The sequence below is a fragment of the Rhodococcus sp. NPDC056960 genome, assembly GCF_042674125.1.
Classification (GTDB): domain Bacteria; phylum Actinomycetota; class Actinomycetes; order Mycobacteriales; family Mycobacteriaceae; genus Rhodococcus_F.
Window position 1 is genome coordinate 57,055 of sequence record NZ_JBHURF010000029.1, and the last position, 56,860, is coordinate 113,914.

Annotated in this window: 51 protein-coding genes (2 of these 51 running past the window's edge); 32 read left to right on the top strand and 19 right to left on the bottom strand. The window is 68.9% G+C overall.

Translation table 11 applies throughout. From position 1 onward, the window contains the following. The 11 genes from ACFTWF_RS35580 to ACFTWF_RS35630 all read left to right on the top strand — a co-directional run. Positions 1–143, top strand: the 3' portion of a protein-coding gene (locus tag ACFTWF_RS35580) for an enoyl-CoA hydratase/isomerase family protein (RefSeq protein ID WP_378465769.1). Its footprint begins 619 nt before the window's first position; 143 of the gene's 762 nt are visible here — the last part of the coding sequence; the start codon falls outside the window, past its left edge; its stop codon occupies positions 141–143. Then, positions 140–829 (top strand): PaaI family thioesterase, encoded by a 690-nt coding sequence (locus ACFTWF_RS35585; protein WP_378465770.1) that lies wholly within the window; start codon positions 140–142, stop codon positions 827–829. Before ACFTWF_RS35580 ends, ACFTWF_RS35585 begins: the two co-directional genes overlap by 4 nt. Next, positions 826–2,076 carry a CaiB/BaiF CoA transferase family protein gene (locus tag ACFTWF_RS35590; RefSeq protein WP_378465771.1) on the top strand — a complete coding sequence of 417 codons (1,251 nt, stop codon included), beginning with the start codon at positions 826–828 and terminating at the stop codon, positions 2,074–2,076. Before ACFTWF_RS35585 ends, ACFTWF_RS35590 begins: the two co-directional genes overlap by 4 nt. A gap of 191 nt (positions 2,077–2,267) precedes the next feature. Then, the gene (locus tag ACFTWF_RS35595) at positions 2,268–3,809 is read left to right on the top strand and encodes a class I adenylate-forming enzyme family protein (RefSeq protein ID WP_378465772.1); all 1,542 of its coding nucleotides are present in this window, start codon (positions 2,268–2,270) and stop codon (positions 3,807–3,809) included. Between the two features lie 63 nt (positions 3,810–3,872). After that, positions 3,873–5,276 carry an MFS transporter gene (locus ACFTWF_RS35600; protein WP_378465773.1) on the top strand — a complete coding sequence of 468 codons (1,404 nt, stop codon included), beginning with the start codon at positions 3,873–3,875 and terminating at the stop codon, positions 5,274–5,276. Positions 5,277–5,280: 4 nt separating this feature from the next. Next, a complete protein-coding gene (locus ACFTWF_RS35605) occupies positions 5,281–7,410 on the top strand; it encodes a molybdopterin-dependent oxidoreductase (RefSeq protein ID WP_378465774.1) in 2,130 nt (709 codons plus the stop codon). Continuing rightward, positions 7,407–9,647, top strand: a complete 2,241-nt coding sequence (locus tag ACFTWF_RS35610; RefSeq protein WP_378465775.1) for a molybdopterin-dependent oxidoreductase — start codon at positions 7,407–7,409, stop codon at positions 9,645–9,647. The genes ACFTWF_RS35605 and ACFTWF_RS35610 overlap by 4 nt, the downstream gene beginning before the upstream one ends. Continuing rightward, positions 9,647–11,275 carry an FAD-dependent oxidoreductase gene (locus ACFTWF_RS35615; RefSeq protein WP_378465776.1) on the top strand — a complete coding sequence of 543 codons (1,629 nt, stop codon included), beginning with the start codon at positions 9,647–9,649 and terminating at the stop codon, positions 11,273–11,275. Before ACFTWF_RS35610 ends, ACFTWF_RS35615 begins: the two co-directional genes overlap by 1 nt. Next, the gene (locus ACFTWF_RS35620; RefSeq protein ID WP_378465777.1) at positions 11,272–13,410 is read left to right on the top strand and encodes a molybdopterin-dependent oxidoreductase; all 2,139 of its coding nucleotides are present in this window, start codon (positions 11,272–11,274) and stop codon (positions 13,408–13,410) included. Before ACFTWF_RS35615 ends, ACFTWF_RS35620 begins: the two co-directional genes overlap by 4 nt. A 192-nt stretch (positions 13,411–13,602) precedes the next feature. Next, the gene (locus tag ACFTWF_RS35625; RefSeq protein WP_378465778.1) at positions 13,603–15,126 is read left to right on the top strand and encodes a class I adenylate-forming enzyme family protein; all 1,524 of its coding nucleotides are present in this window, start codon (positions 13,603–13,605) and stop codon (positions 15,124–15,126) included. 5 nt (positions 15,127–15,131) lie between these two features. Continuing rightward, entirely contained in the window at positions 15,132–15,881 is a 750-nt protein-coding gene (locus ACFTWF_RS35630; protein WP_378465779.1) for an SDR family oxidoreductase, read from the top strand. A gap of 64 nt (positions 15,882–15,945) precedes the next feature. On the opposite strand, the gene ACFTWF_RS35635 is transcribed toward ACFTWF_RS35630, so the two are convergent. Continuing rightward, positions 15,946–16,767: a glucose 1-dehydrogenase gene (locus ACFTWF_RS35635; protein ID WP_378465780.1), complete on the bottom strand. Its 822-nt coding sequence runs from the start codon at positions 16,765–16,767 to the stop codon at positions 15,946–15,948. 132 nt (positions 16,768–16,899) lie between these two features. Between ACFTWF_RS35635 and ACFTWF_RS35640 the strand changes: the two genes are divergently transcribed. The 8 genes from ACFTWF_RS35640 to ACFTWF_RS35675 all read left to right on the top strand — a co-directional run bounded on the left by ACFTWF_RS35640 (position 16,900) and on the right by ACFTWF_RS35675 (position 26,241). Next, positions 16,900–17,709 carry an enoyl-CoA hydratase/isomerase family protein gene (locus tag ACFTWF_RS35640; protein ID WP_378465781.1) on the top strand — a complete coding sequence of 270 codons (810 nt, stop codon included), beginning with the start codon at positions 16,900–16,902 and terminating at the stop codon, positions 17,707–17,709. 41 nt (positions 17,710–17,750) lie between these two features. Beyond that, a complete protein-coding gene (locus ACFTWF_RS35645; RefSeq protein WP_378465782.1) occupies positions 17,751–18,788 on the top strand; it encodes an LLM class F420-dependent oxidoreductase in 1,038 nt (345 codons plus the stop codon). Then, positions 18,785–20,272 carry an acetyl-CoA acetyltransferase gene (locus ACFTWF_RS35650; RefSeq protein ID WP_378465783.1) on the top strand — a complete coding sequence of 496 codons (1,488 nt, stop codon included), beginning with the start codon at positions 18,785–18,787 and terminating at the stop codon, positions 20,270–20,272. The genes ACFTWF_RS35645 and ACFTWF_RS35650 overlap by 4 nt, the downstream gene beginning before the upstream one ends. A gap of 86 nt (positions 20,273–20,358) precedes the next feature. Further along, the gene (locus ACFTWF_RS35655; RefSeq protein ID WP_378465784.1) at positions 20,359–20,676 is read left to right on the top strand and encodes a hypothetical protein; all 318 of its coding nucleotides are present in this window, start codon (positions 20,359–20,361) and stop codon (positions 20,674–20,676) included. Next, entirely contained in the window at positions 20,673–21,104 is a 432-nt protein-coding gene (locus tag ACFTWF_RS35660) for a Zn-ribbon domain-containing OB-fold protein (protein WP_378465785.1), read from the top strand. The genes ACFTWF_RS35655 and ACFTWF_RS35660 overlap by 4 nt, the downstream gene beginning before the upstream one ends. After that, on the top strand, positions 21,101–22,285 hold the full coding sequence (locus ACFTWF_RS35665) for a transporter (protein WP_378465786.1): 1,185 nt from the start codon (positions 21,101–21,103) through the stop codon (positions 22,283–22,285). The genes ACFTWF_RS35660 and ACFTWF_RS35665 overlap by 4 nt, the downstream gene beginning before the upstream one ends. 28 nt (positions 22,286–22,313) lie before the next feature. After that, positions 22,314–23,765 carry an aldehyde dehydrogenase gene (locus tag ACFTWF_RS35670; RefSeq protein WP_378465787.1) on the top strand — a complete coding sequence of 484 codons (1,452 nt, stop codon included), beginning with the start codon at positions 22,314–22,316 and terminating at the stop codon, positions 23,763–23,765. Positions 23,766–23,814: 49 nt separating this feature from the next. Next, positions 23,815–26,241, top strand: coding sequence for a CaiB/BaiF CoA transferase family protein (locus ACFTWF_RS35675; protein WP_378465788.1), 2,427 nt, complete (start codon positions 23,815–23,817; stop codon positions 26,239–26,241). Positions 26,242–26,439: 198 nt separating this feature from the next. On the opposite strand, the gene ACFTWF_RS35680 is transcribed toward ACFTWF_RS35675, so the two are convergent. From ACFTWF_RS35680 to ACFTWF_RS35690, 3 genes are all read right to left on the bottom strand, one after another. Continuing rightward, positions 26,440–27,111, bottom strand: coding sequence for an esterase/lipase family protein (locus ACFTWF_RS35680; protein ID WP_378465789.1), 672 nt, complete (start codon positions 27,109–27,111; stop codon positions 26,440–26,442). A 136-nt stretch (positions 27,112–27,247) separates the two neighbouring features. After that, positions 27,248–28,399, bottom strand: a complete 1,152-nt coding sequence (locus ACFTWF_RS35685) for an acyl-CoA dehydrogenase family protein (RefSeq protein WP_378465790.1) — start codon at positions 28,397–28,399, stop codon at positions 27,248–27,250. Between the two features lie 40 nt (positions 28,400–28,439). Next, on the bottom strand, positions 28,440–29,609 hold the full coding sequence (locus tag ACFTWF_RS35690; RefSeq protein ID WP_378465791.1) for an SRPBCC family protein: 1,170 nt from the start codon (positions 29,607–29,609) through the stop codon (positions 28,440–28,442). Between the two features lie 200 nt (positions 29,610–29,809). Here ACFTWF_RS35690 and ACFTWF_RS35695 point away from each other — a divergent pair, with 200 nt between their 5' ends. The 3 genes from ACFTWF_RS35695 to ACFTWF_RS35705 all read left to right on the top strand — a co-directional run bounded on the left by ACFTWF_RS35695 (position 29,810) and on the right by ACFTWF_RS35705 (position 33,356). Then, a complete protein-coding gene (locus ACFTWF_RS35695; RefSeq protein WP_378465792.1) occupies positions 29,810–30,799 on the top strand; it encodes a GNAT family N-acetyltransferase in 990 nt (329 codons plus the stop codon). A 221-nt stretch (positions 30,800–31,020) separates the two neighbouring features. Continuing rightward, on the top strand, positions 31,021–31,845 hold the full coding sequence (locus tag ACFTWF_RS35700) for a mycofactocin-coupled SDR family oxidoreductase (RefSeq protein WP_378465793.1): 825 nt from the start codon (positions 31,021–31,023) through the stop codon (positions 31,843–31,845). Positions 31,846–31,862: 17 nt separating this feature from the next. Then, complete coding sequence (locus tag ACFTWF_RS35705; RefSeq protein WP_378465794.1) at positions 31,863–33,356, top strand: aldehyde dehydrogenase; 1,494 nt, start codon at positions 31,863–31,865, stop codon at positions 33,354–33,356. Positions 33,357–33,435: 79 nt separating this feature from the next. On the opposite strand, the gene ACFTWF_RS35710 is transcribed toward ACFTWF_RS35705, so the two are convergent. From ACFTWF_RS35710 to ACFTWF_RS35720, 3 genes are read right to left on the bottom strand one after another with little or no spacing between them, the layout of a single operon-like run. After that, positions 33,436–34,092 carry a TetR family transcriptional regulator gene (locus ACFTWF_RS35710; RefSeq protein ID WP_378465795.1) on the bottom strand — a complete coding sequence of 219 codons (657 nt, stop codon included), beginning with the start codon at positions 34,090–34,092 and terminating at the stop codon, positions 33,436–33,438. Positions 34,093–34,124: 32 nt separating this feature from the next. Further along, positions 34,125–35,030: an alpha/beta fold hydrolase gene (locus ACFTWF_RS35715; protein ID WP_378465796.1), complete on the bottom strand. Its 906-nt coding sequence runs from the start codon at positions 35,028–35,030 to the stop codon at positions 34,125–34,127. A gap of 20 nt (positions 35,031–35,050) precedes the next feature. Further along, entirely contained in the window at positions 35,051–35,830 is a 780-nt protein-coding gene (locus tag ACFTWF_RS35720) for an SDR family NAD(P)-dependent oxidoreductase (RefSeq protein ID WP_378465797.1), read from the bottom strand. 150 nt (positions 35,831–35,980) lie between these two features. Between ACFTWF_RS35720 and ACFTWF_RS35725 the strand changes: the two genes are divergently transcribed. From ACFTWF_RS35725 to ACFTWF_RS35740, 4 genes are all read left to right on the top strand, one after another. Next, positions 35,981–36,943: a PDR/VanB family oxidoreductase gene (locus ACFTWF_RS35725; protein WP_378465798.1), complete on the top strand. Its 963-nt coding sequence runs from the start codon at positions 35,981–35,983 to the stop codon at positions 36,941–36,943. Between the two features lie 3 nt (positions 36,944–36,946). Then, positions 36,947–38,428 (top strand): MFS transporter, encoded by a 1,482-nt coding sequence (locus ACFTWF_RS35730; protein ID WP_378465799.1) that lies wholly within the window; start codon positions 36,947–36,949, stop codon positions 38,426–38,428. Positions 38,429–38,510: 82 nt separating this feature from the next. Continuing rightward, positions 38,511–40,028 carry a class I adenylate-forming enzyme family protein gene (locus ACFTWF_RS35735; protein WP_378465800.1) on the top strand — a complete coding sequence of 506 codons (1,518 nt, stop codon included), beginning with the start codon at positions 38,511–38,513 and terminating at the stop codon, positions 40,026–40,028. A gap of 44 nt (positions 40,029–40,072) precedes the next feature. Beyond that, entirely contained in the window at positions 40,073–40,915 is an 843-nt protein-coding gene (locus tag ACFTWF_RS35740; protein ID WP_378465801.1) for an enoyl-CoA hydratase-related protein, read from the top strand. A 10-nt stretch (positions 40,916–40,925) separates the two neighbouring features. Here ACFTWF_RS35740 and ACFTWF_RS35745 read toward each other — a convergent pair whose 3' ends face one another. Genes ACFTWF_RS35745 through ACFTWF_RS35755 form a run of 3 tightly spaced genes read right to left on the bottom strand, consistent with a single transcriptional unit; the run spans position 40,926 to position 43,493 of the window. Beyond that, positions 40,926–41,726, bottom strand: coding sequence for a carbon-nitrogen hydrolase family protein (locus ACFTWF_RS35745; protein WP_378465802.1), 801 nt, complete (start codon positions 41,724–41,726; stop codon positions 40,926–40,928). Between the two features lie 35 nt (positions 41,727–41,761). After that, a complete protein-coding gene (purU, locus tag ACFTWF_RS35750; protein ID WP_378465803.1) occupies positions 41,762–42,646 on the bottom strand; it encodes a formyltetrahydrofolate deformylase in 885 nt (294 codons plus the stop codon). A 13-nt stretch (positions 42,647–42,659) separates the two neighbouring features. Further along, entirely contained in the window at positions 42,660–43,493 is an 834-nt protein-coding gene (locus ACFTWF_RS35755) for a class I SAM-dependent methyltransferase (RefSeq protein ID WP_378465804.1), read from the bottom strand. 57 nt (positions 43,494–43,550) lie between these two features. On the opposite strand from ACFTWF_RS35755, the gene deoC reads away from it, so the two are divergent. Next, the gene (gene deoC / locus ACFTWF_RS35760) at positions 43,551–44,216 is read left to right on the top strand and encodes a deoxyribose-phosphate aldolase (RefSeq protein WP_378465805.1); all 666 of its coding nucleotides are present in this window, start codon (positions 43,551–43,553) and stop codon (positions 44,214–44,216) included. Positions 44,217–44,228: 12 nt separating this feature from the next. Here deoC and ACFTWF_RS35765 read toward each other — a convergent pair whose 3' ends face one another. Continuing rightward, on the bottom strand, positions 44,229–44,996 hold the full coding sequence (locus ACFTWF_RS35765; protein ID WP_378465806.1) for a DUF2993 domain-containing protein: 768 nt from the start codon (positions 44,994–44,996) through the stop codon (positions 44,229–44,231). A 114-nt stretch (positions 44,997–45,110) separates the two neighbouring features. Between ACFTWF_RS35765 and ACFTWF_RS35770 the strand changes: the two genes are divergently transcribed. Beyond that, positions 45,111–45,728: a hypothetical protein gene (locus ACFTWF_RS35770; protein WP_378465807.1), complete on the top strand. Its 618-nt coding sequence runs from the start codon at positions 45,111–45,113 to the stop codon at positions 45,726–45,728. A gap of 4 nt (positions 45,729–45,732) precedes the next feature. On the opposite strand, the gene ACFTWF_RS35775 is transcribed toward ACFTWF_RS35770, so the two are convergent. The 4 genes from ACFTWF_RS35775 to ACFTWF_RS35790 all read right to left on the bottom strand — a co-directional run bounded on the left by ACFTWF_RS35775 (position 45,733) and on the right by ACFTWF_RS35790 (position 49,488). After that, positions 45,733–47,280, bottom strand: coding sequence for a TROVE domain-containing protein (locus ACFTWF_RS35775; protein WP_378465808.1), 1,548 nt, complete (start codon positions 47,278–47,280; stop codon positions 45,733–45,735). A 339-nt stretch (positions 47,281–47,619) separates the two neighbouring features. After that, a complete protein-coding gene (locus ACFTWF_RS35780; protein ID WP_378465809.1) occupies positions 47,620–48,417 on the bottom strand; it encodes a class I SAM-dependent methyltransferase in 798 nt (265 codons plus the stop codon). Between the two features lie 21 nt (positions 48,418–48,438). Beyond that, entirely contained in the window at positions 48,439–48,939 is a 501-nt protein-coding gene (locus ACFTWF_RS35785; RefSeq protein WP_378465810.1) for a DUF2505 domain-containing protein, read from the bottom strand. A gap of 51 nt (positions 48,940–48,990) precedes the next feature. After that, entirely contained in the window at positions 48,991–49,488 is a 498-nt protein-coding gene (locus ACFTWF_RS35790; protein ID WP_378465811.1) for a DUF2505 domain-containing protein, read from the bottom strand. A 25-nt stretch (positions 49,489–49,513) separates the two neighbouring features. Here ACFTWF_RS35790 and ACFTWF_RS35795 point away from each other — a divergent pair, with 25 nt between their 5' ends. Both ACFTWF_RS35795 and ACFTWF_RS35800 read left to right on the top strand, forming a co-directional pair. Further along, positions 49,514–50,605, top strand: a complete 1,092-nt coding sequence (locus ACFTWF_RS35795; RefSeq protein ID WP_378465831.1) for a UDP-N-acetylmuramate dehydrogenase — start codon at positions 49,514–49,516, stop codon at positions 50,603–50,605. A 33-nt stretch (positions 50,606–50,638) separates the two neighbouring features. Beyond that, complete coding sequence (locus tag ACFTWF_RS35800; protein ID WP_378465812.1) at positions 50,639–51,820, top strand: Ig-like domain-containing protein; 1,182 nt, start codon at positions 50,639–50,641, stop codon at positions 51,818–51,820. A 324-nt stretch (positions 51,821–52,144) separates the two neighbouring features. On the opposite strand, the gene ACFTWF_RS35805 is transcribed toward ACFTWF_RS35800, so the two are convergent. The 3 genes from ACFTWF_RS35805 to ACFTWF_RS35815 form a co-directional block, all read right to left on the bottom strand. Beyond that, positions 52,145–52,891 (bottom strand): SDR family NAD(P)-dependent oxidoreductase, encoded by a 747-nt coding sequence (locus ACFTWF_RS35805; protein WP_378465813.1) that lies wholly within the window; start codon positions 52,889–52,891, stop codon positions 52,145–52,147. A 9-nt stretch (positions 52,892–52,900) separates the two neighbouring features. After that, entirely contained in the window at positions 52,901–53,848 is a 948-nt protein-coding gene (locus tag ACFTWF_RS35810) for a TauD/TfdA dioxygenase family protein (RefSeq protein ID WP_378465814.1), read from the bottom strand. Positions 53,849–54,025: 177 nt separating this feature from the next. Next, positions 54,026–54,319 (bottom strand): chorismate mutase, encoded by a 294-nt coding sequence (locus tag ACFTWF_RS35815; protein WP_185725228.1) that lies wholly within the window; start codon positions 54,317–54,319, stop codon positions 54,026–54,028. A 373-nt stretch (positions 54,320–54,692) separates the two neighbouring features. On the opposite strand from ACFTWF_RS35815, the gene ACFTWF_RS35820 reads away from it, so the two are divergent. Beyond that, positions 54,693–55,970, top strand: coding sequence for an ROK family protein (locus tag ACFTWF_RS35820; RefSeq protein ID WP_378465815.1), 1,278 nt, complete (start codon positions 54,693–54,695; stop codon positions 55,968–55,970). An 84-nt stretch (positions 55,971–56,054) separates the two neighbouring features. Here ACFTWF_RS35820 and ACFTWF_RS35825 read toward each other — a convergent pair whose 3' ends face one another. Further along, the gene (locus ACFTWF_RS35825; protein ID WP_378465816.1) at positions 56,055–56,645 is read right to left on the bottom strand and encodes a DUF742 domain-containing protein; all 591 of its coding nucleotides are present in this window, start codon (positions 56,643–56,645) and stop codon (positions 56,055–56,057) included. 120 nt (positions 56,646–56,765) lie between these two features. Between ACFTWF_RS35825 and ACFTWF_RS35830 the strand changes: the two genes are divergently transcribed. After that, positions 56,766–56,860, top strand: the start of a protein-coding gene (locus ACFTWF_RS35830; RefSeq protein ID WP_378465817.1) for an isochorismatase family cysteine hydrolase. 571 nt of this gene lie beyond the right edge of the window; 95 of the gene's 666 nt are visible here — the first part of the coding sequence; its start codon is at positions 56,766–56,768; the stop codon falls past the right edge of the window.

Genomic DNA, 56,860 nt, shown 5'->3' on the forward strand with positions numbered 1-56,860 from the left:
AGATCAAGGCACTGCTGCTCGAGGGTCCGGGACGTGATCTGCGGAGCAGGTACGACCGGGAGAACGTCGTCTCGCGCACGACGCTGCGGCCGCGTCCGGTCGAGGAGATGTTCACCTCGTACTTCGGAAGTCGCGCACGGTGACCCGCACGACGCCACTTACCACCGCCGTCTCGACCGACGACGACATCTGGAGTCCCAGCTGGGACGACCCCTTCGAACCGACCGCGGACGGCGACGACGAGTTCGCGGAGTTGGCCGGCGCCCTGCGTTCGGTGCAGGAGGCCGTCACCCGCAGTCGCCCGAACCCGGACGAGGCGGGCCGCGCGGCGCGGGTGCTCCGGGACCTCGCGGCCCGGCTCGCCGAGTTCGAGGTCGGTGAGGACGAGCAGCTCGCCGGCCGGCGCTGGGACCTCCCGGGACGGGGACAGACCCTCACACCACCGCTGCATCTCGACGAGGTGACCGCGGACCGGGCATGCGGGCGCGTCACCGTCGGCAGATTCCACTCCGGGCGATACGCCATGAACGGCGGCGTGACACCGCTGATCTTCGACGAGATCCTCGCGCGGCTCGCCAACAGTTCCGGCAGACCCTGGGCCCGCACGGCGTACCTGCACGTCAACTACCGGGCGCCCGCGCCACTCGACGTCGAATTGCGGGTGGAGGCCGAGTTTGCCGGTCAGGACGGCCGCAAGCGGTTCATGCGCGGTGCGATGTATCACGGCGACGTTCTCGTCGCCGACGTCGACGGGCTCTGGATCGAACTGAAACCTGAACAGACACACAATGTCTCGCTGGCCGTGGGCCGCGAGGAGGAGGATTCATGAGTGGGTACTCGCTGCTGGACGGCGTCCGGATCCTCGAGGTCGCGCAGCTGGCGCCGTCGTCGCTCGGCGGGCATCTCGCCGATCTGGGCGCCGACGTGATCAAGATCGAATCCGGCCCGCTCGGGGATCCGGTGCGCGTCGGTGGCAGCCGAGCCGTCGGCGACGCGGACGGTCCGGCGTTCATGCACCTGCGGTGGAATCGCGGAAAGCGAAGCGTCGCAATCGATCTGCGCACCGCCGAGGGCAAGCAGGCGTTCCTCGACATCGCGCGATCGTGCGACGCGGTGATCGAAGGTATGCGCGGCGGATACCTCGACTGGCTCGGGATCGGGTACGAGGCCCTGCGACAGGCGAATCCGAAGATCGTGCTCTGCACGGTGTCAGGGATGGGCACCGACGGCCCGTACCGCGGGCTCGGCACCGGGGGCCCGGTGTTCGACGCGTACGCCGGGCTCCGCGAGGTGAGTACTCCCGCCGAGCCGCCGACAGAGGGCATGGCGGGATCGACGACGCCGCCGATCGCGATGTACGCGCTCGGCGCGTACGGGGCGATGGGGCTGCTCGCCGCGTTGCGCAAGGCGGGAGCCACCGGTGCCGGCTGCCACGTCGAGGTGGCGGGCATCGACGTCGCGGCCGCGTGGATGCCGGACGCGGTGGACGCGGAGTTGAACAGGGACCGTTCGATGCCGCGTCCGTCCTGGCTCCCGGACGGCCGTCTGCCCGATTGGCCGCGGCTCGAGGCCTACCGCACCAGCGACGGCGAGGCGATCCTGTTCGGGTCCCACGTGGAGAAGTTCTGGCACAACTTCCTGGTCGCGGTGGAGCGCGAGGACCTCATCGGAGTCGACCTCACCGGCACCGACGACGGTGCCCCCGCCCGCGCGGACCTGGTGTGGCGGGCGTTGACGGAGATCTTCGCGCGGCGCACCCGCGCCGAGTGGGTGCAGCTGTTCCTGGAACACGGCATCGCGGGAGGTCCGGTCAACGACGTGGCCGACATGCTCGCGGACCCGCACTTCCAGGCGCGGGAGAACACCTACCGGGTGGACTACCCGGGAGTCGGTGAGCTCGAGTTCGTGGTCAGCCCGGTGCGCGTCGCCGGGGAGAAGTTCGCGCCCGCGCTGCCGCCGGTCCTGGGTGCGGACACGACGGACGTGCTGCGGTCGGTGGCAGGGTACGACGACCGGCGGATCGCGGCGACGACCGACCCGGAGAGCTCTCGGCGCGAGGCCGCGTCCGCTGGCTGACCGCACACATTCCGAGGAAGCAACACCCACACGAAATATGTTGTGTGGGTGTTGCTTTCGTGTATCAGTCCTGTTCTGCACGGTGTCCGAAATTTCCGAATCGCACATTGCGTCTTGCGCCTACAACTGTTAGGTTTACGGCACACGAAGTGAGGGTGGTCACACCCGGTTGACGAGCACGAGGAGCACAGATGAATCTCGCGGACCTGACCCGGTTCTGGGGTAAGACACGTTCGCAGCAGCAGGCCATTGTGTTCGGGGACACGTCGCAGACCTGGGCCGAGGTCGACGCGATCACCGACGCGCTCGCCCGCGGTCTGGCGGCGCGTGGCGTCCGCAAGGGTGATCGGGTGGCGGTGATGATGCTCAATCGTCCCGAACTCGCGCACGTCATCCTGGCGACCCTCAAGCTCGGCGCGATCAGCGTCCCGCTCAACTTCCGGCTCACCGCGAAGGAGTTGGCGCCGATGGTGGTCGACTCCGCGCCGCGCGTCGTGGTCGTCGAGGACGGCTTCGCGTCGCTGCTCGAGGTCGCCGCCGAGCAGACCGAGTTCGAGACCTACGCGATCGGGGGCGACGCCCACCCGCCGTACGAGCGGCTGATCGACCCGGGGACCGCGCCCGTCGTCGCCATCGACGCGGACGACCCCGGCTTCATCTGCTACACCTCGGGGACCACCGGCGTCCAGAAGGGTGCCCTGATCACGCACCGCAACGCGATGACTCCCGGCATCTCGCAGTCCATCACGTTCGGTTTCTCCCACCGGGACCGGGTGCTGTGCTCTGCTCCGCTGGTGTATACCGGCTCCGTCCTGTCGATCTTCATGCAGCTCGTCGTCGTGCCCGGCGCGACGATGGTCCTGCTACGCGAGTACGACCCGGAGATCGCCCTCGACACCTTCGAGCGTGAGCAGATCACGGCCACCACGACCGTCCCGGTGATCTGGGAACGGATGACGATGCTGCCCGACTTCGGCGGCCGCAAGCTCGCAAAGTTCACGTTCGCCGGCACCGGTGGCGCGCCGGTCAGCCTGGACCTGCTCGACTTCTACCGCTCGCACGGCATCCCGCTCACCCAGTGCTACGGCCTGACCGAGGCGTCCGGCATGGTCTCGACCCTCGCCTACGAGGACGCCGTGTCGCGCCCCGGCTTCGCCGGACTGCCGCTGGTCGGTACCCACATCCGCATCGGCGATCCGGGAGTCGACACCCCCGCCGGGGAGGTCGGCGAGATCCTGGTCCGCGGCGAGCACGTGCTGCGGGAGTACTGGAACAAGCCCGAGGCCACCGCGGCGACCCTCGGCGACGGATGGCTGCGCACCGGCGACCTCGGCATGCAGGACGACGGCGGATTCCTCAAGATCGTCGATCGCAGCAAGGACATGCTGATCTCCGGCGGTCTCAACGTCTACCCCGCCGAGATCGAGAAGGCGCTGCACGGCATCGACGGCCTGGTCGATCTCGCCGTCATCGGGGTCAAGGACGATCGGTGGGGCGAGGTGCCGATGGTGGTGTTCCACAGCGAGCGTCCCGCCGCCGAGATCGTCGCCGACATCGCGGAGGTCGCCGGCGAGAACCTCGCGAAGTTCAAGCGCCCCAAGCACGCGGTCGCCCTCGGTGAACCGTTGCCGCGCACGTTCTCCGGCAAGCTCGCCAAACCGACTCTGCGCCAGCGATTCCCCGAGGCGCCGGCCGACGCACTCGCGGTCGACGGCACCGTCACGCCCGTCTAGGCGTCCCACCAGCTCGAGGCTTCATCTCCCCGCGGTTCCCCCCTCCCGAGAGGTATGCACATCGTGGCCCCCACGCGTGAAGTCAACATCTCCCAGCTCATCGACGCCGCACCGGTGTCGGCCCTGCAGAAGCGTGCCATCGCGCTGTGTCTGGCGCTCGCCGTCCTCGACGGCATGGACGCCCAGCTGATCGGATTCGCGATTCCCGCCCTGTCGGAGGACTGGGGCCTGTCCAAGGCCTCGTTCGGACTGCTGCTGGCGCTCAGCAGCGGCGCGATGGTCGTGGGCAGCCTGCTGTTCGGCCCCGTCGCCGACCGCTGGGGCCGGCGACGGGTGATCCTGCTGTGCACCGTGCTGTTCGCGGTGTTCACACTCGCGTCCGCGTTCGCGCCGTCGATGGGTGTGCTGATCGTGCTCCGCATCCTTGCCGGGATCGGGCTCGGCGGCGTCACCCCGAACCTGATCGCACTGACCAGTGAGTACAGTCCCGCACGCAGCCGCTCCACCCTGGTCACCATCGTCGTCGCGGGCATGTCTCTCGGCGGATTCCTCGGCGGACTTGCTGCCGCTCAACTGATTCCGGCGTACGGGTGGCAGTCGATCTTCGTGGCCGGTGGCGTCCTCCCGCTGATCGTGGCGGCGCTGGCGTGGGCCGGGCTGCCCGAGTCGGGCAAGTTCCTCGCGGCCCGGGGTGATCACGCCGGTGCCGCGAGGATCCTCTCGGCGATCTCCCCGCAGGCCGGCATCGACGGTTCGGTGACGTTCGCCGTGGACGCCGCACCGGCCACCAGATCGCCCATTCGAGCACTGTTCGCCCGGGGCCGGGCGCTGGACACGATCCTGCTGTGGGTGGTGTTCGTCATCAACTTCCTGGTGATCTATTTCCTGTTCGGGTGGATGCCGTCGCTGTTCAGCCAGGCCGGGCAGAGCGCGTCCCACGCGATCCTCGCCGCGGCGCTGTTCAACCTCGGCGGCATGGCGGGCGCGCTGTCCGTGGGGTGGATCACCGACCGGGTCGGCACCGCGTGGGCCCGGTCCCGGGGTTCGGACGCCGCCTACGCGGTGGTCATGGCGGGCTACAGCCTCGGGGCGCTGTTCATCGGCGCCGTCGCGATGCTGCTGGCCAATTCCACACTGCTGCTGATCACGATCTGCATCGTCGGGTTCGGGATCTCCGGCAGTTCGGCCGGCATCATCGCGATCGCCGCGTCGATCTATCCGGTGGCAGCCCGCTCGACCGGGATCGGCTGGGCCATGGGAGTCGGGCGCATCGGATCGATCGCCGGACCGACGCTGGGCGCCGCCCTGATCGCCGCCGGAATGGACGCCCGCACCATCTTCCTGCTCATGATCGTGCCGACCGCCATCGCCGTCCTCACCCTCGGGGTGTTGTTCATGCGGGAGCGTCTGCGCGGACGCACCGTCGTCGACGCCGTGCAGTCAGCGTCCGTCGCCGAGGCGCACTGAGCCCATGCGACCCGTCACGTCCCGGCATACCTCGTATTGCAGGCTGTGCGCTTCCTCGTGCGGGGTCCTGCTCGACGTCGAGGACGGGCGGATCGCGCGGGTGCTCGGCGACGCCCATCATCCGATCTCCGGTGGGTACACCTGCCCGAAGGGGCGCCGCGGCGGCGACCTCGTCCACGGTCCGGACCGGCTGACCACGTCGATGCGGTGCACCGCCGCCGGCGAGCACGAGCCGGTGCCGGTGGCCGCGGCCGTCACCGAGATCGCGGCCCGGTTGCGCACCATCGTGGACCGCCACGGACCGGACGCGGTCGCCCTGTTCATGGGAACGCAGCAGAACTTCGCCGCACTCACCCCGCCGATGGCCCGGGCCTGGTTCCGGGGCACCGGCTCACACAAGCTGTTCTCCACGATGACCATCGACCAGTCCGCGAAATGGGTGGTCGCCGAACGGATGGGAACCTACCTGGGCGGCAGACAGCGGTTCGAGGACGCGGATGTGTGGTTGCTGGCCGGCACCAACCCGGTCGTCTCCGGCAACGGCGGCGACGGGGACGGCGCGGTAGTGCAGAACCCGTCCGTCACCCTCCGGGCGGCACGGGAGCGGGGACTGCGCCTGATCGTCGTCGACCCGCGGCGCACCGAGACCGCTGCTCTCGCCGACATCCACCTGGCGCCCCGGCCCGGGACGGACGCCGTGCTGTTCGCCGGCCTCCTGCACGTCGTCCTCGCCGAGCACCTCCACGATCCCGACTTCTGCCGCCGGTACACCGCCGGCCTGGGCGGTCTCGTCGACGCGGTCACCGGCGTGACTCCCGCTGTCGTACAGCGGATCTGCGGCGTCCCCGCCGACCGGGTCCGCGACGCGGCACGGGTGTTCGCGGGCGGGAGCCGGGGGATGGCGACGAGCGGGACGGGGCTGTGCATGGGCCCGCACTCGAACCTCGCCGAGCACCTCGTCGCCGCCCTCAACGTGGTGTGCGGCCGATACCTGCGCGAGGGGGAGCGGGCCGACGACCGCGCCGTCCTGACCCGGCACCAGCCCGCGCGCGCGGAGGTCGCCCCGCCCACCCGCGCCTACGAGCGCGGCTTCCGCAGCCGTATCGGCGGGGTCCGCGCCATGCGCGGTGAGTTGCCGTCCGGCATCCTCGCCGACGAGATCCTCGCACCCGGCCCCGACCGGGTTCGCGCGCTGATCGTCTCCGGAGGCAACCCCGCGGCGGCACTGCCTGACCGCGATAAAGCATTGCGCGCGTTGCGATCCCTGGACCTCCTCGTGTGCGTCGACCCCCGCATGTCGGATACCGCGCGGCTCGCCGACTACGTGATCGCCCCGACGACGATGTACGAACGCGCCGACCACACCGCGATCATGGAGCCGTTCTTCCCACGCCCGTTCGCGCAGTTCACTCCCGCTGTCGTGGCGCCGCCGCCCGGCGTCGTCGACGACTGGCGGTTCTTCCTCGACCTCGCCGCCGCCTCGGGGCAGCCGGTCAAGTTCGCCGGCCGCATCCTCGATCCCGGCGCACCGCCGACGTCCGAGGAGTTGCTGGCGATGACGGCCGAGCGCGGACGCGTCCCGTTCACCGACCTGGTCGCCGCCCGGCACGGCCGGCTCGTCGGGGACAGTGGCGCCGTCGTGGGCCCGGCGACCGAGGAGGGAGCTAGGCACCGGCTGGCGTTGATGCCCGACGACGTGCGCGCCGAACTGCGTGCGGCGCTGACGGACACGGCTGTCACCGAACAGTTTCCGCTGCTGCTCACGGTGCGCCGGATTCGCGAGGCGGTGAACTCCACCGGCACCCGGGTTCCGGGACTCGTTCCGGGAGGCACCAACCCGGCGGGACTGCACCCGGACGACCTCGCCGGTCTCGGGATCGCCGACGGCCAGGTGGTGACGCTGCGTTCGGTGTCCGGGCGGCTGCGGGCGACCGTGCGGGCGGACGCCACTCTCGCCCGGGGCACCGTGTCGATGACGCACTGCTTCGGCAGTGTCGACCCGCGGAGCAAAGTCGGAGTGAACGTGAACGCGCTCACCGGAACCGGCGACGGGGTGCAGACGATCAACGCGATGCCCACCATGACCGCCGTTCCCGTCGCGGTCGAGCGGGCGGCCCCCGAGGAGGACGTGTGAAGACCGGCACCGAACCGATTTCCGGCCACCGCATCTGCCCACTGTGCGAGTCGACGTGCGGGCTGCTCGTCGAACTCGACGGCCGCGACATCGTGCGGGTCGCGCCCAACCCCGACGACGTGCTGAGCGCCGGGCACAGTTGCGCGAAAGGACTCGGACTCGGGCGCATCGAGGGCGACCCGGACCGAATCCGGACCCCGCTCCTGCGCACCGCGGACGGAGGATTCCGGGAGGCAGGCTGGGACGAGGCGTTCGCCGAGATCGAGCGCAGACTACCGGAATTCGTCATCGGTGATCCGGGCAGTTGCGCGATCTACCACGGGAATCCGGCCGCCCACCACCTGGACGCGACCTTCTACCTGGGCGAGCTGATCGGCGCGCTCGGTACCCGGAACATCTACTCGCCCGCCAGCGTCGACACCTGGCCGAAGAACCTCGCCCACATGCTGCTGTACGGCACCGGGCTGGGGATGAGCCTGCCCGACCTCGACCGCACCGACTACCTGCTGATCCTCGGTTCGAATCCGATGGTCTCCAACGGCAGCACCGTCACCGCGCCCGGCATGCACCACCGGTTGCAGGCGCTGCGCGACCGGGGCGGCACCCTCGTGGTGGTGGACCCGGTACGCACCCGGACCGCCGAGGTCGCGGACGTGCACGTGGCGATCCGCCCTGGCACCGACGCCCTGTTCCTGCTCGGGGTGCTGTCCGTCGTCGCGACCGAGGGGCTCGCCCGGCCCGACCGGGTGCCCGCGGTGGTGGACGGCCTGGACGACGCACTGGCGATGGCGGCCGAGTACACCCCCGGCGCCGTCGCCGACGTGTGCGGTATCGACGTCGACGTGATCCGCGACGTGGCACGCGGGTTTGCGGGTGCCCCTTCGGCGGTGGCGCATTCGCGGATCGGAACGTGCATGCAGGAGTTCGGCACCCTCGCGAACTGGCTCGTCGAGGTCCTCACGATCGTGACCGGGAACCTGGACCGGCCCGGGGGAGCGATGTTCGCGCTGCCGCCGAGCGGGGGTCAGAACACGTGGCCGGTGACCAGACCGCCGAAGCTGATGTTCGACCGGTGGCGTTCGCGGGTGCGCGGCCTGCCGGAGGCGATGGGGGAGTTACCCGCGGTGTGCTTCGCCGAGGAGATCCTCACGCCGGGGCCGGGCCGCACCCGGGCGTTGATCACCCTCGCCGGCAACCCCGCCCGCTCGCTGCCCAACAGCGGCGCGATCGAGGACGCGCTCGGAGCGCTCGAGTTCATGGTGTCGGTGGACTGCTATCTCAACGAGACCACCCGGCACGCGGACGTGATCCTGCCCCCGCCCCCGGTGGTCACCCGGGGCCACCACGACGTGACGCTGAACCACTTCCAGATTCGGAACGTCGCCCGCTACACCCCGCCGCTGCTGGACCTCGCGGACGGCGAACTCGCGGAATGGCAGATCCTGCTGCGGCTGGCCGCGATCGCCAGGGGAACCCCGGACCGTCCGGTCGCCGAGATGGACGACGAGGTGGCAGCCGTGGCGGCCCGGCGCGCCGCGGCACTCGTCGGCTGCGAGCCGGAACGGGCGCTGGGCAACACGACCGGCCGCAGCGGGCCCCAGCGCCTGCTGGACCTGCGGTTGCGCAGCGGACCTTACGGCGACCGTTTCGGACTGGATCCGGACGGCCTGACTCTCGCGCTGCTGGAGGACAACCCGGACGGCATCGACTACGGGCCGCTGCAACCGCGCATCCCCGAGGTGCTGCGCACGCCGAACGGCCGGGTCGACCTGATGCCGGAGATGATCACCGCGGACCTGCCGCGGCTGCGGGCGACCATGACGAGGGTGGCCCCGGATCTGCTGCTGATCAACCGGCGCCAGCGCCGGGGCATGAATTCGTGGCTGCACAATGCGCTGCCGCAGCCGGACGGCGGCCAGTGCGCGCTGCTGATCGGTCCGCACGACGCGGCCGAGCGCGGCCTCGTCGGCGGCGATCGCGTCACGGTGACGTCGAAGGTGACCACCGTGACCGCGGAGCTGCGGATCGACGACGCACTGCGTCCCGGCGTGGTGAGCATGCCGCACGGGTGGGGCCACGACGGGCCGGGACTGCGGACGTCCCGATCGGCATCGGTCCCGGGCAGCAACTACAACGCCCTGGTGGACGACACCACCGACCTCGAGGCGCTGACGGCGTCCCCGATCTTCAACGGCGTCCCGGTCACCGTGACGCGCACCAGCGAGGAGCATCCCTGATGGCGTACGTGGTCACCCAGAACTGTTGCAACGACGCGACCTGCGTCGCGGTCTGCCCCGTCGACTGCATCCACCCGACCCCCGCGGAGCGGGAGTACGCGCGCACCGAGATGCTGTACATCGATCCGGCCGCCTGCATCGATTGCGGCGCCTGTTCCGACGTCTGCCCTGTCGACGCGATCGTCCCCGGTGACGCAGTCGCACCCGACATCGACCGGTACCGCGACATCAATGCCGAGTACTTCCGGCGCAATCCGCGCACGGCCGCGCCGGGCGCGCACGTGCAACCGATTCCGCTCGCCGTCGCGACCGCCGGCGTCGACGACCCACCGGCGTTGCGGGTGGCGATCGTCGGATCCGGGCCGTCCGCGTTCTACGCCGCCGAGGAACTGCTGGCCCGCCGCGACATCGCCGCCGCGGTCACGATGTTCGAAAGACTGCCGCTCGCAGGCGGACTCGTGCGGTTCGGCGTCGCGCCGGACCACTGGCACACCAAGACGGTGGACCGGGTGTTCGACCGCACCGCGCGGCGGGACGGTTTCACGTTCCATCTCGGCGTCGAGGTCGGGCGGGACGTGACGCTCAACGAGGTGCTGGCCCACCATCACGCGGTGATCCACGCGTCCGGAGCGTCCGGGGACCGCCGTCTCGGCATCCCCGGTGAGGACCTGCCGGGCAGCCACGCCGCCCGGGAATTCGTGGCCTGGTACAACGGTCACCCCGAGCACGCCGACCGCGAGTTCGACCTGACCGCGCCGCGTGCGGTCGTGGTCGGCAACGGCAACGTGGCGCTCGACGTCGCCCGCATTCTGGTCAGCGACGTGGAGACCCTGCGCCGCACCGACATCGCCGATCACGCGCTCGACGCGCTCGGCCTCAGCCGGGTCGAGGAAGTGGTGGTGCTCGGCCGGCGGGGACCCGAACACGCGGCCTGCACGACACCGGAACTGCTGGCGCTCGGCTCGCTTCCCGGCATCGACGTCCTCGTCGAGGGCCCGGTGGCGGCGGGCCCGGACGCCCCGGCGAAGCTGAAGATCCTGGCGGAGTACTCCCGGCGGGAGCCGACACCGGGGAACAAGCGCATCGTGCTGCGCTTCGGCGCGACTCCCCGGGAGGTGCTCGGAACGGCCCGCACCGAGGCGCTGGTGGTGGCCGGCACCGACGGGGGCACCGTGGACCGGATCGAGTGCGGGATGGTTCTGCGGGCGGTCGGATACCGCGGGCTGCCCATCGCCGGTCTGCCGTTCGACGAGACCACCGGAACCGTCGCCAACGTCGCGGGCCGCGTCGTCGAAGCGGCCACCGGGCAGGCCGTCGCCGGGCACTACGTGGCGGGCTGGATCAAGCGGGGGGCGACCGGTGTGATCGGCACCAACCGCTACTGCGCCGCGGAGACCGTCGAGGCCCTCCTCGACGATCACCGCGCGGGCCTGCTCACCGACCCGACCGCGTCGGCGGCGGACCTGACAGCGCTGGTGCGGGCGCGGCGACCCGACTCGCTGGGCGGCGCGGACTGGCGCGCAATCGACCGCGTCGAGCGTGAGCGGGGGCGGGAGGAGGGCAGGCCCCGCATCAAGATCGTCGATGCCGGCGAGGCGGCCGTCGTCGCGGGTGCGGCCACCAGATGAGCCCGCCGGGGACGACGCACGTCCACACGTTCTGCCGGATCTGCGAGCCGGGGTGCGGTCTGCTCGCGGAGGTGCGTGACGACGAGGTCGTCCGGTTGCAGCCCGACGAGGAGCATCCGGTGCACCGGGGTTTCTCCTGCCACAAGGGCGTGCACTACCTCCAGGTGCATCGCGATCCGGACCGGCTCGACCGGCCGCTGAAGAGGACGAACCCGCGGAGCGAGACCCGTGGCGTCTTCGAACCGGTCGACTGGGATGCCGCGGCGCGCGAGATCGCCGACCGGCTCCGGGAGGTGCGGCGCGCGCACGGCCGTAACGCCCTCGCCGTATACCAGGGGAATCCGTCGGCGTTCAACGGCGCCTATTACGCGAACGCCGGCGCGATCGCCCGCGGCTTCGACACCCGGATGCGCTTCAGTGCCGGAACCCAGGACACGTCCGCGAAATACGCCGCCAGCGAGGCGATCTACGGCGCATCGATGGCCCATCCGATTCCCGACCTGCTGCACACGGACTACTTCCTGTGTCTCGGTAGCAATCCGCAGGTCTCGCACATGACGCTGATCCACATCTCGGATCCGATGGCGAAGATTCGCGCCGTGCGCCGGCGCGGCGGGACGGTGCTGTTCGTCAATCCGCGCCGCATCGAGTCGTCGTCGCCGGAGACCGGTGACGTCCTGCAGATCAAGCCGGACACCGACTTCTACTTTCTCGCCGGGATTCTGCACGAGATCGTCTTCCGGATCGGGTACGACCGGGCCCAGGTGGAGCGGCACGCGCGACGCGTCGACGAGTTGCTCGACTTCGTCCGGAGGTACCCGGTCGACCGGATCGCGGCGGTCACCGGAATCGACGCGGACGCGATCCGCCGGGTCGCGGACGACTTCTGTGCGGCGCCGAGCGCGAGCATCTACATGGCCACCGGCGTGAACCAGGGGCGTCAGGGCGCACTGGCCTACTGGATGCTCACGATGGTAAGCCTGTTCTCCGGCAACCTCGGCAGGCGCGGCGGAAACATCTACTCCCGCGGCGTCGCCGACTTGGTGCAGAACTCGAAACGCAAGCGGGAGGATCCGTTCTTCGAGGGCCCCTTCGGGGAAATGCGCACCGTGAGCGGTGATCTGCCCGCGGCACTGCTCCCAGATTTCATCGAGAACCCCGACGACCCGATTCGCGCGCTGATCGTGGTGTCGGGCAACCCGCTGCTGTCGGTCGGCGGCGACGACCGGCTGCGCCGCGCGTTCGAGCAACTCGACCTGCTCGTCACCGTCGATCTGTATCGCACGGTCACCGGAGAGATGGCGGACTACGTTCTGCCGGCGACGGATTGGCTGGAGCGGGAGGACGTCAACTTCCTGAACACGATGGGCGTCGCGATGGAACCCTACGTGCAGTACACACCGGCGGTCGTCCCGGCGAAGGGGGAGCGCCGCGACGACTGGTGGATCCTGTCCCGCATCCAGCAGGAGATGGGTGTCCCAACCCTGCTCGACGAGCCGGATCCCGATCCGTTCGCCGCGGTCGACGCGACGATGCGGGAGTCGGGTCTGAGTATCGAGGCGCTGAAGGCGATGCCCTGCCAGACCGCGGTGCTGCCGGAGGCCGTGCCCTCCGACGTGTTCGACATCGCGGTCCAGCACGAGGACGGCCTGATCGATTGCTGCCCGGAACTCTTCCGTCGTTCGTACCGGACGGCCGAGCGCATCTTCGAGGAACTGGCCGCGGAGCCCGCCGACCAGCTCAAGTTGATCACCCGTCGCACCAACTTCATGGTGAACAGCTGGCTGCACAACCTTCCGGTGTTCAAACAGGGTGTCCACCAGAGCAATCCGCTGTGGATGAACCCGGACGACGCGCGGTCGCGCGGCCTCGTCGAGGGCGACGACGTCACCGTGTGCAACCGTCACGGGGAGGTCGACGCGGTGCTGGTGTGCGACGACACCCTCCGTCAGGGCGTCGTGTCGATGACCCACGGCTGGGGTCAGGGCGCGGCCCGAGGGCTGGACGTCGCGCGGCGCAATCCGGGGGTGAACGTCAACCGGCTCGCGCCCACCGGCCGGGAGGGTTACGACCCGCTCAGCAACCAGTCGCAGCTCACCGGCATCGCGGTCGAGGTGCGCCTCCGGCACCCGTGAGTACTTGTTAACCCCCCGCGGTTAAGAAGTACTCACGGGTGGGGTTCCACCGAAACCTTGCCGGATTTAACAACAACCTTTAGATTTAGCGCTGTGATCGGCGCCACGGAGCATCCGTATGCACGAGGCAGTGTCACGGAGAACTTCGGGTTCGATCCCGCCGGTCGCGGCCGGGCACACAGGAGGAATTCCATGAGCGGAACCGTTATCGACGCACTCACGTACTGGGTGCGGACCGTCCCCGACCAGCCGGCGATCGACTTCGCCGGCGACGTGGTGACCTACCGCGAACTCGACACCTGGGCCGACGCCGTCGCTCACGACCTCGTGGCTCGCGGCGTCACACCGGGCGACCGGGTGAGTTTCGTCGGAGCCAACTCGCTCGAATGGTGCGTGGCCGCACTGGGCGCGATGAAGGTGGGCGCGATCGCGGCGCCGTTCAACCAGCGGATGCTCGCCGGCGAGCTGACCACCCTCGTCGAGGATTGCGAGCCGTCCGTCGTGTACTGCGACGGGGCGCTGCGCTCGCGCCTCGACGACGTGCACGCGGCGCGCAGCACGTTCGACATCATGGAGTTCGAGCGGGACGTGCGTCCCCTGCGCGGCGGCACGCATCCGCCGTTCCGCACACCGGTGACGGAGCAGTCCGCGCCCACCGCGATCGTGTTCACCAGCGGCACCACCGGCAAGCCGAAGGGTGTCGTGTTCACCCACGCCACGATCGCCGGCGAAATGCACGAATGGGCCCTGATGGAGCCGATCGAGCAGAACCGCTTCCGGCCACTGCTCGTGCTGCCGCTGTTCACCGCGGCAGGCATCATCTGGGGTATCTCCCGGACGGTGCTGCACGGCGGCACCTTGCTGCTGCAACCCGGGTTCGACCCCGAGGCCGCGCTGCGGGTGATGATCGACAGCCGTGCCACCACCCTGACCGGCCCGCCGATCCTGTTCGAGCAGATCTCCCGCGTGCCCGGTTTCGCGGACACCGACCTGAGCCACCTGACCACGGCCCACGTCGGTGGTGCCCGGGTGCCGTCGGCGCTGGTCGGCACGTGGCTGGCCCGGGGCGTCCAGCTGCGGCAGATCTACGGGCAGACCGAGATCGGCGGCTCGGCTACCGCGATGCCGCGGGACGAGGCGGCCGAGCATCCCGACAAGTGCGGGTGGGGTGGCATCTTCACCAAGATCCGGGTCGTCGACGCCGACGGAAAGGACTGCGCCCCGGACCAGGTGGGGCAGATTCTGCTGCGGGGCCCGGGCATGATGCCGGGATACTGGCGCAACGAGGACGCCACCCGATCCACGCTGATCGACGGCTGGCTGCACACCGGTGATCTCGGAAAGCTCGACGACAACGGCTACCTCACGTTCGTGGACCGGCTCAAGGACATGATCATCTCCGGTGGTCTCAACATCTCGCCCGCGGAGATCGAGCAGGTGATCAACCGGCTGCCCGGGGTCGAGGAGGTCGCGGTGATCAGCGTGCCCGACGAGAAGTTCGGTGAGACTCCGGCCGCGATCGTGAAGAAGGTCGCGGGGGTCACCGAAGCGGACGTCGTCGAGTACTGCAACCAGAACCTCGCCGACTACAAGGTGCCGCGGTACGTGGTGTTCGTCGACGGCGGCTTGCCCCGGATGGCCAGCGGCAAGATCTCCAAACGGGACCTGCGGGAAACGTACTCGGATGTGCCGCAGACCTATCCGAAGGTCCGGTGACGACGGTGACGGCAGTGACGCAGCAGCGAGTGGCGGTCGTGACGGGCGGAGGCCGCGGGATCGGGGCCGCGATCTCCCGGCGGCTGGCTGCCGACGGGTTCGCGGTCGCGGTCAACTACTCGTCCAGCGCGGCGGACGCGCAGGACGTGGTGGACAAGATCGTCGCCGGCGGTGGCCGGGCCGCGGCGATTCGAGCGGACGTGTCCGACGCGGCGCAGGCGGAGAAACTGATCGCCTCGGCCACGGCCGAGCTCGGGGCACCGACCGTGCTGGTGAACAACGCGGGAATGAACATCGCGGGCGCGGCCCGCAAGCAGTCGCCGGGCGACTGGGACCGGGTGATCGGCGTCAACCTCAGCGGCGCCTTCTACACCACCCACGCCGCGCTGCCCGCCATGTACGACAGCGGCTGGGGCCGCGTCGTGTTCGTCAGCAGCCCGTCCGGCGGGCGACGGCCGTCGCCGGGCATGAGCGCCTACTCCGCCGCGAAGGCGGGGCTGGTGGGCATGACCCGGTCGATGGCGCTCGAGGTGGCGCGCCGCGGCATCACGGTCAACACGGTGATGCCGGGATTCGTGGAGACCGACATCATCGCCTCCGGCGGCGAGAACGCGGTGGAGACCCTCGCCGCCCACTGGCCGCGGATCCCGGCCGAGTCGATCGCGTCGACGGTGTCCTTCCTCGTCAGCGAGGACGGCGGGCACGTGTCCGGGGAAGAGGTCGGCGTCTGGCTCGGTGGACCCGTCGGCATCTAGCGGCGCCTTCGGCGCTCGTGCGCACTTTTGGTAGTCACTGCTACCAAAAGTGCGCACGGGTGCGTCAGCGCCCGACGGCGTCGGCCTCGGCGCGGTAGTTGCCGGGCCACGCCTTCCCGAGGGTCAGGCCGCCGTCGACGACGAGGTTCTGCCCGGTCACGAACGTTGCGTCGTCGGACACCAGGTAGGTGACGGCGCCCGCGATGTCCTGGCCCTCGCCGGCGCGGGGAATCGGCTGGAACGACGCGAGCCCCCGGCGCACGCTGTCGACGCTGGCGTCCAGGGCATCGCCGTCCAGGCCGGCTCCGTGGCCGACGATCCGGGTGGCGACGCCACCCGGGGTGACGGCGTTCACCCGGATGTGGAACTCCGCGAGTTCGCGTGCGGCACTGCGGGTCAGCTGCAGCACGGCGGCCTTCGCGGCACCGTAGGGGTGCGGGCCGAAGCCGGTGCGCACCCCGGCCACCGACGACACGTTGACGATGGCGCCGAAACCCTGCTCGCGCATCACACGGGCGGCGTGCTTGGTGCCGAGGAAGGCGCTGCGCGCCAGCATTGCGAACGAGGAGTCCCACTCGTCGACGGTGGTGTCGGTGACGTACGTCCAGGCGCCGACCCGACCTGCGTTGTTGACCATGGCGTCCAGTCGCCCGAAGCGCTCGGTCGCGGTGCGGATCGCAGCCGCGACGTCCTCCTCGCGAGTGACGTCGGTGTGCAGGTAGACGCCGTGCTCGCCGAGGTCGTCCGCGACCGCCTCGCCGCGCTCGTCGTCGATGTCCGTGACTACCACCCGCGCGCCCCGCTCCGCGAGGAGTGCGCAGGTCGCAGCCCCGATTCCGCTCGCGCCACCGGTCACGACCGCTACCTTGCCGTGCAGTTCCGTCATCGTTTCGAGTCCTTCCTCGCCGTTCGTCCGTACTGTGATCTTGAGGTATTAACCTAAAGGTATTAGCTTGAGATGTCGACGGTCGGAAATGCGAAGCGGAGCCGTCGGAACCAGACGAGGGGAAGGCCCCGAATGTCCGAACTGATATCGACCGAGCGGCCGCGGCCGGGCGTTCTGCTGATCCGCCTGAACCGCCCGGATGCCCTGAATGCGATGAACGCCCCACTCGTCGAGGCGCTGCACGCGGTGCTCGCCGACGTCCGCCACGACTCCGAGACCCGCGCGATCGTGCTGACAGGGAACGGGCGGGCGTTCTGCGCGGGAATCGACCTGCGCGGCTACGGCACCCCGCCCGGTGCGACCGAGGGTGAGGGCCGGGCGCAGGCGGGCATGCGTGTACAGCAGCACATCGCCTCGCTCGTCGAGGCGTTCCGCGGCGCGAGGCCGCCGGTGGTCGCCGCGATCAACGGCGCCGCCGCGGGCGGTGGGATGGCGTTGGCACTGATGGCCGACGTCCGGATCATGGCTGACACCGCCGCGCTGCATGCGTCGTTCATCAACCGCGGACAGTCGAGCTGCGACATCGGCGTCAGCTGGTTGCTGCCCCGGATGATCGGATTCTCCAGGGCGGCGGAAATTCTCCTCACCGGCCGCCCCGTCGACGCCGCTGAATGCGAGCGCGTCGGCATCGTGTCGTCGGTCGAACCGGCGGAACGGCTGCTCGATTCGGCGCTGGACACCGCCGAGAACATCGCGCGCAACAGCCCGTTCGGCGTGTGGATGACCAAGGAAGTGATGTGGTCCAACCTCGAGGTCCCGAGCCTGCGCGCCGCGATCGACCTGGAGAACCGGACCCAGATCCTCGCCGCCATGACCAAGGACCACCGCGAAGCCGTGTACTCGTTTCTCGAGAAGCGCCCGCCGGTCTATCAGAACCACTGAAGGACGACAGTTGTGACGAGACACGAGGACGGGGGTCGACGGTGAAGGTCGGTATCGCCGCGGGATATTGGGGCTCCGGTCCGCCGCGTAACGTCGAGCGCATGCTCGCCGAAGCCGAAGCGCTCGGCGTGGACAGCTTCTGGACGGCAGAGACCTACGGGTCGGACGCGCTGACTCCCCTCGCCTGGTGGGGATCGCGCACCTCCACTATCAAGCTCGGGACGTCGGTGTGTCAGATGTCGGCCCGGACGCCGACCGCGCTGGCGATGGCGGCGCAGACGGTCGACCACCTCAGCGGGGGCCGGGTGATCGTCGGTATCGGTGCATCGGGCCCGCAGGTGGTCGAGGGCTGGTACGGGCAACCGTATCCCCGTCCGCTCGAGCGGACCCGCGAATACGTCGAGATCATGCGCGCGGTGTGGGCGCGGGAGAAGCCCGTGACCTACCAGGGGCGGCACTACCAGCTCCCGCTGGACGGTGGCAGTGGTCTCGGAAAGCCGTTGAAGTCGATCGTTCACCCACTGCGCGAGGACATCCCGGTCTATCTCGGGGCCGAGGGACCGAAGAACGTCGCGCTCGCCGCGGAGATCGCGGACGGCTGGACCCCGCTGTGGTTCTCGCCGAAGAGCGACGAATTCTACCGCGCCGCCCTGGCCGAGGGGTTCGGCCGGGACGGGGCACGCCGGACGCCGTCGGATTTCGAGATCGCCAACGTGTGCTGGCTGATCGAGAACGACGACGTGGAGAAGGCGGCGGCCAAGATCAAACCCGTCGTCGCGTTGTACGCCGGTGGCATGGGCGCGAAGGGCGCCAATTTCCACAACGACGTCTTCACCCGCATGGGCTGGGCCGACGCCTGCGCCGAGATCCAGGATCTGTATCTGCGCGGTCGGCCCGATCTCGCCGCGCAGGCCGTTCCCACCGAGATGGTCGAGGACGTCGCGCTGATCGGCCCGGCCGACAAGATCTGTGAGGACATCGTGAACCGCTGGAAACCCACCTGCCTGACGACCCTGATCCTCGGCGGCTGGCCCAGGCCAGAGAACCGGGAACGCATCCTCGAGGCGGTGATGTCATGACACTCGATCCGCGCACCCCGATCCTCGTCGGGGGAGGGCAGGTCAACGAGCGGAGCGGGGGAGTGGAACCCGTCGATCTCATCGTCGCGGCGGCCCGTGCGGCCGCCGCCGAGGCGGGATCGTCCCGGCTGCTCGAACTCGTCGACTCGGTCCGGTTGATCGGCATGCTGTCGTGGCGGTACCGCGACCCGGGCGCGCTGGTCGGCGAACGCATCGGCGCGACCGTCCGGCACACCGGATACACCGGCAGCGGCGGCAGCGGCCCCCAGGTTCTCGTCAACCAGGCCGCCGAGGATATTGCGGCGGGCCGGGCCGACGTGGTCCTGGTGGGCGGCGCCGAGTCGTGGCGGACCCGAATGAAGTTGCGGTCTCAGGGCATTCGACCGGAGTGGACGGTGCAGGACGAGTCGGTTGCGCCCGCGGAGATCCTCGTTCCCGAGGTTCCGATGGTCTTCGACGGTCAGTCCAGGATCGGCCTCGACCGGCCGGCATACGTGTACCCCCTCTTCGAACAGGCGCTGCGGATCTCGTCGGGACTGTCGGTGGACGATCATCGCTGCGCGATCGGCGACCTCTGGTCGGGATTCAGCAAGGTGGCGTCGACGAACCCGCACGCCTGGTCCCGTCGTGAATACACGGCCGAGGAGATCGTCACGCCGTCCGAGGACAATCGGTGGATCAGCCGGCCCTACACCAAGCTGTTGAACTCCAACAACATGGTGGAGCAGGGCGCGGCCCTGCTGCTCTGCTCGGTCGAGGTCGCCACCCGCCTCGGGATCTCCCGCGACACCTGGGTCTTCCCGCACGCGGGCACCGAGGCCCACGACACGTACGACATCTCCGAGCGGGAGTCGCTCGACCGGTCGCCGGCCATCCGGGTGGCCGGGGCGCGCGCCCTGGAACTGTCGGGAATCGGGCGGGACGACGTCGCGCACGTGGACGTGTATTCGTGCTTCCCGTCGGCCGTCCAGGTCGCCGCGGCCGAGTTGGGACTGCCCCTCGACGATCCCGGGCGGCCGCTGACGCTCACCGGCGGCCTCACGTTCGCCGGTGGTCCGTGGAACAACTACAGCACGCACGCGATCGCCACGCTGGCGACCCGGCTGCGCGAGGCGCCGGGAACGTACGGTCTGATCACCGCGAACGGTGGCTATCTGACGAAGCACGCGTTCGGTGTCTACCGGACGGAGCCGCCGCGCGACGGTTTCCGGCGTCAGGACGTCCAGTCCGACGTCGACGCGTATCCGACCACGCGGGCGCTGACGAGCTACGAGGGGTCAGGCTCGATCGAGTCCTGGACGGTGGTGCACGGACGCGACGGAGCCCCGGAGCGCGGCTTCGTCGCGGTGCGGACCGAGGCCGGCGAACGCACGCTGGCCGCGACGACGGACGCGGACGCACTGACCCGGTTGATCGACGTCGACGTCGCCCGGGAGACGGCGGCCGTCGCGGACGACGGCACGTTCCGGTTCGCCGACGATTGACTCCGGTTTACCTAAAGGCATAAGGTATTGGCAACGAGGCCGTCCGCCGTGAGGTGTGAGGCTCTCACGGAGAAAAGGAGTTTCGAATGTCTGTCGAAGACTTCCGCGACCTGTACGAGCGACACGTCGGATACGTGGTGTCCGGCGACATGAAGGCCGCTCTCGCCGACATGGTTCAGGCGAATCTGCCCGCCGTGTTCGACGGTGTCACCGTTCCCCGCGGCGACGTCGACGGGTTCGAGATCAAGGACGTCCGGGCCGACGGCGACCGCCGCATCGGCGAGACCGTATACAGCACGCCGAAGGGGACCATCGGCCTGCGCTCGATCTGGGAGCGGCACGACGGCCGCTGGCAGGCCGCGGCGCTCGAGAACTTCCCCGCGGACGGAGGGCGGCAGGCATGACGGACGAACCGTGGGGACCGTCCGCCGACGGCCTCGACCAGCCCTACTGGGACGGGCTCACCCGAGGTGAGCTGCGTCTTCAACGATGCGGCACGTGCAAGACCTGGATCTGGGGACCCCAGTGGGTGTGCGGATCCTGCCACACCCTCGACCCGAACTGGGAGTCCGTGACACCCGCCGGAACCGTGTACAGCTGGTCCCGCAGCTGGTACCCGTTCATCACCGAATTGGCCGACCGGGTCCCGTACGTGACGGTTCTCGTGGAACTTCCCGAGGCAGGTAACCGCCGGGTACTCGGAATCCTGACCGGCGACGACACCGACGCCATCCGCATCGGCGACCCGGTCGTCGGGCACATCGAACACGACGAAGGCGCGACCTGGCCGCTGCTGCGCTGGCGTCGATCCACAGAAGGAGCGCAGGCATGAGTGCACTCACCATGCGCGGGGCGGCCGCCGTCGTCGGCGTGTCCGAACTCCACTACCGCCGCGGCGAGGCCCCGGCGGGTGAACTGAGGCTGACCCTCGAGGCGATCCTCGCCGCGTGCTCGGACGCCGGCATCTCGCCGCGCGAGCTCGACGGGTTCGTGTCGTATGCGGGCGGCGGGCACGACGGCGCGGTCATCGGCGGCGCACTGGGCGTCGACGACGTCCGGTGGTCGAACATGATGTGGGGCGGTGGCGGCGGGACGGTGGCTGCCGCGATCAACAATGCCGCCGTCGCGATCGCCGCGGGGCAGGCCGAGTGCGTCGTCGTCTACCGCGCCATGGCACAGGCGGACACCGGACGACTCGGATACGCGAAATACCACTACGGGCCGCACTTCCTCGCGCACGGTGTCGGGTCGCCGGCCCAGGTCTGCGCACTGCGGACGCAGCGACTGCTCGAACACGACGGCGTCCCGCGGGAAACCATGCGAGCCCTCGTGCTCGCGGCGTACCGGCACGCCCAGAACAACCCGACCGCACAGGGCTACGGCCAGCCGCTCGACGAGGCGACATACGAGTCGTCCCGCCTGATCACGGAACCGTTCCACCTGTACGACTGCTCCCGGGAGAGCGACGGCGCCGTCGCGCTGGTGCTGGTCTCCGCCGAGCGTGCGAAGTCGCTGCGACCGGATCCCGCGTACGTCCTCGCCGGCGCCCAGGGCGCACCGGGCGGCTACTCCTCGCTCATCGACAACGACGAGCAGTACGCCACCGCGGGTTTCGCGGGTGCCGCGGGACGCCCCGGCGTCGCGGACCGCCTCTGGGCCGCAGCGGGTCTCGGTCCGGACGACGTCGACGTCGTCCAGGTGTACGAGAACTTCAGCGGACCTGCCGTCGCCGCGCTCATCGACCACGGTCTCGCGCCGTCCGGTCCCGCGGCGGGCGACGTCCTCACCGTCGACAACCTGACGGCGGGCGTGGGGAAGCTTCCGGTGAACACGAGTGGCGGCAACATCGCCGACTCCTTCGTCAACGGAATGGGGCTCGCGGTCGAGGCGGTGCGGCAGATCCGCGGCACGTCGACCAATCCGGTGGCGCACGCCAAGACGTCGCTGTTCATCGGCGGTCCGATGGCACCGCTCGTCAGTTCGACGCTCTTCGCCCACGAAGACGTGCTGTAGCACCACCGACTCTGTGAAAAGGACCGACATGGACAACATGACTGTGGACCGCGACGCCCTGTTCCTCGGTGGCCGCTGGGTCGCCCCGGCGGAGGGCGGCACGGTCGACGTCGTCGAAGCTGCGACGGAGAAGGTGCTCGGACGGGCGGCGGTCGCGTCGTCCGCCGACATCGATGTCGCCGTCGCCGCGGCGCGCGACGCGCTCCGCGGTCCGTGGGGGCAGCTCGACAACCGCGCTCGCGCAGACCTTCTCGACGCCTTCGCGTCCGCACTGAAGAAGCGCGGCCGCGACACCGCGACATTGGTGAGCCGCGAGAACGGCATGCCGATCTCGCTCTCCGCGGGAGTCAACGGCTTCGGGCCCGCCGCCATGATCCGGTACTACGCCGCGCTCGTCCGCGAGGCGGCGTCCGAGGACGTCCGCCCCAGCGCCTTCGGCGGTCGCACGGTGGTCCGCCGGGAGCCGGTGGGCGTCGTCGCGGGCATCACGCCGTGGAACTACCCGCAGCCCCTCGCGGCGATGAAGATCGCGCCCGCTCTGGCGGCGGGGTGCACCGTAATTCTCAAGGCTGCCCCCGAAACCGCACTCGACGCGTTCGCGTTCGCGGACGCGGCAGAGGAGGCGGGGCTGCCGGCCGGTGTCCTGAACATCGTGCCCGCGGATCGCGAGGCGAGCGCGTACCTCGTGCAGCACCCCGGGGTCGACAAGGTCGCGTTCACCGGTTCGACCGCGGCGGGACGAGCCATCGGCGAGGTCTGTGGCCGGCTCCTGCGCCCCGTCACGCTCGAACTCGGCGGCAAATCCGCTGCGATCGTGGCAGCCGACGCCGACCTGTCCGTCTTCGCCGCGAACCTCGCGGAGGTGTCGCTGGTGAACAACGGTCAGACCTGCCATGCGAGCACCCGGATCCTCGCGCCCCGTGCCCGGTACGACGAGGTCGTGGAGGCGGTCACGGAGACCGTCCGCGGACTGGTGGTCGGGGATCCACTCGACAAGGCCACCGCGATCGGGCCGTTGGTCAGCGCCGCCCAGCGTGAGCGCGTGCTCGGGTACATCGAGGACGGGCGCAGCGCGGGTTACCGCACCACCACGGGCGGCCGCGTGCCGGGTTCGCAACCGCTCGGCTGGTTCGTCGAGCCGACGGTGTTCGTGGACGTCGACAACTCCGCCCGCATCGCGCAGGAGGAGATCTTCGGACCCGTTCTGACGATCACCCCGTACACGGACGAGGACGAGGCCGTCGCGATCGCCAACGACTCCGAATACGGGTTGGGCGGCACGGTCTGGACCGCGGACGAGGATCGCGGTCTCGCCCTGGCGGCCCGCATCCACAGCGGAACCGTTGGTGTCAATCACTACGCGCTGGACCTCGACGCGCCGTTCGGTGGCGTCAAGTCCTCCGGACTCGGACGCGAACTCGGGCCGGAAGGCCTGAACCCGTATTTCGCGACCAAGTCCGTCTACTTCGGAACACGCTGACTAAAAACGCTTTTCATTCACCATAAGATCTGATCGAACGGAGCAGGCGATGACGCTACCGCTGACCGGTGTCCGCGTACTGGACCTCACCGACGGCCTCGGTGAGTCGTGTGGCCGGTATCTCGCCGACCTCGGCGCGCAGGTGACGAAGGTGGAAGGTCCGGGAGGCGCCCGCTCACGCCGCGCCGAGCCCGTGGTGGACGGTGTCAGCATCCCGTTCGCGCTGCGCAACGCGAACAAGCGGGGGATCGTCGTGGACCTCGACGATCCCGCAGGCCGGGACCGGCTGCGGCAACTCGCCGCGGAATCCGACATCCTGGTGGAATCGCACGCGCCGGGACTGCTGAGTGAACGGGGGGTGGGCACGGCCGAACTCTCCGCTCTCGCACCGGCACTGGTGTGCGTGTCGGTCACTCCGTTCGGGCAGACCGGACCGTACCGGGACTGGGTGGCCACGGAGCAGGTGCTCTACGCGCTGAGCGGCGTGCTGTCCCGCTCCGGCGCCCCCGGAGCCGAACCGCTGCTTCCGCCCGCCGGTCTGGTGGAGGAGACCGTCGGGATGCACGCCGCCTGGTCGGCGTTGCTCGCGTATTACGACCGTCTCCGCACCGGTCGCGGTCAAGTCGTCGATCTGTCCGCGTTCGAAGCGCTCGTCCACGGCTTCGACCCCGGTTTCGGGACGCAGGGTTCCGCCGCCGCGGGGCGCTCCGACGACTTCCCCCGGGGGCGGCCGGACGCGTCGAACTTCTACCCGGTGTTCCCCTGCGCCGACGGACACGTGCGGATCTGCCTGCTGGCCAAGCGGCAGTGGCGGGGCATGTTCGAATGGCTCGGCGAGCCGGCAGAATTCGCCGACCCGAAGTACGACACGATTCCGGCCCGGTTCGCGGCCGCCGGAACCCTGCACCCTCTCATCGAGGCGCTCTTCGCCACCCGCACCCGCGACCAGCTGGTCGCCGAGGGGGCGGCCAGGGGAGTGCCGGTCGGCGGTGTTCTCTCACTCGGGGAAGTCCTGACGACCGAGCACTTCGACGTGTCCGGTGCCCTCGCGGACGTGGAGATCGCCACCGGGGTGCAGGCGCGGGTTCCGACGGGATACGTGTCGATCGACGGCGCACGCGCCGGGATCCGGACCCCGGCGCCCGAGGTCGGGGAGCATGACACCGTGCCCGCGGCGACACGGGAGAACCTCACTCGTGCGGGGTTCGGCAACCGGCAGCCGGACAGCCGTCCCCTCGACGGCCTCCGGGTCCTCGACCTGGGCGTGATCGTCTTCGGCGCCGAACTCAGCCGTCAATTCGCCGACTACGGCGCCGACGTCATCAAGGTCGAGAACGCCAAGTTCCCCGACGGGCTCCGCCAGTCGAAGCGTGGTGCGGCGCTGGCCGCGTCCGTCGCCTGGGGCCACCGCAACAAGCGCAGCCTGGGCCTGGACGTGCGCAGCCCGGAAGGCCGGGACGTGTTCCGTCGCCTCGTCGTCGAGGCCGATGTGGTCCTGGCCAATTTCAAGCCCGGCACACTCGCGTCGATGGGCCTCTCCTACGACGAACTCGCCGTGCTCAATCCCCGCATCATCGTGTCCGAGAGCAGCGCATTCGGCAGCACCGGTCCGTGGAACACGCGACTCGGATACGGCCCGTTGGTGCGTGCGGCGTGCGGGGTGTCGGCGCTGTGGCGGTACCCCGAGCACGACGACCTGCTCTGCGACGGTTCCACCGTCTACCCCGATCACATCGCGGCCCACGTCACGGCAATCGCAGTGCTCGCAGCACTGATTCAGCGCACGCACACGGGTCGAGGAGCGGCACTCGAAGTGGCACAGGCGGATACCGCGCTCGTCCAACTCGGTGCTCAGCTCGTCACGGAATCGCTGCGACCGGGCACCGTTTCCGCACCCGGCAACTCCGACCCCTTCGCGGCACCTGCCGGAGTGTTCGCCTGCGCCGGCGACGACGAATGGTGCGTCGTGTCGGTCCGGGACGACGACGACTGGACCCGGCTGTGCGCCGTGCTCGGACGGCCCGAACTGGCGGACGTTCCGGCATTCCGCACGCGAGCCGAGCGGATCCGGAATCGCGCCGACGTCGACGACGTGCTGGACGGGTGGCTGCGGACGCAGACTCCCGCACAGGCGGTCGCGGCGTTGCAGGCGGCCGGAGTGCCGGCCGGCATGATGCTCCGCCTTCCCGAACTGCTCACAGATCCGCACCTGGCGGCCCGCGAGGCCTACACGCTCACGCATCACGACCTGCTGCCCAAGGCACTGCCCACAGCAGCCCGCGTCGCGCGCTACTCGGGCATCACCGATCCGCCGCTGCGGCAGGCCCCGATCGCGGGGCAGCACAGCCGGGAGATCTGCGAAGACGTGCTGCGCATGACGGCCGCAGAAGTGGATCGTCTGGTTGCGGAGGGAATCCTGCAACCGCCCGCCGTGGAACCGGCACCGGTCGCCGAGACCGCCGCCGCGCTTCGTTGACGCGAACGGTTCAGGGCAGGAGCGGTTCAGGGCAGGAGCGGTTTCAGGGCGGGGCGCCACGGGATGGCAGGCGGGAGCCACGGCCGTCTTGAACGACGACGTTGGACACGTACGGACCGGGTGGTAGCTGAGAGTCGTGCAGTTGCACGACGAGATCGGATCGCGAACTGACGGTGGCGTACTCGACTCCCGGGCGGGTCATCCCGCCCTGCCCGGTCTCCGTGACGAACGCGGAACCCGCCGTCGGTCGTCGACTGCCGGAATCACATTTCCGACAGCATCTTTCGCCCGGGAATGCTCGGCGAGAAAATTCAGCATTCCGTAGGCTCTGATGCCGTTCGTGGCGGGAGCGATCCCGATCATCGTGCCGACGGTCGAGTCTCCACCGAGCCGGTTTATGTAATAGAGCGGCACGAGTCCGCCCTGGGAGTGTCCGATGAGGTCGACCCGGTCCGCACCGGTGGCGGCGAGGACCGTCTCGACGAAATCGCCGACCTGTTGCGCGGACACGCGCATGTCACCCGTCTGGTGGACCGGGCCGCCGTCGGGGCCGCCGTAGTCCAGGCCGAAGACGCAGTAGCCGTCGGATTTCAGCTGCGGCGAGTACATCGACCAGTTGGCATAGCTGTTCTCGAACGTTCCGTTGACGAGGACGACGGGTCGCGGATGAGCGGCGTCCGGCCTGCACGAGAAATCGTTCATGCCCTGCGGAATCGCGTCGGGGTGCTCGATGGAATAGGCCCACGCGGCGGGCCACCCCGTTTGTGGCGGCGCCACGGGAGCCTCGTCCGGGGCGGCGCCGGCCACCGCCGGAGTGGCCAGGACCGCCAGGACTCCGAGAACTGCCACCGTGCGTGAGCGTGCACCCATCGCGTCCGGTTCCTCTACCGCAGAGCGAGCATTTTACCTAAACAGTGTAGTTTCTGTCCGGGTGTGCGTGGGTGGGAACGAACAAAAGGGGTGCGGCGAACAGATCTTCGCCGCACCCCTCTCGAGTCGGAATCGTTCAGGCCTTCATCAGGTCTCGGTGAATGATTTCCTTCATGATCTCGTTGGTGCCGCCGTAGATGCGCTGGATTCGTGCGTCGATGTACGCCTTGGCGACGGGATACTCCATCATGTAGCCGTAGCCGCCGTGGAACTGCACGCCGGCATCGATCACCCGACCCTGGAGTTCCGTTGCCCAGAGTTTGGCCTTGGCGGCGTCCACGGCGGTGAGGGTGCCCGCGTTGTGCTCACGCACGCACCGGTCGATGTAGGCACGGGACACCTCGACGGCCGTCTGCAGTTCGGCGAGGGTGAAGCCGAGGCCCTGGAACTCGCCGACCCGTTTGCCGAAGGCCGTGCGTTCCTTGACGTAGTCGAGCGTCCATCCGAGTACGGCCTCGGCGGACACCTGCGCGGCGATGCCGATGCCGAGTCGTTCGAGGGGAAGGCTCTGCATCAAGTACGCGAAGCCCGAACCGAGCTCGCCGAGCAGGTTCTCCTTCGGGACGCGGACGTCCTCGAAGAACAACTCGGCCGTGTCCTGCGCGTGCAGACCGAGCTTGTCGAGTTTGCGGCCCCGGGCGAATCCCGGCGTCCCGTCCTCGACGACGAAGAGACTGAAGCCGCGGGAGCCGGCCGACGGATCGGTCTTCGCGAACACGATCACCAGGTCGGCGAGGATTCCGCTGGTGATGAAGGTCTTCGACCCGTTGATCACCCAGGTGTCGCCGTCGGCGACGGCGGTGGTCTGGATGGCGCGCAGATCGCTGCCCGCGGCGGGCTCGCTCATCGCGATCGCGCCGATGGTCTCGCCGGTGACGAATCCCGGCAGCCACCGCCGGCGCTGATCGTCGTCGGCGTGCCGGAGCAGGTAGTTCAGGACGATGTCGTCGTTGGTGGAGAACCCGGACTGCAGGGCCGAGGCACCGACGCGGGCGATCTCCTGCTGGATCACGAAACGGAAGCGGTAGTCGAGTTCGCCGGGCCCGCCGTACGCCTCCGGCACGGGCAGTCCGAGCAGACCCTGGCGACCCGCTGCCAGCCAGGTCTCGCGATCGATCAGGCGATCCGCATCCCATTTCTCGAGTTGGGGCACCACGTGCTTGTCGACGAACCCCCGCACGGATTCGCGGAACAGTTCGTGGTCCCGGTCGAACAGATCGCTCTGCATGTCTTCCTCCTGGTGCGGGGGCCCCGCACTACGTGTGTTGTCAGTTCGTTGCCAGCAGTTTCTGCGTTTCACGACGGAACACCTGGTTGGCGACCTCGTTCTGGCCCAGCACCATCCGGCCCGCGTTGGCGCTCGTCATTCCGTGCTGGGAGTCCCTCAGGAGCGGGAAGTCCTCGGCATGCAGAACTGCGAGGAGAATCTCCCAGTTCTTGTTCCACAGACGGGTCCACTTCTCCTCGGTCATCTCGGTGTCCGCGACCGGCGGCACGATCAGGCGCATCTCCATGCGGCAGCGCTGCGGATCGGTGGGGTGCGGCCGGAAGGTGAGGAGCTGGAAGTGATCCGGCTGGCGCAGCAGGGTGCTGTTGGGGAGCAGGAAGTGAGTTTCCGTGATGTCCTTGGCCAGGCTCCGGTCGCCGGGATCCTCTTCGATCCACCGGTCGATCGACTTGCGTGGGGCGATGAAGCGGCAGTGCCTGCCGAAGTCTTCGAAGGCCATCACGTTGGTGTGGATGTGCTTGGCCGCGGTATTGGGGTGGGCGTACTGGATGTGGTAGCCGTCGAGGAAGGCGTCCTGCATGATCTTCCAGTTGACCGGCTCGTCGAACCCTTCGGACTGGAAGGCGATCTTCGAACCGAGGTCGTATCCGCCGAGGATCGTGTCCATCTCCTCGCCGAGCCAGCCCGCCACGTCGATTTCGGCGTTCGCCTCGTCGACCACCCAGATGAAGCCGTGGCGTTCCTCGGTCGGCAACTCCACGAGACCCATGTTCGTGGTGTCGGTCTCGCCGAAGGTGTTGTCGCGGGTGATCGTCCGCAGGCTTCCGTCCGTGTCGTACGACCACCGGTGGTAGGGGCAGGAGAAGAGGCGGCAGCGGCCCTTCTCCTCCTTCTCGAGGAGGGCGCCCCGGTGCCTGCAGAGGTTGACGAACGTCTTGACGCCGCCGTCGCGCTGGCGGACCACGATGATGTTGTTCCTCGGCATCTGCAGGGTGAAGAAGTCGCCGGAGCGGGGGATCTCGGAGCCGTGCGCGACGATCGAGGGAACCCGTCCGAAGATGAGGTCGCGTTCCTGCTTGGCGACCGCCGGATCGGTGAACTCCTCCGGCTGGAACCAGGTGATGTGGTCGAACTCGTCCGTCGTGTCGTTGCGCAGGTGATCCAGGGCCCGGCGAATGCGTTCCTCGCGGGGTGCTCCGACCTCGGTCATTGCGTTTCCTCCAGTGTCGTGCGGAGTCGATGGGCCGGCATTGTGGCCGCTTCCCGGCACCGTCTCCGAATGCGGTGTGGATCGACTCGATAAATCTAACTCAAATAGATTTATGTGTAAACCCTCGCAGGTCCGGCCGTTGCGGGTTTTATCAATGGACATTAGGTTTGGGTGACACCGTGCGATGAGGAGTGATACGGATGATTTCCTGTCAGTGGTGCGAGGAACTCGCAGACGACGACCGCGACGAAGTTCTCGCTCTGGTGGCCGCGGCCGCGGAATACGACGACGAGGCGGGGTTCTCGCGCATCGAACCGCGCGACGTCACCGACCGTTCGCGGAAGGGCGTGCGGGTATCGCATCTCGCCGTCAAGGCGCGTCGAGGTCTGAGTGCGCTCGATGACGTGCCGCTCGTCGTCGTCGCATACCTTCACCTGGCCGTGGACGACGACGGCCTCGGCACGGTCCAGTTCGTCGTGCACCCCGACTACCGGTCACGGGGTATCGCGACCCTGCTCGTCGAGGAGATGGGCCTCGACGTGGACCGCCCCGACGGCTGGAGCGGCACGGGCGCGCGTGCGCTGCGTGCGTGGGCTTTCGGCACACACCCGGCGGCCGAGCGGCTGACGCGGAGGTTCGCGATCGCGTCGGTCAGTCGGCTGTGGACACTGTTCCGCAGTCTGACCGGACCCTTCGCGGTTCCGCTCGATCCGGTTCGCCCGCCGGACGGGACCGTCCTGGACGGGCCGCGCGGGCTGGAGGACCCCGCGTCGGAGAAGGCCCTCGACGACGTCCTGGGCCGTTCGGGGATTCCCCCGGCTCAGCTCGAGAAACTCGCGGAGAGCCGTGCGCACGGAACCGGGTCCGTCGTCGTCGCGTCGGGCGGCGCCGGCCGGCCCCAGGGGTTCGTCTGGCTGGACCCGACGCTGCACCCGCATCTCGACCTGCGGGCGGCGTGGATCCGGGCGCTGGTGCTCGAGAAGGAGGCGCGGGGCGGCGGTCTGGGCGCCGGGTTGCTCGTCCGGGCGCTCGAGGTGCTGCGCGACGCCGGGGCCCAGATCGCCTTGATGCGAATCGATCCCGACGACGACGGGGCCGTCCGTCTCTGCCGGTTGCTGTCGTTCGAGCAGGAGGACGCGCATACGTGCTACCAGGTCGGCGACTGGCACGAGCCTCCCGGCTACCTCTGAAGCATGAGACGAAGAACGATATTTGTTGCACTGTTGACGAGTGGCGGTCGTCGCGCTACTGTCCTGTGACACGGCTCACAAGCAGTGTCCGTGACGAGGGCGTCCGGCCGACGGCCCTCGAACCCAGGCTCACATCCAGTGCTCACGCCGCGCGCACGCCGCGCGACATTTTCGGCGCTCATCACCGACATCTCAGGCTCGGTTGAACGGAAGGACACGTCATGACAAGACTCGAGGGGAAGGTCGCGTTCGTCACCGGTGCGGCTCGCGGACAGGGACGTTCGCACGCGATCCGGCTGGCCGAGGAGGGCGCCTCGGTCATCGCGATGGACATCTGCGAGCAGATCGACTCGGTCTTCTACCCGATGGCCACCACGGACGACCTCGCCGAGACCGAACGTCTGGTCAAGGAGGCCGGCGGCTCCATCGTCACGTCGGTGGGCGACGTCCGGAACCGGGCCGACGTCCAGCGCGCCTACGACGCCGGAATCGAACAGTTCGGGCACGTCGACATCGTCCTGCCCAACGCCGGCATCATGCCCGTCATCGAACCCGGTGATCAGCCGCAGGCGTGGCACGACGCCATCGACGTGATGCTCACCGGTGTGTGGCACGTCCTCGAGGTGACGGTGCCCGGACTGATCGAACGCGGTCAGGGCGGCTCGATCGTCATCACCAGTTCCGCCGCGGGCCTCACCAGCATCGGGCTGAACACGTTCCCCGGGCAGGCCGGCTACTCCGCGGCCAAGCACGGCGTCGTCGGGCTCATGCGCCTGTACTCGAAGCAGCTGGCCAAGCACAGCATTCGAGTCAACACCGTGCATCCCACGGGTGTGAACACCCCGATGGTGGCCAATGCCGAATACGGCGAGTTCGTGAACTCGCACCCCGAGGTCGCGAACGACGAGTCGTACAAGAATCCGATGCCGGTCGAGCTGATCGAGGCCGTCGACATCAGCAACGCCATCGTGTTCCTCGCCTCCGACGAGGCGCGGTACGTCACGGGCGTGACCCTGCCGGTCGACGCCGGCTACAACAACCGCTGAGCGAAGGAGTAACCGACATGACGACAACCGAGTCGACGGCAGCAGCGCCGCCGAAGATCGCCGATCGCGAGCAGGTATTCGTGGGCGGCCGGTGGGTGGATTCGACGGGAGACGAATGGATCGATCTCGTCGACCCGTGGACCGAGAAGCGCGCGGCGCGAATCCGCAGCGCCACAGCGGAAGACGTCGCACGAGCCGTGCGGGAAGCGCGCACGTCGTTCGATTCCGGCGAGTGGGCGTCGCGCACGATGGCCGAGCGCGCCGATGTTCTCGACGAGATCGCGAACCGGCTCGAGGGCCGGGTCGAGGAGTTGACCCCGCTCGGGGTCATCGAGGTCGGCATCCCCGTCGCGGTCAGTGGACCGACCCAGCAGATGACGGCCGGATTGTTCCGCGCCGTCGCCGCGGTGGCCCGGAACTTCTCCACCCGCGAGGACCGGACCCGGGTGGATGGCGGAATCTCCCGGATCCTCAAGGAGCCGACCGGTGTGGTCGCCGCCATCATCCCCTGGAACGGGCCGATCGGGACGATCGCGTTCAAGCTGGCGCCCGCCCTCGCCGCCGGCTGCTCGGTGATCCTCAAGACGGCGCCGGAAGCCCCCCTCTCGCCGTCCGTGTTCGCCGACATCATCGGGGAACTGACGGCGGAAGGCGTGATTCCCCCGGGTGTCGTCAGCGTTCTCTGCGCCGATCGCGAGATTTCCGAAACCCTGGTCACCAACCCCGATGTCGATCACATCACCTTCACCGGAAGCACTCTCGCCGGACGGCGCATCATGTCGCTCGCCGGCGAGCGGATCGCGCGGGTGTCCCTCGAACTCGGAGGCAAGTCGGCGGCCATCATCCTCGACGACGCCGACCTCGGCCACGTCATGCAGTCGCTCCCGATGGGAGGCTGCATGCAGAGCGGTCAGGCCTGTATCGCGCTGACGCGTGTCCTCGTCTCCCGCAAGCGGCACGACGAGGTGATCGAAGCGTTCAAGGGTGCGCTGAGCTTCCTGCCGATGGGAAATCCGTGGGAGCAGACGAATTTCCTGGGTCCGCTCGCCATGGAGCGGCAACGTGACCGCGTCGAGAGCTACATCGCCTCGGCCAAGGAGGAAGGCGCGACGATCGTGCTCGGCGGCGGCCGGCCCGCCGGGGTCGAACACGGCTTCTTCGTCGAGCCGACCCTGATCGACGGTGTGCGCAACGACATGCGTGTCGCGCAGGAGGAGGTCTTCGGGCCCGTCATCTCCGTCATCACGTACGAGGACGAGGAGGAGGCGATCGCCATCGCCAACGACTCGATCTACGGACTGTCCGGTGCGGTGTACACCGAGGACCTCGATCACGGATTCGAGGTGGCGCAGCGGATCCGGACCGGAACGATCAGCGTCAACGCCGCCATCATCGACTTCACGGTGCCGTTCGGCGGATACAAGCAATCCGGTGTCGGGCGTGAAGGTGGAATCGAGGGCCTCGAGGAGTTCTTCGAGACCAAGACGGTGCACCTGCCGGCGATCGGGTAGCCGGCCGCCGGCGCAGAGATGACGAACGACCCCCGGACTTCCGAAGTCCGGGGGCCGTTCGCTCGGCTCGGGCGACGCTTCAGGCCGAGCGTTCCTCGGTGGCGGAACCGGCACCGGCCTGGTTCCGCATCACCCCGTACAGGAAGCTGCGGATCATCTCCTCGAACAACCTCTTCGACGAGAGTTCGTTGGCAGCAAGAGCTTCCGCGAGAAGGGGCTGCGAGTCCGGGTCGACATTCGGGAAGATCGTCGCGCGGGTACTCGGTTTGCGCATCGCCTCCGTGAGGACGGCGCCGATGGACAGCGTCTCCATCCCGTCCAGGATCTGGACGTGCAGATGCGTCGGGACGCCGGAGTCCAGGAGGAATCGGGCCGTGTCCTCGTACGTGCCGATCAGGAGGTCGCGCGGCAGATACTGCAGCAGGATCGGTGCCGCGTTACGGTGCCGGAGAATGGCCTGGCGGAAGTTCAGGCTCAACGCCACGAAGAACTCCGGCCAGTCGGCACCCGGCTTGCGGCGGGGACGGACCACGCTGGCGCCGGCGATGTGCCGTGCCACGGCGGACAGGATCTCGCTCTTGTCCGCGAAGTGGTGGTACAACGACGGCGCCTGCACTCCGAGATGCTTGGCCAGTCGGGGCAGACTGAATGCCTCGAGTCCTTCGGAATCGATGATCTCGATGGACGCCTGCACCGCAGTTGCACGGCTGATCAGGGGCTTCGATGGTCGGGGCATGTCAGGCTTTCCGGTGGGGTTCGCTCGAACGGTTATTTGGCATGGTGAGGTGAATCGTAGCGGGTCGTGGTCACCTTCCGGGTGTAGGCGACCTCCCGGTCGAGGAAGTCGAGCAGGCCGTCGCTCAGCAGGTCGTTGTCGTCGCCGCTGACCATGTGCCCGGCGCCGCCGACGTCGATGTGCCGGGCCGTCGGGATCAGTTCCAGCAGGTCACGCGCGCCGTCGGCGCTCACGACGTCGGACTGCGCGCCCCGGATCAGGAGGGTCGGGACGGCCACCGCGCGCGCCGCGGCCCGCGCCCGCGCCTCGCGGATCCCGGCCTGGTCGACGCCGTTCTCCCGGTGCATGATCATCCGGGGGTCCCAGTGCCAGTACCAGCGACCGTCGCGGTGGCGAAGATTCTTGCGGAGACCCTCGATCCGCGGCGGGCGCCGACGGTGCGGGTTGTAGGCTACGACGGCGTCGAGGGCGTCGTCGAGAGTGTCGAAACCGGCGAGGCCACTCTCCATGAACGCCGTGATCTTGGCGAGTCCGCCGGGTTCCGCCCGGGGTGTGATGTCCACGAGGACCAGCGCCCGGCCGATGCCACGGTCGCCCTGCGCGATCAACGAGGCCATCCCGCCCATGGACGCGCCCACCAGCACCGGTGGCTCGCCGAGGTCGGCGACGACCGCGGCGAGGTCCCGTGCGTGGGCCTCGGTGCCGTAGTCGCCGTCCTCGGCCCACTCGCTGTCGCCGTGACCGCGGGCATCGATCGCCAGTGCGCACCAGCCGTTGTCGGCGAGGCGAATTCCGGTGCGCTGCCACGAATGCCGGGTCTGTCCACCGCCGTGGAGGAGCAGGACGATCCCCTTCCTCGGGGAGGCCGGCTCCCACCGGTCGGCGGTGAGCACGACGCCATCGCCTCGAAGCTCGGTGCGAAGGGTGTTGAGGGGCATGATGTTTCGCCTTTCGTCGGTCAGTGACCGGAGGTTCCGCCGTCGACGGCCAGCGTCGAACCGGTGATGTATCCCGAGGCCCGGCTGGCGAGGAAGACCACCGCCGCATCGAGTTCGCGCTGGGTGGCGGTGCGTCCCAGCGAACAGTCGTGGAGGAAGGCGGCGAGTGTCTCCGCGGACATCTCGCCGATCATGTCGGTGTCGACGAACCCCGGCGCGATCGCGTTGACCCGGATGCCCTTCCGCCCGGACCACTGGTTCGACAGATCCCGGGTCAATCCGATGAGACCGGCCTTGCTCGACGAGTACGCGGCCTGCGGGAGCACGGACTTCACCAGGCCGAGCATGCTGGTGATGTTGACGATGCTGGACCCGGGAAGCATCACGCGCGCGCAGGCCTGTGCGGCCCAGTAGGCGCCGAAGAGGTTCACGTCGAGGACCGCCCGATAGTCCTCGGGCCGCTCGCGGGTGGCGGGTGCGGCATGGGTGACGCCGGCGTTGTTCACCAGGACGTCGAGTCTGCCGAACCGTTCGATCGCGGCCTGGGCGAGCGCGTCGCATTGCTGCGGGTCGGTCACATCCGTGGGGACCACCAGGCAGTCGCGACCGCGTTCGGTCACCGATCGGGCGACGGCGTCGAGTCTGTCGCGCCGTCGGGCGGCGATCACGACATCCGCACCCGCTTCCGCGAGCGCGCAGGCGAACCCCGCGCCGAGTCCGCTGCCCGCGCCGGTGACGACGGCCACGGAGTCGGTCAGGCGGAACAGGTCGAGCACCGATTCGGTTGCCGGCAGGTTCATGAGCGAGGTCTCCCATCCAAAATTCTAATGGACATAGGTTTATCGCAGGTGTCGCCGCGGGGCAACATCTCCGACGGGAGTCTTGCGCGGCATTAATCTAATGGCATAAGATTTACGGGAAAGCGGAGTCGAGTGGAACGAGACGGGTGCATGACCAGCATTGCGAACCAGGAACGGCGGCAGATGCAGGTTGCCGGCAAGGACGCGCTTGCCGACGGCGTCGTGCGACTCACGCTGGTCGACGAATCCGGTGCTGCCGCCCCGGACTGGACGCCGGGTTCGCACATCGACCTGATCCTCGACGACACGACCACCCGCCAGTACTCCCTGTGCGGGGATCTCGGAGACACGTCCTCGCTGACCGTGGCCGTCCTCCGTGAGGCCGACGGCCGTGGTGGCTCGATCCGCGTCCACGACAAACTCGAAACCGGTGACCTCGTCGCCGTCGGTGGTCCCCGCAACCATTTCGCGCTCGTCGATGCCGACTCCTACCTCTTCGTGGCGGGCGGGATCGGCATCACGCCGCTCCTGCCGATGACGCGGGAAGTGGAGGCGAAGGGAACACCGTGGCGCCTGCTCTACGGCGGTCGGACCCGCGCGAGCATGGCGTTCGCCGACGAACTCGCGACGGCGCACCCCGATCGGGTGCGTATCCGGCCGCAGGACGAGTACGGACACCTCGATCTCGCCGCGGCCCTCGACGAGGTCGAGCCCGGAACGGTCGTGTACTGCTGTGGGCCGGAACCGTTGCTGCAGGCGATCGAATCGGCGTGCCGCGAACGTCCCCACGTCACCCTGCACGTCGAACGGTTCGCGCCGAAGGAGGTTCCGGCGGGAGTCGACGACGACGCCTTCGAGGTCGAACTCGGCCGATCGGGGCGAACGGTGCAGGTCGCCGCGGACGAGACGATTCTCGACGCGGTCCTGAGGGAGGGCGTCGACGCCGACTTCTCCTGCCGGGAAGGCACGTGCGGAACCTGCGAGGTCGCGGTCCTTTGCGGTATCCCCGATCACCGCGACTCCGTTCTCAGCGAGGACGAGCAGGCGGAGAACGACGCCATGATGATCTGCGTGTCCCGGAGTTGCACACCCAAGCTGACTCTGGATCTGTGACGAATGGTGACGAAGGGCGCCGAGTCGGTTCCGGGAACGCAGCCGGCTAGGCCCTCGGTGGCACGCGATCGGGTGCTGGTCTCCGCGCTGTGCTTCGTCGTCATGACCACGCCGGTGACCCAGACGGCCGTGGTGCCGCTGCTTCCCGCCATGGCGTCGCAACTCGATATCGATCCGGCCGCCGCGGGCTGGGTGGTCACGGCGAACCTGCTCGCCGCCGCGGTGTGCACGCCGGTGCTGGGCCGGCTCGCCGATCGATGCGGACCACGCCCGGTTCTGCTGGGCACCCTCGTCCTGGTACTCCTCGGTTCGGTGCTGTGTATCGTCACCGAACATCTCCCGGTCCTCGTTCTGGGCCGCATCCTCCAGGGGATGTCGTTCGCGCTGTTCCCGATCGGCGTCGCCGTGCTGCGGGGGCGTCTCGACCCGCGCCGGCTCCTGAACGCGATCGGGCTGATGTCGGGGATCCTGGCGGTCGGCGGGGGCCTCGGCATGATCGCCGCGGGTGTGATCCATACCGAGGGAGCGGACTTCCGGCGGGTGTTCGTGCTGCTCGTCGGGCTGAACCTCATCGCCCTCGTCGTCGCGTGGGCGACCGTTCCCCGCGGTGATGCAGCGCGGTCCCGCGACGGTGTCGACGCGGCCGGCGTCGGTCTGATGGCCGTGGGGCTGTCGGCGATTCTGATCGCCCTCGCGGAAGGCGGCCGGTGGGGCTGGGCATCGCCGCAAACGATCGGCGTCGCGGCACTGGGGGTCGTCGTCTCGATCTGGTGGTATCTGCACGAGCGACGGACCGGCGCACCCCTCGTCCCGCCGATGCTGCTGTCCGGCCGGCGGGTGGCGGGCACTCATCTCGCGGCGTTCCTCCTCGGCATGGCCATGTACATCCAGTTTCTCGGTGCGGTGCAGTTCGTCCAGGCATCGCGGGCCGACGTCGGATACGGTTTCGACGCGTCGGTGCTGCGCACCAGCCTCCTCGTGCTGCTTCCCGGTTCGGTGGCGGGTGTGGCCGCGGCGTCGGCGAGCGGCCCGTTCGTTCACCGCTTTCGCGCGGACCGTGTGCTCGTCGCGGCCTGCGGGATCGGGGTGGCCGGATTCGCGATGCTCGCGCTGGCGCACTCGCAGCTGTGGCAGGTGGTCGTGGCGCTCGTGGTGATCAACGTCTTCGTCAGTGCGTCGTATGCGGCGCTGCCCGCGTTGCTCGTCGACGCGGTGCCTCCGGAGTTCACCGGAGTCACCAACGGCATCAACGCAATTGCGCGAACCTTCGGAAGTTCGCTCGCCAGTGCTCTCGTCGCTACGCTGCTCGCCGCGGTGGCCGTCGCCGGAACGGACCTGGCGTCCGAGCGGGCGTTCGTGATCGCGTTCTGGGCCGGCGCGGCGGCGGCGGGAGCAGCCGGACTGGCAATCGTGAGTGCGGAGCATTTCCGGAGAAAATGTGCCGACCGGGGTGTCCGATTCGGTGCAGTATCAGTTAATCTATAGAGCATAGGTTTTGGGCCGTGGCGCGAGGCGTCGGCCGTGACATCGATGTCGCCCATCGGCGACGGCGGAAGGTTGAGTGGAGATGGCTGCGACAATCGGGTCGGCGTTGCACTGGTGGGCGGCGACGAAGGGCGACCAGCGGGCGATCGTCGTCGGTGACGACGCGCTCACATACCGGGAACTACAGGACTGGTCGAGCCGAATCGCCCGGCGAATCACCGGGGCCGGGATCGAGCCGGGAACCCGAGTCGGTGTCCTCGGCCCGAACTCGCTCGAGTGGCCGGTCATCGCCCTCGGCGTCCTCAAGGCCGGCGCTGTCCTGGTACCGCTGAACCCTCGACTCAAGCCGGCGGAACTGCGCAAAGTGATCGACGACGCCGGAGCCCGCCTGGTGATCGCGCCCTCCGCGTTCGGCGACTCCGTCGCCGCGACGCGCGATCTGGGCACGCCGTTCGATTCGCTGTCCTTCGAAGAACTCGCGGCCCTGCGCGGCGGCGGCGTCGACGACTTCCGGATCGACCTCGGCCCCGACGAGCCGACGGCGCTGTTGTTCACCAGTGGGTCGACCGGGCTCTCCAAGGGCGTCATCTGCACCAACCGCACCTTGCTGAACATCGTCTTCGAGGCGTCGCTCACGGAGGAAGGGCTCCGGCCCGGCGCGACGACGCTGCTGGTCCTGCCGCTCGTCTTCACCCCCGGCCTCGTGTGGGGTCTGCTCATGACCACCGTGCTCGGCGGCACCATCATCATCGAACGCGAGCTGAAACCCGGACGCGCCGCGGCGCTGCTGAGCGAACACAAAGTCCAGGCCCTCTTCGGCGTCCCCCTGATCTTCGACGCCATCTCCCGGGCCCCGGAGTTCGACGACGCCGACCTCAGCTCACTGCGCACGGCAATCGTCGGTGGCGCCGCCGTCGCGCCCGCCCTGCTGCAGCGGTGGGCGGACAAGGGGGTGGCGCTCCGCCAGATCTACGGAATGACGGAGGCCGGGGGAGTCGCGACCGCGACACTCGTGAGTGAGGCCTTCGACCACCCCGGGACGTGCGGAAACGGATCCATCTTCACCGAGATGAAAGTGATCCGCCCCGACGGGACCGAGGCCGACCCCGGCGAGGAAGGCGAAATTCTGCTCAGCGGACCGGGAGTGACGCCCGGCTACTGGAACGACGAAGAGTCCACCGCGGCCGCGCTGCGGGACGGATGGCTGCACAGCGGCGATCTGGGAACCCGGGACAGCGACGGGCGACTGCAGTTCGTCGACCGGCTCAAGGACCTCATCATCACGGGCGGAATCAACATCTCACCGGTGGAACTCGAGCGCGTGATCGGCGAGATCGACGGGGTGGAGGAAGTAGCGGTGATCGCCGCGAAGGATCCGCGGTTCGGTGAGACCCCCGCCGCCATCGTGACGGTCACCGGCGACGTCGATGCGGCTGCCATCGTCGAACACTGCGATCGGCTCGTCGCCGACTACAAGGTGCCCCGGTATGTCGTGATCCGGGACGAACCCCTGCCGCGGCTCCCCAGCGGGAAGCTGTCCAAGACCGCGATCCGATCCGAGTACCGCGACGTGTCCGAGAGGTTCTCGAAGGTGCGCTGACATCTCGCCCACCTGCGTGATTCGACGAAGAGGAAGAAGAAGAAATGACGTCTGTCGATGTCGAGAGCGTGGTCGTGCTGGAACGCCACGAGGAGATCGCCGTCGTGCGGCTGAATCGTCCCGAACGGCTCAACGCGTTCACTCTCGCGGTGCGGGACCGGATCATCGAAGTCTTCGACGAATGTGACGCTGACGATTCGATCCGGGCGATCGTCCTCACGGGAACCGGTCGCGCGTTCTGCGCGGGCGCGGACCTCGCGGCCGGTGGCGACACGTTCGTCAGCGAGGACGATCCGGACACCGGCGAGGCGCCGCCGGATTCGGGAGGCCAGACGTCGCTGCGGATCTATCGGTCGACGAAGCCGGTGATCGCGGCGATCAACGGTCCCGCCGCGGGGGTCGGTGTGACCATGACGCTACCCGCCGACGTCCGAATCGCCTCGGACACCGCGAAGTTCGGGTTCGTGTTCACCCGTCGCGGGCTCGTGCCGGAGGGCTGTTCCACCTGGTTCCTGCCCCGGATCGTCGGCATCTCGACCGCTGTCGAGTGGACCGTCGGCGGGAAGATGGTGTCGGCGGCGGAGGCGCTCGAACGGGGCCTCGTCCGTGAGGTCGTCCCCGCCGACCGGGTGCTGTCGCGCGCGATCGAGGTGGCCCGCGAACTGGCGACGGGCACCTCGCCGGTCTCCGTCGCCCTGACCCGGCAACTGATGTGGCGCATGCTCGGGGCCGACAGCCCCGAGGTGGCGCACCGGGCCGAGTCGATCGCCATCCACGTGCGCGGGACCTCGGCCGACGTCCGCGAAGGAGTCGCGGCCTTCCTGGACAAGCGGCAGCCCGACTTCCCCCAGTCCGTGTCGGACGGCCTCCCCGACGTGTACCGCTGAACGCCGGAATCTACTGCTTGGCGACCACACCGAAGCGGCGCAGCGACAGCGCCGGATTCGTGGCGCGGACCTCGGCGATGCGCTCGGGGGAGACGGTGCCGATCGCGGTCCCGACCCGTTCGCCGAGGGACGCGATCACCACTCCCATCGGATCGACGATCAGGGACGCGCCCGAACCCACCGGGCCGCTCTGATCGGCCGCGGCGGCGTACATGGTGTTCTCGATGGCTCGGGCGCGGACCAGCGTGGTCCAGTGGTCTTCCTTGAGCGGGCCCGACATCCACGCGGCCGGCAGGACCAGAACGTCCGCGCCCGCATCGACGATGCGCCGGGTCACCTCCGGGAACCGCAGGTCGTAACACGTCTGCATGCCGACGGTGATGCCGTCGACGGTGAACGTCTCGGGGCTGCCGATCGGGCCGGCCTGCACGACGTCCGACTCGCGGAATCCGAACGCGTCGTACAAGTGCAGCTTCCGATACGTGGCGGCGATGCCGCCGTCGGGCCCGACCGCGACGAGGGTGTTGAAGATGCGCCGTTCGCCCGGGATCGCTTCGTTGACCCCGGCGGCGACGGTCATCGCGTGCCGGGCAGCGATCTCGCGGAGCCCGGTGACGAACTCGCCGTCGAGCGATTCCGCGGAGTCCACGAACCGCTCGTCCATCGTCGGGATCGTGAACATCGCGAACTCGGGCGCGACCAGCATCCGTGCCCCGCCCGCCGCCGCCTCCGCCGCGAACCTCGCGATCAGGGCGAGGTTGTCCGCCTTCTCCGGACCGGCGGCGAACTGTGCAATTGCGACGTCGACCATGTCAGTGCCCTTCCTGCAGCCCGTGTGCGACGAAACTAGCTGAACACCACCGTCTTTCGGCCGTGTACGAGGACGCGGTCCTCGAGATGCCAGCGCAGGCCGCGGGAGAGTACGAGTTTCTCGATGTCGCGGCCCTGCCGGACCATGTCGGCGACCTCGTCGGCGTGGTCGACGCGGATCACGTCCTGCTCGATGATGGGGCCCGCGTCGAGTTCGGCGGTCACGTAGTGGCAGGTGGCGCCGATCAGTTTCACGCCGCGGGCGAACGCCTGGTGATACGGGCGGGCGCCGACGAAGGACGGCAGGAAGCTGTGGTGGATGTTGATCGCCCGGCCGGCCCAGTGCTCGCACAGTTCCGACGGCAGCACCTGCATGAACCGCGCCAGCACGACGGCGTCGGGGTCGTGGGCGTCGACCAGTTCCCGCACCTGCTCGAACGCGGGCCCGCGTTCGGCCGGATCCTTCGGGAACGGCACGTGGTGGAAGTCGATACCGTGCTGCCGCGTGACGGTCTCGAGGTCGCGGTGGTTGCCGATCACCGCGCAGATGTCGGCGGGCAGTTCGCCGCCGGCTGCACGGCCCAGCAGGTCGTGGAGGCAGTGCGCCTCCTTGCTCACCAACAGCACCACCCGCTTGCGCTCGCCGGTGTCGGACACGGTCCACTCGGTCTCGGGGCCGAGTTCGGCGGCCACCGCCGCGAACCGCTCCCGGAGTTCCTCGATGGACATGTCGACCGAGGACGCTCGGACCGCCTGACGGGTGAAGAACCAGCCGGTGTCCGCGTCGGCGTGGTACGCGGCCTCTACGATCCAGCCGCCGACCTCGGCGAGAAACGTCGAGATACGGGCGACGATGCCGGTGCGGTCGGGGCAGCCGAGAGACAGAACGTACCGGTGGTCGTCGGTCGAAGCAGCGCTCATGGGCACCAGTCTTTCAGGTCGCACTCCGGCCGTTCACCACGGCGGTACCGACGAGGGTTCCGGCGTCGACGTCGTGAATCGCGCGTTCGGTGAGCAGCTGCATGAGATCGAGACGAATCTGCTCGACCGTCCGCTCGTCGAACGGGGCGAGCGCGCGGCGGAAGGCCCCGCCGAGGACGAGGTTCCACGCGAACTCGGGAGTCGCGGGAATGATGTTGGACAGTTCCCGGACCTCGGTCGAGTGCGCGCCCAGCTCGCCCAGCCACTGGTGGAGCGCATCCGGGGTGTCGATGCGTTCGAGAGGGTCGAACGGCGACCCGGCCGGTTCGGGTGCGGGTTCCTGGTGACGGGCCACGGCGTCGTGGAACGCGTCCGCGAACGCACGCAGCGCGCCCCGCCGCCACACCGTGATCCCGACCTTCCCGCCGGGCCGGACGAGACGCGTGAGCCGGGTGAACGCGGCATCCATGTGGGGCAGGAAGAACACGCCGTACGAGCAGGCGAGCGCGTCGTAGCCGGCCTCCGGGACGGTGCTCGGCGGCTCCCAGGTGGTGGCGTCCGCGCAGACGAATTCGATGTTCTGCAAACCGCGGTCGGACGCCGTGATCCGGCCCCGCTCCAGGAGTTCGTCCGACAGGTCGACCCCGTGGACGAGTCCCGACGGCCCCACAGCGGTGGCCGCGGGCAGGGCAGAAGAGCCTGCGCCGCAGCACACGTCGAGGACGGCGTCACCGGGACGCAGCCCGAGCTGGAAGACGAGCGACTGCCCGGCCGGCGCCCACACGGCCGTCGTCAGCCGGTCGAACTCGAGCCGTGCCTCGTCGAAGATCGATCCCGGATCACTCATACGGCGATGCTAGGCCGTGCCGCGAGACCCGGACGGCATTGTGCGAAGCTCACAGGTATGTCCGACGCTGCACTGACCCGCTCCCAGGTGGCCGACCTCGTCGACCACACGCTCCTCAAACCCGAGGCCACCGCCGACGACGTGACGGCGCTGATCGACGAGGCGCGTGCGCTCGGTGTGCTCGCCGTCTGCGTGTCGCCGTCGATGCTGCCGGTCAGGGCGCCCGGCCTCGTGACCGCGGCGGTGGTCGGGTTCCCCTCGGGGAAGCACCACTCGCTGGTCAAGGGCGCCGAGGCCAGGCTCGCCGTGGATCAGGGCGCGCAGGAGATCGACATGGTGATCGACATCGGCGCCGCCGTGGCAGGCGATTTCAATGCGGTGCTCGCCGACGTCCTCACCGTGCGCGAGGCCGTCGGCGACAGCACCGTCCTGAAGGTGATCCTCGAGACCGCGGCACTCACCGACGAGGCGATCGTGGAATCGTGCCGGGCCGCCGAGCGGGCCGGTGCGAACTTCGTGAAGACGTCCACGGGATTCCACCCGGCTGGGGGAGCGACCGTGGAGGCGGTACGGCTGATGGCGCAGACCGTCGACGGGCGGATCGGGGTCAAGGCGAGCGGCGGGATCCGCACAGCGCAGGCCGCGCTCGACATGATCGCGGCGGGGGCCACGCGGCTGGGTCTGTCGGGAACCCGTGCCGTCCTCGACGGGTTGCCCGACTGACCCGGCGGCCGATCAGACCAGGAGGCCGCAGCTGCTCTGTTGCTCCTGCTGCTGTTGCTGGGTGCCCGCCGCGGGCATCGTGTAGGCGCCGCCTTCGAGGGTGATGTCGATGGCGTCGTCGGTGACCTTCAGGGACGTCGGCTGCATGCCGAGGGGGTAGGTCTGCAGACTCGACGTGAGGGTCTGGACGACCCCGTCGACGAGATCGGTGGGAAGACCGAAACCGAGGATCTCCGCCCCCACCGTGTCCACCTTCACGGTCCCGTTCACCACTTGGGGTCGCACCGTCAGGTCTGCGAGTCCGGCCGGGCCGACGGAGAACTTCAACGTCCCGGCGTTCGAGTCCGCGGTGACACCACTGATGAGCGAGCCGAACGCCTGCTGTTGCAGGGTCGCCAGGATGCCGGCGGTGGACCAGGTGACCTGGGCGTCCGAGCTGCCGATGGTGCCGCTGCTGTCGGCGGTGTTCTCGATCCGGATGTCGTTGACCTGGGCGTGGACCTGCATCCCCTGCGCGGGGCCGAACTTCGTGTCGTCGGAGTCGATGGTGATGTACGGGACGTTCTTGTCGATCGACTGCAGGAGGACCGGCTTCCAGCTCAGGCCGACGTCCACCTGCGAGCCGAGTTGGCTCTCGAACTGGTCTGCCATGCAGGTCTTCACTCGGTTGCGCACGTAGAGTTCGCCGCCGACGAGGACCGCGACGAGCGCCGCGATGACGACAAGAGAGATGACGAGCACACGGTTACTTCGGGGTGCGGAGTTCGTTCCGGCTGTCATTACACGGATTCTTCCCGACAACTCTGAGCAAATTCTGTGAACTGCGCGCGCGGCGGGTCGCCGAGATCCGCAGAAATTGTGATACGTGCCACAAATGCCCAGTAATGTAGGGGAATGTCCGGATGGTTGGCTCCACGTCCCGGTGACCCGGAGCGCGAAGGTGTCGGTGAAGAGCTGACACGCGTCGCGACGGCTCAGGCGGGTTTCTTCACCACTGCGCAGGCGTTGCGCCTCGGTTTCGCCGCCGACGACATCAGCGAGCACCTCGCCGACGGTTCGTGGGTCAAGATCGAGCGAGATCTGTTCCGCTTGAAGGATTGCCCGCACTCCGATCTCGAGGAGTTCGCGAAGTGGTGCACCTGGTTTGGTGCCGCCGCCGCGGTCTCACATCAGAGTGCCGCCGAACTTCACGGTCTCGGGCACCTGTATCCGCGGTTCATCCACCTCTCCACGGTGTTGTCGCCGCCCTCGCCCACGCAGCAGTTGGCGTTGCATCGGCGGTCCCTCCGCCCGGAGGACTGCGAACAGGTCGGCCCCATCCGCATCACCACGCCGATGTGCACCGCCCTCGACCTCGCCGCCAGCGGTATCTCGCAGGAACTGCTCGACGAGGTGGTCGCCGACGGCGTCGCGATCGGGCGCCTGAACGCACGCGCACTGCACGGAGAATGCGGGTCGCTGCCGGCGCAGGTGGCGCAGCGCGTCGAACACGCACTGGCCACCTGCACCTGAGCAGTCAGAACGGCCACTCGCCGTCCCTGGCGGTCTCCAGTAGCGGGATCATCGAGAATCCCCCGTCCGACAGTCCGCCGAACGTGTGACGGTTCGCGGTGCCCGTCGGCCCGTGACCGTGCCGGTAACCCGCCACGTTCCACGTGTACACGGGGACGTCCGCCGGGACGTGCCGGGTCGGGTCACCCCACGCCGCCTGCTCGTCGGTGACGATGACGACGCGATCGTGGGCGCGGTAGTGCTTCCGCACCGCCGACACGGTGTCCGTGCCGCCGAGATCACCGAAACTGTCGACCACCCGCAGCACCGGCTGGTGCTGGAACGGCACGTACCGGCTGTCCGTGCCGAACTCGACGAGGTTCGCCCGTTCGGCGCGCGCCGCCAGAACGGTGCCGAACACCGCGGCCGCGTCGGCCCGCGTCAGTTCCGACCGCGCCGAGACGCGGCTGTAGAACATCGAACCGGACCGGTCGACGAGCACCAGCGTGCGGCCGGGCAGCGACGGGACCGCGGACAGCGATGCCCCCAGCGCACGCTCGAGCGCATGTCCCCACCGCAGGCTCGGCGCGTTCCGGTACGCCGCGAGGAACCGCAGCGGTAGCTGCCGCGACGTCGCGACCTCGCCCGGATCGGCGATCCGGGCCGCCACCTGGTCCGCGACGTGGTCGGGGATCCCGGCCTCGTCGAAGTTCCTCAGGTTAAGCAGAAGCGCCATGTATCCCATGGACGGGATCATCGCGCTCCATGCCGCCGCATCCATCGGTCCCTGCAGCCAGCCTGCCAGCGACTCCCACGTCATGCCGGCCGCCGACAGCCGCTCCGGATTCCGCAGGACGGCACGCCGATCCTCCGGCGGGAGAGCCGCCAGCGACGCTCGTTCCGTGAGTATCCGCAGGCCGGTGGGGACCGTGTTCTCGCGTCCCTGCCGACGGTCGATCGCGTGCCGGAACAGCTCACCCTGCCACGTCGCGGACGGCGACGCATGGGTGAGCTCGAGGACGTCGCCGAAGCGGACGTCCCGGGCATCGGAATCCCACTTCAGCAGCGAGCGTTCCGAGTACAGCCGGACGGCGGCGTCGGCGACGCCGCGCTTCACCGGCTTCGGGATCGAACGACCGTGGCGCGCAATCCAGTAGGCGAGCATCTCGCCCGGCTCGTCGGCCCGCTGCAGCGCCGAGGCGATGACGGCACGGTTGCCGCCGTGCAGGCCGGCGCCGAGCCGGGCCCGGACGAACTCCGCGGCGGCCACCACCGACGCCGAACGCAGATGCGCGTCGCGGCGCAGCCACCCGATCAGGCGAGCGGTCCACTCCGGATCCGACAGCGTGACCTCGTGGATCAGCTCGACGAACCGCCCGTCGCGGTCGGAGGCCGACTCGTAGAAGGTGTCCTCACCGACCATGGTGGTGACCGCGAGGAGGAACAGCTCGCTCTTCGCGTCGCGGACGTAGCCGCTGCCGCCTTCGAAGGTGCGGCCGGCGGCCATCGCCTCCGATGTGACGGGGCTCTGTATCTTGCTGCGGCGCAGCGTCTTCAGGTTGAACTTGCTCATGGGTGTTCCTCCTTCCGGGAGGTTCCGGGGGACGTGCGGAGTGCGCGCCACCCGAGATCGAAGCGACGGCGGGGTGCGGAATCGAACCGCGTGCTTGCGCACTTCGCCTGAGAAGTATCCGCCGTCTGCGCACCGGGTGGCGCGCACGCATGTCGTGCCGAGATCGGAGTCGGTGAAGGCACGGACGCGCTCTACCGCTGAGCTACAGGGACGTGCGTCCCTGACCGGATTCGAACCGGCGACCACGCGATCAACAGTCGAAGTAACCCTCGCCTGCGCACCGGCACAACATGTTTCGTGAAGTGACTCTACGGGGCGAGCTCGGGGATGTCGCGTGAATTAATTTACGCCGGAACCGGGTGCGACCAGTGCCCACGGCACGGTGAGGATGTTGTCGCGGAGCCGGCGACGCTGAGGTTGCACGGGAAGCCCCTGCGCGCGCAGCAGTTCGAGGGCGGCCCGCCACCGCACCCGGGGTCCGAACGAGCCGTGCGGCGCCGCGGTGGCCCAGGCGCGATCCGCCGCCGTGAGGAGTGCGTGCACCGGCTCGCCCGGGACGTTGCGGTGGATCAGCGCCTTGGGCAGCCGTTCGGCGATGTCCGAGGGTTTGTCCACGGCGAACGGATCCCACGCCAGCGTCAGCGACAGCGGTCCGGTGGCGTCGAGAAGCACCCACGCGCAGCGGCGGCCCAGTTCGTCACAGGTGCCGTCGACGATCAATCCGCCCGGCGCGAGCCCGGACTGCATGCGCGCCCAGGCCGGCCCGACCGCGTCCTCGGGATACTGCCGCAGCACGTTGAACGCGCGGACCAGGACCGGTCGCAGTCCGGAGAGTTCGAACCCGCCGCGGGCGAAACTCACTCCGTTCCGGCTCTCGACCACGCGCTCGGGGTCGATCTCGAGCCCGACCACGCGGCGGTCGCCGCGCACGGCGGTCAGCCGGTCGGCCAGCTCGAACGTGGTGTGCGGGCGGGCGCCGTACCCGAGGTCGACGACGAGCGGGTCGGCGGACGCGTGCAGCGTGCGGCGCACCAGCTCGTCGTGGACGAGCCAGCGGTCGCTGCGCCGCAGCCGATTGATGCCGGTCGTGCCCCGGGTGATGACACCGTGAGGCCGCCTCAGCGTCGCTGAAGTCATGGGAAATCTGTGCGCCGGCTGCTAGTGCTGCGACAACCAGGTTTCGGTGATCTCGGCCTCGGCACGGAAGAGGTCGATCAGATTGACGAGCATCAACTGCTCGAGCTTCCCGCCGACGAACGGCAGGTACACCTTGGCCTCGGACGACGTGCGGAACGTGCACCCCGTCTCGGTGGCGAACAGCTTCATCGTGCCCGTGAGGCTGCCCGGGCCCGCCGGGATCGACGCCTCGTACGTGCCCGTGGTCGGCTCACCGAAGGGCGTGTACGACTCCGTGCGCGTGATGACCATGTCCTTCTTCATCACGGTCTGCGCGATCTCGGGGAGCTCCGACCGCGGCAGGATGTGGTGCAGGACGATGTCGATCCCGTCGTCGGTCACGTCGAAGTGCTCGATGTGATTCTCGGAGTACTTCCGCATCTCCTCGATGCGCGCATCCCAGTAGTCACGGTTGGTGAACGCGTTGTACACCTCTTTCGGGGTGTGCTTGTAACGGGCTGAGTAGTCGATGCGGCGAGCCATGATCGCCAAGGTTACCGGCTGGGACCCGACGCCAGGGACACCCGCCCCAGGTCAGGCCCCGAGCCACTGCTCCGTGAACTTCTGCTCCTTCGCGATGAGACGCAGGACCTCGTCGGCGATCGCACCCTCGATCTTGCCGCCGATCAGCGGGATCCGGACGTCGGCTTTGCCTTCGACCTGCACATTCGATCCGGAATCGGCGGCCGTCAGGGTCTGCGTCCCCGAGATCGTCGCAGGCGCGCCCTGCACCTCGGCCGTGAACGTGCCCTCGGCGCGGTCGCCGTCGAGGGCGCCCCACGTCTCCGTGCGCTTGATCACGAGATCGCCGGATCGGACCTTCGAGACGATGCTGGGCAGGTGCTCGGCGGGAATCGACTGAGACATGGCCACCGAGATGGTGCCCGGTCCGGTCGTGACCTGATCCAGCGTGGCTCCCGGCCCTCCGACCCGGTCGAGACGGTCGCGCCAGTACTGCTCGGTGATCAGGCCCGCATGGACCTGGGCGACGGGAAACGCATAGGACGACGAATGCTCGATGCGGCGACTCACGATCCGCAGGCTACCGTTTGCGGTTGTGTGGGATGTGAGCATTGTCAGTCAACTCGTCGATTCGGGCGCCTTCGTCTCCGAGAACCTCGAACTGTCGGGGATGACCACCCTGCGGGTGGGCGGGCCGGCGCGAATCGTGGCCGAGTGCCCGAACACGCAGGTGCTCGTCGACGTCGTGCGGTTGCTCGACGGTGCCCGCATTCCGACGCTGATCCTCGCCGGCGGCTCCAATCTGGTGGTCGGGGACGACGGATTCGACGGCGTGGTGGTGCGTGTGTGCAACACCACAGTCGGCCTGGAGGAGGGATTCGTCACTGCCGAGGCGGGCGCCGAGTGGGATCAGGTCGTCGCGCAGACCGTCGCGGCGGAACTGGGCGGGCTTGAATGCCTGTCCGGAATTCCCGGGTCGACGGGGGCCACACCGGTCCAGAACGTCGGTGCGTACGGCGTCGAGATCGGATCGATGCTTCGGCGGGTGCACCTGCTCGACCGGCGCACGGGGACGGCGCGGTGGGTCGAACCCGGCGCCCTCGGTCTCGGCTACCGCACCAGCGTTCTCAAGCACTCCGACGCCGCCCTGGTGCTGGCGGTGGAACTGACGGTCCATCCGGACGGGCTCTCCGAACCGCTGCGCTACCGCGAACTCGTCGCGGCGCTCGACGGTTCCGAGGGCGATCGGCTGCCGTCGGCGCAGGTCCGCGAAGCCGTGCTGGACCTGCGCCGGGGCAAGGGCATGGTGCTCGACCCCGACGATCACGACACGTGGAGTGCGGGCTCGTTCTTCACCAACCCCGTGGTGCCCGACGGGGAATTGGCGAGTGTCCTCGCCGCGATCGAGGCCCGACTCGGCGACGTCGCCGTTCCGCAGTACCCGGCCGACGGCGGAACGAAGTTGTCTGCCGGTTGGCTGATCGAGCGTGCCGGCTACTCCAAGGGGTATCCCGGGGACAACGCGGTCGCGCGACTGTCCACCAAGCACACGCTCGCACTGACCAACCGTGGCACCGCGAAGAGTGAGGACCTTCTGTCCTTGGCCCGTGACGTGCGCGACGGCGTCCAGACGGCGTTCGGCGTCCGGCTCGAGCCCGAACCCGTGACGGTCGGCTGCGCCATCTGAAGACGGGTCGGTAGCACAGGTAATCTGTTAGCTGTGCATGAACTGGGTTCCCGGACAAGTCGATCACGCGTGGCGTCGGTCGCGGCGGCGCTGATCGCGTTTCTCCTACTGCTGACCGGATGCACGGTCTCCGAGTCGGGAACCGCGACCGCGCCGCCCGAACCGGCAGTCGACGTCACCCTGAACCCGGCCTCGGGAACCGAGGACGTCAGCCCGGTGTCGCCGATCTCCGCGACCGCGGCGCAGGGCACCTTCACCGACATCTCGCTCGTCAACGCCGAGGGCCGTGCCGTGCAGGGTGTGCTCTCACCCGACCGGACCACGTTCACCGTCGCGGAGGCGCTGGGCTACGGCGCCACCTACACGTGGAACGGCACGGCACTCGGCACAGACGGCAAGTCCGTCGCCGTCGACGGCAGTTTCACCACGCTCGAACCCGACGCGACGATCGGCGCCACCCTCAACATCGCCGACGGCCAGGAGGTCGGGATCGCGGCACCGATCATCGTCCAGTTCCACGATTCCGTGGAGGACAAGGCCGCGGTCGAGAAGGCCATGACCGTCACGACCAACCCGCCCACCCCCGGCGCGTGGGCGTGGCTGGCCGACGACAACGGGTCGCGCGCGCACTGGCGTCCGCAGAACTACTGGGCCCCCGGCACCACCGTCGCCCTGGACGCCAAGCTGTACGGAGTGGACTTCGGCGGGGGAGCGTACGGCGAGGAGGATCTGTCGCTGAACTTCACCGTCGGACGCAGTCAGATCGTGATCGCGAACGCCCCCAGCCACCGCATGCAGGTGGTGCGCGGCGGCGAGACCGTCATGGACATCCCGGTCAGCTACGGCGAGGGCAACGAGGCGCGCAACGTCACGCGCAGCGGCATCCACATGGTGACCGAGAAGCACGAGGACTTCCTCATGTCCAACCCGCCGTTCTACGAGAACGTGCGCGAGCGGTGGGCCGTCCGCATTTCCAACAACGGCGAGTTCATCCACGCCAACCCCGAGACCGTCGGCGTCCAGGGTTCGTCCAACGTCACCAACGGCTGCATCAACCTGTCCCTGGAGGACGCGCAGCAGTACTTCGGCACGGCGATGTACGGCGATCCCGTCGAGGTGACCGGGACGTCGATCGACCTGTCGCCCGCCGACGGCGACATCTACGACTGGGCCATCGACTGGCCCGAATGGCAGTCCCTCTCCGCCCTCGCATAGGTGAGTGGCATTGTGTGCCCGGGCACACAATGCCACTCACGTGCGGTGTGGTCGGCGAACTTTCTCGGAATCCGGTGGAACCGAAACCGAATCGGCTGCGTCTATCTGAATGAGGGCACGCCGACGACGCCGTGTCCTCGGGCACAACTGTGGGGTGTCGTCCGCTGTCGAGGGGTCGACGGACGACCCCCGACAGTCCGAATCGGCAGGGGGACTCTGTGATGGGATGGATGTTGCTGGTGTCGGTGATATCGATCGTGGCGGGACTGTGGACCGTGGTCCTGCTCCTCGAACACCAGGACAGGCGGACGGCGGCGAGATCGCTTACGTCGTGCGGTGAAAACGTCCGGACGAGGCCTGATCTCGCGGCTTGACGACGATCTGGTCGATGTTCACGTGGGACGGCCGCGAGGCGACGAATCCGATGATGTCGGCGATGTCCGCGGCCATCAGCGGGGTGATGCCCTCGTAGACCTTGTCGGCGCGTTCCTGGTCGCCCTCGAAGCGCACCAGTGAGAACTCGGTTTCCACTGCGCCCGGGGCGATCTCGGTGACCCGGACCGGCTGGCCGAGGAGTTCGCCGCGCAGCGTGCGGTGCAGGACGGCCTGCGCGTGCTTGGCCGTCGTGTAGCCGGAACCGTTGTCGTACGCCTCCAGCGCGGCCACGGACGTGACGGTGACGACGAGGCCGTCGCCCGACTCGACCAGCTTCGGCAGCAACGCCTTCGTGACCCGGAGGGTGCCCAGGACATTCGTTTCCCACATCCACCGCCAGTCGTCGAGATCGGCCTCGGCAACGGTGGCCAGTCCCTTGGCGCCGCCCGCATTGTTGACGAGCACGTCGACTCTCGGCAGTACCGCGGCGAACGCGTCCACGGAATCCTGATCCGTGACGTCGAGTTCGAGCGCGGTACCGCCGATGTCTTCGGCGATCTTCTCCAGACGATCCAGTCGCCGGGCCCCGATGACCACATGAAATCCCTGCTCGGCAAGGGTGCGGGCGGTGGCTTCTCCGATTCCGGAGCTCGCTCCGGTGACGACGGCGATGCGGGTGTCAGGTGAAAGGGTCATGCCGTCATGTTAGGGCTCGTCGATGACGGAGTATCCACTCGCGTCGCCGGCGATGCTGCGGCTGCGCTCGCCCCGGATGTCGACGGGGACGTCGCCTGCCAGGGTGATGCGGTTGAGGCGCCGGTACTGGTCGTCGTAATCGGCGACCGCGTAGTGCTGGGTGGCACGGTTGTCCCAGATGGCGACGTCGCCGTCCTGCCAGTTCCACCGCGTGGTGAATTCGAGCGAGATGGCGTGATCCTGCAGAACCCGGAACAGCGCCTGCGACTGGGTGCTGCTCAGGCCGACGAGGCTCTTGATGAAATGGCCGAGCAGGAGGGTGCGTTCGCCGGTCTCGGGGTGCACGCGCACCACCGGGTGCTCCGTCTCGAAATACGTGGACTGGAACTCGGCGCGGTACTCGGTGGCCTTCTCGTCCTGCGCACGCTCCGCGCTGGTCGCGGCGTAGTCGTAGACGTTGGTGTGCGTCGCCCACAGGTTGTCGGCGAGAACCTTCAGGGGTTCGGGCAGTGCGTTGTAGGCGGCGACACCCGATGCCCACGTGGTGGATCCGCCGTAGGTGGGCAGTTTCACGGCACGCAGGATCGATGCCTTCGGGATGCGATCGACGAACGTGACGTCGGTGTGCCAGCTGTTGGCCTTGCCGTAGTCGGAGTCGATGGGCAGGATCTTCGTGCCGCGCGACGTGACGGTCGGGTGCGCGGTGGTGGGGGAGCCGAGGAGCTCCGCGAACTCGTACTGTGAGTCGTCGGTCAGGTGGTCCTGGCCGCGGAAGAAGATGACCTTGTGCGCGAGCAGCGCCTGCCGGATGAGCGACACGGTGGCGGCGTCGAGGTCGCCGCCGAGCCGGACGCCCTCGATCCGGGCGCCGATGTGGGCGCCGAGCTTGACGACGCTCGCAGCGGAGGGGGAAGCGTCGGCTTCGGTCACGGACTCGGGCGCGAAATCGATGGACATGATGGACCTTTCGGATACCGGAGGCGGTGGAGTCCCGTAACCGAACCATCGCGCCGCGCGTTACCGGAAGGATTTGCGTCACCCTGATCGCAACCGGACGGCGAACAACGCCCAGTGCCGCTTGGGGCGCTGGACGCTGCTCTCGCTCCCGGTGTCGACCGAGTTGTGGTGTGGGGGCTACCTCTTCCGGTAGGTGGAGGAGAACGGCGGACGCGCCAGCCGGAGCAGTTCGAGCGCGAGCAGGGAACCCCGTGGCCCCAGTTCGTCCTGATACCGCCGGATCACGTCCGTCTCGCCGCCGAGCGCGACCATGGGCGCTCCTGTCTCGACCCGCGTCCGCGCGGCGAGCTGTGCGAGAGCGAGCCGGCGATTGACGGCGTCCAGGATCTCCGCGTCGAGGCGGGCGATCTCGGCGTGAATTCGGCTCAGGTCGGCGGACCCGGTGGCGGGTTCCGCGTGGATCTCGGTCATCGTCGCTCCTCGACCTGGTGAAGACCTGGTGGCTGTGTACATCCATCGTCCGGCGACGGGCCGAATCCGGACAGCCACCCTGGGGGTGGAGAGTCCCACCCCCAGACACCCTCCGATTGGTGAAACCGGGCGAAGCTGCTATTTTCGTGTCATGTCCTCAGGCCAGTCGACCGCTCCGCGGGTCACCTACGTGACCTCCGCGCTGGGTTCGCGGCTGCCCTTGGCGCGGGAACTGTGTTGTCGCTGTCTCAGCATCTGCAGCTAATTCGCGCCGTCTTCTCCTGATCGACCGTCCCTCTCGTCCCATTCTTTTCGGGACGGATGCAGCGTTCGGACGAAGGTGCGCACCGCCTCCGCATGCAAGGACTGCCACGTGTCTACCCCCACGCTCACCATTCCCAACCGCACCGGATCCGCGTCCCGATTCCCGCGGCCGGCGTCGTCCCGTCCTCGTCTCCACATCGTTCCCCCCGAACTGCGCATCAGCGACGGTCCGGCCGCGGGTGTTCTGCGGGTTGCCCGGTCTCGGGGGCCGCTGTCGCGGGACGTCGCCGCGAAGGCGACCGGACTGAGCATTGCCACCGTCAACCGTCAGGTGTCGGCCCTGCTCGACCTCGGTCTGCTGCGTGAGCGCGGCGACCTCACGCCGTCCGGCGCGATCGGGCGTCCGCGCGTTCCGTTCGAGGTCAACCACGAGCCGTACCTGACGGTCGGCATCCACATCGGCGCGGTCGTGACCAGCATCATCGCGAGCGATCTGCGGGGAAAGGTCCTCGGCGCGGTCGAGGTGCCGACCCCGCAGGGAGCGTCCGCCGACGCGCTCACCGCCATCGCTCGCAGTGCACGAGCCTTCGCCTCCCGCTGGCACCGGCGCCGTCCGCTGTGGGCGGGTGTCGCGCTCGGTGGGCGAGTCGATCCGCAGACCGGTGTCGTCGACCATCCGCGGCTGGGATGGAGGTCCGCGCAGGTCGGCGCCGTCATCGCCACCGGACTCGGACTGCCCGTGTCCGTCGCCGCGCACGTCGAGGCGATGGCCGCGTCCGAGCTGCTGCTCAGCCCGGACAGCGAAGACGGTGTGGCGCAAGGCGAAACGGGCCTGTACTTCTACGCTCGCGAGACTGCGGGCATCGCGATCACCATCGACGGCCGCGTGCACACACCGTCGAGCGGCCCCGGTTCCATCGCGCATTTGCCGACCGGCTCGTCCGCGCTGTGCTCGTGCGGCTCACGCGGATGCCTCGAGGCGACGATCAGCGATCGCGCGGTCCTCTCCGCAGCCCTCGATGCGGGCATCCTTCCGGAGTCGAACCAGCGGCCGACGATGAGCGCCCTCTACAAGGTGGCGGCCTCGGGTTCCGTTCCCGCACATGATCTTCTGGTGAATCGCGCCCAGGTGCTGGGCAAGACGGTGGCCATGCTGCGGGATCTGTTCAACCCCGACCGGGTGATCCTCGGCGGTCAGGCGTTCACCGAGTACCCGGCCGGTATTCCGCACGTCGCGGAGGCCTTCGCGCAGGCGTCGTCGCTGGAGCGCAGGGACATTCGCATCTCCGGTTTCGGCAACCGGGTGCAGGAGTACGCGTCGACGGTGGTGTCGCTGAGCACCATCTACTCCGATCCGGTCGGGGCGATGCGCCGGACCTCGCTCTAGCGTCACGGCAATTCGTCGGCCGCACAGGCAACAACATGTGCGGCTGACGAATTCGTGTGAGCGGGTGCGGCGCCCGGGGAGGGCTCAGATCTTGCGCAGCCCGTCGAGGACGCGCTGCATCAGTTCCCGGTCCGGTCCGGTGGACCCGGCCGTCTCGTGCACGGTCACCGCCCCGGCGGCAGCCAGGTCGCCGACGAGCACCCGCGCGACCCCCAGCGGGATCGACGCGAGCGACGCGATCTCGGCCACCGACCGCGGCTCGGAGCACAGCGCGAAGACGCGGCGCGGTTCGTCCGGCGCCGGCATCCCGTCCACCACCGCCTCCCCGTCCGCGCCGGCCACGACGAGTGCCTCGAGCGGCAGATCGACCCCGGACACGGTTCTCCCGCCCGTGAGAATGAACGGTCGCACGATGGAGACGGTGTCCTCGGGCACCACCCATTCGGTGGACCTGTCGTAGGCCTCGGACGGTTCGTCGACGGGTTCGGGCACGGCGTCCACCTGCGCCGGCATCTCCTGGGCGGAGGCGGGCGGGACCCACTCGGACGACCCCGGCGACACCGCATCCGCTGTCGACGACTGCTCGTTCCGGGCGCCGCGCCCGCGTCGTGCGGCCGACCCGAAACGCGCCCCTGTCGCGCCGATCAACGGCCAGTTCTCATCGCTCACAGTCATCGGTCGGGACCCTTCTCGCACTACCCCACCCGCTCCATCGTCCCAAACCCCGCTGTCGTGTGAACGAACCGGTCCCTGTGATTCCGGCTACACGCTGCGCGCGAGCGATAGATTTGCAGCGTGACCCATTGGCGGCAGAACGCGGATCCGTTCCTCGCGCCCGATCTCGGCCGGTCCGCGCTGCTCGTCGTCGACATGCAGGTGGACTTCGTGGA

What these genes read in the sequence shown, in the direction of transcription:
- ACFTWF_RS35590 (WP_378465771.1), top strand. Translation starts at nt 826, where the DNA reads ATGAGTGGGTACTCGCTGCTGGACGGCGTCCGGATCCTCGAGGTCGCG.
- ACFTWF_RS35595 (WP_378465772.1), top strand. Translation starts at nt 2,268, where the DNA reads ATGAATCTCGCGGACCTGACCCGGTTCTGGGGTAAGACACGTTCGCAG.
- ACFTWF_RS35605 (WP_378465774.1), top strand. Translation starts at nt 5,281, where the DNA reads ATGCGACCCGTCACGTCCCGGCATACCTCGTATTGCAGGCTGTGCGCT.
- ACFTWF_RS35615 (WP_378465776.1), top strand. Translation starts at nt 9,647, where the DNA reads ATGGCGTACGTGGTCACCCAGAACTGTTGCAACGACGCGACCTGCGTC.
- ACFTWF_RS35620 (WP_378465777.1), top strand. Translation starts at nt 11,272, where the DNA reads ATGAGCCCGCCGGGGACGACGCACGTCCACACGTTCTGCCGGATCTGC.
- ACFTWF_RS35625 (WP_378465778.1), top strand. Translation starts at nt 13,603, where the DNA reads ATGAGCGGAACCGTTATCGACGCACTCACGTACTGGGTGCGGACCGTC.
- ACFTWF_RS35635 (WP_378465780.1), bottom strand. Translation starts at nt 16,767, where the DNA reads ATGACGGAACTGCACGGCAAGGTAGCGGTCGTGACCGGTGGCGCGAGC.
- ACFTWF_RS35640 (WP_378465781.1), top strand. Translation starts at nt 16,900, where the DNA reads ATGTCCGAACTGATATCGACCGAGCGGCCGCGGCCGGGCGTTCTGCTG.
- ACFTWF_RS35650 (WP_378465783.1), top strand. Translation starts at nt 18,785, where the DNA reads ATGACACTCGATCCGCGCACCCCGATCCTCGTCGGGGGAGGGCAGGTC.
- ACFTWF_RS35655 (WP_378465784.1), top strand. Translation starts at nt 20,359, where the DNA reads ATGTCTGTCGAAGACTTCCGCGACCTGTACGAGCGACACGTCGGATAC.
- ACFTWF_RS35660 (WP_378465785.1), top strand. Translation starts at nt 20,673, where the DNA reads ATGACGGACGAACCGTGGGGACCGTCCGCCGACGGCCTCGACCAGCCC.
- ACFTWF_RS35665 (WP_378465786.1), top strand. Translation starts at nt 21,101, where the DNA reads ATGAGTGCACTCACCATGCGCGGGGCGGCCGCCGTCGTCGGCGTGTCC.
- ACFTWF_RS35670 (WP_378465787.1), top strand. Translation starts at nt 22,314, where the DNA reads ATGGACAACATGACTGTGGACCGCGACGCCCTGTTCCTCGGTGGCCGC.
- ACFTWF_RS35675 (WP_378465788.1), top strand. Translation starts at nt 23,815, where the DNA reads ATGACGCTACCGCTGACCGGTGTCCGCGTACTGGACCTCACCGACGGC.
- ACFTWF_RS35680 (WP_378465789.1), bottom strand. Translation starts at nt 27,111, where the DNA reads ATGGGTGCACGCTCACGCACGGTGGCAGTTCTCGGAGTCCTGGCGGTC.
- ACFTWF_RS35685 (WP_378465790.1), bottom strand. Translation starts at nt 28,399, where the DNA reads ATGCAGAGCGATCTGTTCGACCGGGACCACGAACTGTTCCGCGAATCC.
- ACFTWF_RS35690 (WP_378465791.1), bottom strand. Translation starts at nt 29,609, where the DNA reads ATGACCGAGGTCGGAGCACCCCGCGAGGAACGCATTCGCCGGGCCCTG.
- ACFTWF_RS35695 (WP_378465792.1), top strand. Translation starts at nt 29,810, where the DNA reads ATGATTTCCTGTCAGTGGTGCGAGGAACTCGCAGACGACGACCGCGAC.
- ACFTWF_RS35700 (WP_378465793.1), top strand. Translation starts at nt 31,021, where the DNA reads ATGACAAGACTCGAGGGGAAGGTCGCGTTCGTCACCGGTGCGGCTCGC.
- ACFTWF_RS35705 (WP_378465794.1), top strand. Translation starts at nt 31,863, where the DNA reads ATGACGACAACCGAGTCGACGGCAGCAGCGCCGCCGAAGATCGCCGAT.
- ACFTWF_RS35710 (WP_378465795.1), bottom strand. Translation starts at nt 34,092, where the DNA reads ATGCCCCGACCATCGAAGCCCCTGATCAGCCGTGCAACTGCGGTGCAG.
- ACFTWF_RS35715 (WP_378465796.1), bottom strand. Translation starts at nt 35,030, where the DNA reads ATGCCCCTCAACACCCTTCGCACCGAGCTTCGAGGCGATGGCGTCGTG.
- ACFTWF_RS35720 (WP_378465797.1), bottom strand. Translation starts at nt 35,830, where the DNA reads ATGAACCTGCCGGCAACCGAATCGGTGCTCGACCTGTTCCGCCTGACC.
- ACFTWF_RS35725 (WP_378465798.1), top strand. Translation starts at nt 35,981, where the DNA reads ATGACCAGCATTGCGAACCAGGAACGGCGGCAGATGCAGGTTGCCGGC.
- ACFTWF_RS35730 (WP_378465799.1), top strand. Translation starts at nt 36,947, where the DNA reads ATGGTGACGAAGGGCGCCGAGTCGGTTCCGGGAACGCAGCCGGCTAGG.
- ACFTWF_RS35735 (WP_378465800.1), top strand. Translation starts at nt 38,511, where the DNA reads ATGGCTGCGACAATCGGGTCGGCGTTGCACTGGTGGGCGGCGACGAAG.
- ACFTWF_RS35740 (WP_378465801.1), top strand. Translation starts at nt 40,073, where the DNA reads ATGACGTCTGTCGATGTCGAGAGCGTGGTCGTGCTGGAACGCCACGAG.
- ACFTWF_RS35745 (WP_378465802.1), bottom strand. Translation starts at nt 41,726, where the DNA reads ATGGTCGACGTCGCAATTGCACAGTTCGCCGCCGGTCCGGAGAAGGCG.
- purU (WP_378465803.1), bottom strand. Translation starts at nt 42,646, where the DNA reads ATGAGCGCTGCTTCGACCGACGACCACCGGTACGTTCTGTCTCTCGGC.
- ACFTWF_RS35755 (WP_378465804.1), bottom strand. Translation starts at nt 43,493, where the DNA reads ATGAGTGATCCGGGATCGATCTTCGACGAGGCACGGCTCGAGTTCGAC.
- deoC (WP_378465805.1), top strand. Translation starts at nt 43,551, where the DNA reads ATGTCCGACGCTGCACTGACCCGCTCCCAGGTGGCCGACCTCGTCGAC.
- ACFTWF_RS35765 (WP_378465806.1), bottom strand. Translation starts at nt 44,996, where the DNA reads ATGACAGCCGGAACGAACTCCGCACCCCGAAGTAACCGTGTGCTCGTC.
- ACFTWF_RS35770 (WP_378465807.1), top strand. Translation starts at nt 45,111, where the DNA reads ATGTCCGGATGGTTGGCTCCACGTCCCGGTGACCCGGAGCGCGAAGGT.
- ACFTWF_RS35775 (WP_378465808.1), bottom strand. Translation starts at nt 47,280, where the DNA reads ATGAGCAAGTTCAACCTGAAGACGCTGCGCCGCAGCAAGATACAGAGC.
- ACFTWF_RS35780 (WP_378465809.1), bottom strand. Translation starts at nt 48,417, where the DNA reads ATGACTTCAGCGACGCTGAGGCGGCCTCACGGTGTCATCACCCGGGGC.
- ACFTWF_RS35785 (WP_378465810.1), bottom strand. Translation starts at nt 48,939, where the DNA reads ATGGCTCGCCGCATCGACTACTCAGCCCGTTACAAGCACACCCCGAAA.
- ACFTWF_RS35805 (WP_378465813.1), bottom strand. Translation starts at nt 52,891, where the DNA reads ATGACCCTTTCACCTGACACCCGCATCGCCGTCGTCACCGGAGCGAGC.
- ACFTWF_RS35810 (WP_378465814.1), bottom strand. Translation starts at nt 53,848, where the DNA reads ATGTCCATCGATTTCGCGCCCGAGTCCGTGACCGAAGCCGACGCTTCC.
- ACFTWF_RS35815 (WP_185725228.1), bottom strand. Translation starts at nt 54,319, where the DNA reads ATGACCGAGATCCACGCGGAACCCGCCACCGGGTCCGCCGACCTGAGC.
- ACFTWF_RS35825 (WP_378465816.1), bottom strand. Translation starts at nt 56,645, where the DNA reads ATGACTGTGAGCGATGAGAACTGGCCGTTGATCGGCGCGACAGGGGCG.